Origin of the sequence: Arthrobacter sp. 2RAF22 (assembly GCF_052115325.1) — a bacterium.
In the GTDB taxonomy this organism is placed as follows: Bacteria; Actinomycetota; Actinomycetes; order Actinomycetales; family Micrococcaceae; genus Arthrobacter.
Map to the genome: position 1 here is coordinate 56,716 of NZ_JBFRGL010000013.1, position 43,570 is coordinate 100,285.

The following is a 43,570-nucleotide window of genomic DNA, read 5'->3' on the forward strand; positions in this document are numbered from 1 at the left end:
GGAAACCGCCGAGGGGCTGAAGCCCATAGCCTCCGAGGCAGCCACCACCGAGCCTTGCTGTTCCACTGCTACGAGGGCCCGTAGCGCCGCAATCTCAATCATGAAGCAAACGTACATGATCCGATGCAGAATTCAACGCTGGTGCTTCATTGGCTTGGCTGTCAGAGTTGAATCGTGAATATCCGCCACTCAGCACTCGCCGTTCTTGTCGCCGTCCTTTGGGGCCTGAATTTCGTCGCGATCGACTTTGGATTGCACCCCGGTAACGGGAGCGGTGGCGCGGCCGACGTGCCGCCTCTACTGTTCGTGGCCATCCGTTTTGTGCTGGTGGTGTTCCCCTGCATCTTCTTCGTCCGCAAACCGGACGTCAGCTGGAAGGCGATCATCGGCGTCGGGCTCTTCATGAGCGCCGGGCAGTTTGGCCTCCTCTACCTGGGCATGGCGCTCGGCATGCCTGCAGGACTTGCCTCGCTTGTCCTGCAGACCCAAGTGCTCCTGACGGTGCTGTTGGCGGCCCGCTTCCTGGGGGAGCGGCCGAGCAAGCGGCAACTGACAGGGGTTGTGCTGGGTGTCGCCGGGCTAGCGCTGGTGGCGGTGGGTCGAAGCTTGGTGGCCCCCGTGGTGCCGCTCATGATCGTTCTCGCCGCCGCCTTGTCCTGGGCCGCGGGCAACATCATCGCCCGCAAAGCCAAGGCGGCCTCGGGACTGGGGCTGGTGGTCTGGTCCGGGGCCGTGGTCCCCTTGCCCCTCGCGGCCCTGTCGCTCATCGTCGACGGCCCGGCAGCCGTCGTCGGGACCCTCACCAACCTTCAGCCGGCCACCATCCTGAGCGCCTTGTATACCGCCATTTTCGCGTCGCTGGTGGGCTACGGCATCTGGAACCGGCTGCTCAGCCTGTACCCGAGCTCGGCCGTGGTGCCTTTCACGTTGTTGGTCCCGGTGGTGGGAATGACCGCCGCGTGGCTGCTCATCTCAGAGGTCCCGACGACGGCGGAACTGGCCGGCGGGCTCCTCCTGCTGGGCGGCGTCGCGACTGCCGTGCTGCAACGGCGCGCGAAGCCTGGGGACCTGGCGGCGGCCGAAGTACGTCAGCGCTTGGGGGCCGGTTTGCGCTGAGGGGCGGATCCCGACGTCGGGCGCTTGGCGGGGGTGCGTGGTGCAGGGCGCTTCACAGTTCCCGACGCCGGACGGGCCGCCGGTCGCTGGGCGGTCCTGCCGGGTGCCGGGGAAGGCCGCGAAGCAGGCCGGGGCGCGGGCCGCCGGGCAGCCGGACGGGCCACTGCCTTCGCACGGCGCGATGGCCATACCGCCCCCACGAACAAGATCAGCAGGGAGCTGCAGCCGGCAAGCGCGGCGAGGTAGAAATAGATGTCCGAGTCCTTGGTGCTCACCGCGCTGCCCAGGGCGTTCTCGTCCTGGTTGAAGGCGAGGCCCCACATGCGCAGGAACGCGATTCCGAACGCGATGAACAGGATCGTCGAGATGGCCCCGAGAACCAGCATGAAGTACCTGCGACGGGTGAAAACCTCGGCGACGCACGCCAGGTAGCCGATCGCCAGGGCCCCCAGGAAGATGTACATCACGGTTTCGTCAAGGGTGATGGCCAGGAGCACCAGCAAACCAGCAGACACCACAGCCGAGATGATCGCAAGCTTTCCGCTGTTCCCCATGTGACGCATGGGATTAATCATCCCTGACCCGCGGCAGCGCCGCGCCCCAAGACGCGGCAGTTGCCATACCGTTACCGCAGTACGTAGCCCCGCATGATGGTCATGAGGGCCGCTATGCTCTGCTCGCGGGTGCGCTCGGGGTTGTACGTCTGCCGGTCAAGGCCCACCACGAAGATCGCTCCGAACATCGCCGCCTCGAGGCTGCCCCGGGCAATCCCCGTATCCACCGCGTACGTGGTGGCGACCTTTTCGATCGCCGCGCCGATCACGGCCAACAGCTCGCTGCGGAGCTCGACGAAGAGCTTGCCCCATTCGCTGGGCGTCCGCCAGTTCTCGCTGATCCAGAGCCGAGCGAAGGACGGGTAGTCGTCCATGAAGTCCATGGCTTGCCCGAGCATGGCCTCCATCGCCTCGAGCGGATCGGCGTGCAGGCCTTCAATCGTCTGGAGCCGGCCGAGCATGATGTCGACGCCGTGGCGCAGCAACTGGGCGATCAGATCGGACTTGCTGCCGAAATTGTAATAGACCGTTCCTTTGGACACTCCGGCTGCGGCCGCGATCTCGTCCACCGTCACGCCCGCTGCGCCGCGCTCGCCGATCAGCTCCATCGAAGCGTCGAAGAGGCGCTGCTTGGTCGCGTTGGTGCGGGCCGGGCGGAGCTTCTTCTCCGGGAGCCCCGAGACATTGGGCTCTTGCATGCTCATACCGCGATCTCCGGCTTCAGGGTCTTGAGGGTCCAGAACTTGTGCTTACGGACGGCCAGCGTGGATAGCGCGGCCCCCAGCACAGTGTAGCCAAGCAGCCCCAGGACAATCGGCCAGATCATGGTCAAGTCGCCGCCGTAGATCAGGTGCCGCATGCCGGTCACTACGTAGCCCATCGGCATGATCTCGTGCACCACGTGCAGAGGCATGGGGGTGGTCTGCCAGGGGAACGTTCCGCCCGAAGACACCAACTGCAGAACCAGCAGGATCAGCACCACGAACTTTCCAGGAGTCCCCAGCAAAGCCACGATGCCCTGGATCAGGGCCGTGAACGCCATGACCGCAGCCAGCATGAACAACCACATCCACACCGGGTGCGCCGCATTGAGGCCCAGCCCCAGGTCCACCACGAGGGTGAGGATGCTTGCCTGCAGCACGGACACCACGAAGAACGGGAGCCAACCGCCGACGGCGATTTTCCACGACGGGGCGTTCGAGGCCAAGGCCCGCTGGGTGATGGGACGCATCGCCTGGACCAGCATGAACACGCCGATCCAGAGGGACAGTGTCAGGAAGAACGGGGCCAGGCCCGCACCGTAGGACCCTGCCTTGGCCTGCGATACGTTGTTGACCGCCACAGGATCCGCGATCACTTTGGACACCTCGCTCTTTTGGGCGTCGTTCGGGTTCGGGACCTTGCCTGCGCCCTTCGCCAACTCGCTCGCCAAGGTGCGGGATCCGTCCGCGGCGCTTGCAGCACCAGTGGCAAGCTGCGCCGCGCCGTCGTCGAGCTTTGCGGCACCGTCCGCGAGGGCCGCCGTGCCGTTGACGGCGGACTGTTCGCCAGCGGCGAGCGTGGAGGCTCCGGAACTGAGCTGGTCCGCGCCTGCCGAGGCCTGGCCGATGGCGCCCGTCAGCGCCGGGGTAGCGCCCGCAAGCTTGGCGGCGCCGGCACTGACCGCGGCCGATCCGTCGGAGAGCTGCTGGATCTGCGCGGCATCTGCCGAGATCTTGGCTTTGGCGTCGGTGACCGGAGCGGACGCGCCGGCCGTGTCGAAGTCGGCCAGGATCTTGTTCGCCTGGTCCTGGGTGATGACCCCTGCGGACACGAGCCTCGCGTTGGAGGCCACCACGCGGTCCCGCGCCCCGGCGTCGAACGCCGAAAGCTGCCCGACGACGTCCTGGACCTTCGCGTTCAGCTGCGCGTTTCCGGCGGCTACTTGGGCGGCACCGTCGGCAAGCTTCTGGGAGTCTGCCGGGAGGGACGCGGTCTTGTTCTTCAGCTCCGTGAGGCCCGCGCTGAGCTGCCCGGCACCGCCGTTCAGCTGATTGGCGCCGTCGCGCAGCTTGTTTTGGCCCGCCAGGAGCTCGGACGCACCGCTGCTGAGCTTGCTGGTGCCGTCGTGAAGGGCGGCCGCGCCGTCGCTGAGCTTGCCGACGCCGTCGGCAAGTTGGGAGGCGCCGTCGGACGCCTTGACGATCGAAGCGTGGATGGTGCCGAAGCCTGTGAGGAGTTGGTTGGCGGTTTCCTCGCCTACTTCCTTGGCCACAGTGGAGTGCACCGCAGTGGTGAGTTTGTCCACGATGGTGCTGAGGAGGTAGTTGTTCGCGTCATTGGTGGTGACGTTGAGCATCGCCTGGTTGGCCGCATTGAAACTGCCCGGCGAGACCAGGTTGGCCGAGAAATCCTTCGGGATCTTCAGGGCGAAGGCGTACTTGCCGGATTCAACGCCGGCGTCGGCTTCGGCCGTGGTGGTCACACGCTGCCAGTTGAACACGTGGCTCTCCACGAGGCTGTCGGCAACCTTCTGGCCAGCCTGCAGCTCCGGGCCGCTTGCCGGCTGGGCTCCCGCGTCCTCGACGACCAAGGCGGCGTCGATCTGGTTGAGGTTGCCGTAAGGATCCCAGTTCGCGTAAAGGTACACGGCTCCGTAGAGGAGGGGCACCATGGTCAGGGCGAGGATGGTCAGCTTGGGCAGGAGCCCGCCGGTCATGCGCTTGAGTTCGGAGCGGGCCAGCCGCAGAACAGTCACTTTGCGGTCCTTTGCAGGGTTTCGGGTACTTCTTCGGGATCTTCTTGCGCGGCTTCCGCGGGTTCGGCGGGTGCCGTGTGCGTGACCGAGTTGCCGATCACGGCGGCCGGGCCGTCCCAGCCGTCCGGAAGGGCAGAGACGACGGCGACGACGGCGAGCGGCCGCCCGGCGTCGTACGCCAATTGCTCAAGCCGGGGGAGCCAGTCCGCAGTGTTGGCGCTGTGCCGGTCCGGGGAATCGAGCACCAGAAGGTCGAGGGTAGGGTCCGCGAGGGCCAGGGCGGTCAGCAGTTCAAGGCGGCGGTCCGCAGGGAGTTGCTCGATCCACAGCCCGGCGATGTCTTCGAAGCGGTTGATCTTGAGCCACGGCTTGCTGAGGAGCGCGCCGCGGTAACGGCGGGGGATGAGGGAGAGGTCTTCGGTGACGAGGTCGCGGACGCTCAGATGCTGCTCCGGCTCGTTGACACCCGGAGCGTCAATCAGGGCGCTCGCAGCCCGGAGCTTCTTGGTTTTCGCCGAGTTGTCCCAGCTCAGGAGGCCTTTGCTGGTCTTCATCCGGCCGCTCAGAGCAAGTGCCAAGGCCGTGCGCTGGTCCTGACCGTCGCCGCTGACAAGGAGGAGCTCGCCGCGCCTGGCTTCGAGGGAAGTGGGAGGGAGGAGATCGTCCCGGCGGCCATCGATCTGGAGTTGCTGTGCAGACAGCACAATTGGACCTTTCGCAGAACTTGTTATCTGCTCCAATCGTAACTGAACTGACCAGTCAGTTCAAATAGATCCCTTCGCCTCCTGGGAACCTAGCTGTCTGTTTGCCTTGCACGGCGAATTGGCATGAACGTGCGCGGCGGCTCCGCCGCGGCCAGAAAGTTGCTTATTAGGCCGGCGACTGTTTCAGGCTGTTCCAGTGGAAGCCCATGCGATGCGCCCGGAACGACCGCAAGTTGGCCTTCGGGCAAGCCTTCGTAGAGCGAGAGAGTGTGGGGCAAGGTGACCACGTCGTCGTCGCCGACGATGACGAGCACCGGCTGGTTAATTTGCGCGATGTCGGTGGTGATGAGTGTCGGCTCCGTGGTGAACATCGCGACACTCTTGCCAAAGACGACATCCAGGTGTTCGGGCCCATCCGGAGACCGCTCGATGTAGGCCCTGCCCAGTTCCTGCGCCATGGGCGATTGGGGATCCAAGTCGAAGGGCACCGTGCCGTTGTAGTGGTAATTGGTACCAATGACCACGAGCTTTCGCACGAGTTCAGGCTGCCGAAGTGCGACAAGCAGGGCAACGATACCGCCGTCACTCCACCCCACCAGATGGGCAGGGCGGTTCGCCGGGACCGCCCAGGTCTTCCACCCAGGTTGGGTGTCCGTCAATGTCGAGGTGCTTGGCCATGCGGCCATTCTCCTCCCGCGTTCCCGACGCCACAACGGTTCGTCGACCGGCGGCGGCCAGGGGGTCAGAGTCCGTACTTCTCCAACAGGCGCAGCCACACCTCGCTGATGGTGGGGAACGACGGCACGGCATGCCACAGCCGGTCCAACGGCACTTCGCCCACAATCGCGATGGTGGCGCCGTGCAAGAGCTCGGCCACTCCGGGCCCGGCAAACGTCGCGCCCAGCACCACCTTCCGGTCCTCGTCCACCACCAGTTGTGCCCAGCCTTGGTAATTTTCCGAATGCAGCTGGGATCCGGACACGTTGATAGGGAGCTCAACCGAGCTTGCGTTAATGCCCTTTTGCAGCGCCTGCTTGAGGCCCGGGCCCACGGATGCCACTTCCGGATCCGTGAAGACCACGCTGGGGATCGCATATTCGTCGGCCGTCTTCGCGAGGGCGCTCCATGCCTTCGGGGTGCCGTGGAGGGTTCCTTTGGCACGGGCCACGATGGCGTCGCCGGTTGCCCTGGCCTCGTACTTGCCCTGATGGGTGAGGAATACCGATCCTGCGGCATCGCCGGCCGCGTAAAGCCATAGCCCGCTCGTGCCGTCGCTGGCGGCGCCCTCAACCAAGCCGCTCGAGTCCGTGGTGAGGCGCAATGGCTTGCCTTCTTCGGCGTCGAGCCCTACGTTTTCGAGTCCCAAATTATCAAGGGAAGGCCGACGACCTGTGGCCACCAGCAACTGGTCGGAGTTCAAGACCGTCCCGTCGCCGAGAGTGACGCTGAAGGCATGGTCCGGCTCGTGTTCGACCCGCGTGGTGTCGGTCCCGAGGTGCAGATCAACGCCGTCGGCCCGCAGTCCCGCAGCGACCAAATCGGCGGCTTCCTCGGGGAACGCGCTCAAGAGTCGGCCTCGGGCAACGATCGAAACCGACGAGCCTAGGCGGGCGAAAGCCTGGGCAAGTTCGACGCTGGCGACCCCTCCGCCCAGCACGATGAACCGTTTAGGGATTTGCCGCACGGAGGTGGCCCCGCGGGTTGTCCAGTAGGGGACGTTGCGCAAGCCGTCGATTTTCGGGATGAGCGGTGTGGATCCGGAGGCCACCACCACGGCGTGATGGGCTTTGAGCGAGTAGCTGGTGCCGTCCTTGCCATCCACTTGGACTTCACGCGGGCCGGTGATGCGTGCCCGGCCCCGGATGAGTTCGATGCCGGTGTCCACGAGCCACTGGACCGCGCCGTCGTCCTGCCATTTGTTGGTGAAGTAGTCACGGTATTTCAGGACCGGTGCGGGATCCAGGACCTTCGTGACGGCGTCCGACGCTCCGGGCACTGATTGTGCCGTGTGCAGGGCGGTTCCCGGCCGAAGGAGCGCTTTGGACGGTATGCAGGCCCAGTAGGAGCACTCCCCGCCGACGAGCTCAGCCTCCACAATTGCGCAGGTGAGGCCGCCCCGGACCACCCGGTCTGCAACGTTTTCCCCCACAGTCCCGGCGCCGATCACGATGACATCGAATTCCCGGATATTCTCCTCAGCCATGGGAGAAGCCTACGCCCGGACACAGGCCGGGATCAGGGATCCGGCGACGGGTTCTGCCGGGTCAGGTGTCCATCGCGCCTTTGAACCAGCCGGTGATGCTCGCCGGATGCGTGATGGCAGTGCCGACGACGACGGCGAACGCCCCGGCGTCGAGGGCCTGGCGGGCCTGTGCCGGGGTATGGATGCGGCCCTCGGCGATGAGCGGCTTGCCCAGCCCAGCGCCGGCGATCTCCGCGAGAAGCTCAAGATCGGGGCCGTCAGTCTTGGGACGGTCCCCGCTGTACCCGGCCAAGGTGGTGCCGATCAGGTCAGCACCGGCGTCGACGGCGGCCGCCGCATCGGCGTAGGAACCGCAGTCAGCCATGACCAAGGCGTGCGATTCGGCGTGGATTCCGTCAATGGTTCGCTTGAGTGTCAAGCCATCGGGACGCGTGCGTCGCGTTCCGTCGATGGCCACGACGTGGGCGCCGGCATTCGCGACGGCGAGGGCGTGCCGGAGCGTCGGGGTGATGAAAACGCCGTCGTGCCCGTCCTTCCAGAGCCCGATCACCGGGACCTCCACAGCTGCGCGGGTGAATTGGACGTCTGCAAGGCCCTGTACGCGGACTGCGGCGGCTCCACCGATAACGGCCGACGCCGCCACCTGGCTGGTGGTCCGGGGATCGCGCATGGGTTCGCCCGGGTAGGCCTGGCAGGACACGATCAACTGCGAGCGGAGGGCTTCGAGGCCATCGGGGGTCAGGATCATGGGGTTCTCCTTGCGAGGGGTTCGGGTGTTTGGGCGTTTGGGCGTTTGGGCGTTCGGGTGTCAGTTCAGGACGAGTTTGGCCGCGCCCACAATGGCCGCGGTATTGCCTAGCGCCGCGCGAAGCACGGGAATGTCGGCAAGCGGGGCCATGAGCTCCTTGCGCAGGGCGCGTTCCATGGGTTTCCACCAGAAATCTCCCGCATCCGCCAAACCCCCGGAAACCACCACCGTCTCCGGGTCGAGGATGTTGACGAGCCCGCCGATCGCCTGCCCCGCGGCACCTGCGCCCGCCCCGATGGCTTTGATGGCGGCCGTACCGTCGGCCGAATCGGCACGATCTCCGTCGTGCACCAAGGCAAACACCGCACGAGTGTCCGGGACCTCGGGGGAGCCGCCGAAACGGACGAAGGATTCGTGGATGGCCGGGCCGGAAGCGATCGCCTCGACGTGGCCCGAGCCGCCGCACACACACGGGAGGGCCTTGCCCTCGTGATAGGCGTACGGCGACGCAAAATGCCCCACGTGCCCACCCACATAGTGGTGCCCCAAAACAGGAGCGCCGTCCAGCACAAAGCTGCCGCCCACACCCGTGCCGAAAGCCACCATGAGCGAACTCGAAGACCCGGCAGCCGCCCCACGCCACGCCTCACCCAGAGCATGCGCATGCACATCGTTGACGGCACTCACCGACCCCCGAGGCAAACCCAGGAGCTGCGCCAACCCCGCCGTCAACCTGGTCCCGGCCCACCCCAGGATCGCATCAGTCGCCGAAACCACCTCGCCATTCACGGCATCGATGACCCCGGCCGAACCGACGCCAACACGCACGACGTCGATTCCCGCACCCGCCGCCCGCCGCATGAGCCGCCCGACGAGCGCCGCAGTTGCCCGCAAAATAGCGTCGCCCCCGTCCCGATTCAGCGTAGGAATCTGCTCCGAAAACAACACCTCCCCATCGGCCCCCACAACCCCCGCGGCAGTCTTCGTCCCCCCAAGATCGACCCCGACCACGTACATCATGTTTGTCCTCCGGATCGTTCGGTTGCTGTTGCTGCGGTTCGTTATGGTCAGGTTAGCCGTCGTCGCCGCGGCGCCCAGGCTGCGGTTCGTTGATGATCAGGTTAGCTCTGGCCGGGACAGCGCGGACCCATCATTTCGCCGGCGCTTAGACACCTCCCGCCGTCGTCTTCCGGTCGCTGGGCGACCTTCAGACGACTCTGGTCGGCGATGCGCGCCTACACGAAACAATGCGCCCGCGCTTTGCGCTGTCGACTCGCCGATCGGGACCTGCCGCCTGTTGTCCCGCCTGCTGCCGCCTGAGGCGGCACAGTGCGGATCCCGACCCTGCCGCAAAGGTTCCGCAATCGCCCGAGTGCCGGAGGGACGGTTTTGTGTAGTCCCGCATCGCCGACCAGAGCATTGCGGAAGTCGCTCAGCGACGGTAATGCGGCGTCGGGAGGAAGAGAGGCCCCAGGGGCCCGAGCCGAGCTTGCGAGGCTTGGGGAGGGGCCGAACGCTAAGGGACGGCAAAACTGGTCCTGCGGCACGACCCGACCACGGCAACAAGCACGGGTGAGCTGACGGCAACGCCACGAAAGTGACCCCAGCCCGCTCAGGTGAGCGTAGATCCGAATCTCAGGCGAGAGCAGCCGGTGCCGCCCTCCTAGACCAGGCCGTTGCGCTTGAGGATCGTGCGGATTGCGGAGGTTTCTTCGGCGTTCAGGGAGAGCATGGGGGAGCTCATGGTGTTGGATTCGATGATGCCCATGATTTGGAGGGCGGTCTTGAAAGCGCCTAGTCCTGCTGCGCCGCCTGAGACCCGGCCATTGGGGGTGTAGACGATGTCGAAGAGGTCGGCCAGGCGGTCTTGTTCGGCGGCCGCTGCGGTCCAGTCTCCGGCCTGGGTGGCGTCGAACAGGCGGCGGTAACCGGCGGGGTCTACGTTGCCGAGGCCGGGTACTACGCCTTGGGCGCCGGCGAGGAGGGCGCCGTCGACGACGATTTCGTGGCCCGTGAAGATGTCGAAGTCGGGGATGTCCTTGGCTGCGAGGAGGAGTTGGCGGAAGGAGACGTCGTCGCCGGAGGAGTCCTTGACGCCTGCGATGACGCCGTCGCGGCCGAGGCGGACCAGGAGGTCGGTGGGCAGTTTGAAGTGGGTGCGGACGGGGACGTCGTAGGCGAAGATCGGCTTGTCCACGGCAGCGTGGATGCTGCGGAAGTGGGTTTCGGTCTCCTGGGCGTTGCCGATGGCGTAGTACATGGAGGTGACCACGATTGCGTCGGCGCCGAGGTCCACGACTTTGCGTGCTTCTTCGATGACCCGGTTGGTGGTTTGTTCGTTGGCGCCGACGATCAGGGGCACGGCGCCGGCGTTCGCGTCGGCGATCGTGGAGACCACCAGTTCGCGCTCTTCGTTGGTCATGTAGGGGACCTCGCCCGAGGAGCCCAGCACGAAGAGGCCGGACACGCCGCCGTCGAGCAGGTGCTTGGTGACGTTCTTCAGGGACGCGGTGTCAACGCGCCCGTCGGCGTGGCGGGGGGTGATGACCGGGGGAATGACACCCTGGAACTGAGTAGACACAAAAATCTCCGTTGCTTGGATCTGGATGGGAAAAACTTAGGTGTGGAGCAGGCTGGGCGCGGCGCCGAGCAGCTTCTTGGTGTAGTCGTTGCTCGGGTTGTCGAAGACCTGGGCGGCCGGGCCTTCTTCGACGATCTGTCCGAAGTACATGACGCAGATGCGGTCGGAGACGTAGCGGACAGTCTGGATGTCGTGCGAAATGAAGACCATGCCGAGGTTCAGCTGGGTTTTCAGGTCGGACAGCAGGTTCAAGACTTGGGCGCGGACGGAAACGTCGAGGGCCGACGTCGGCTCGTCCGCCACGATGATGTCCGGGTCCAGGGCGAGGGCGCGGGCGATCGCCACGCGCTGGCGCTGTCCGCCGGAGACTTGCGACGGCGTGACCTCGGCCGCCGATTGTGGCAAGCCGACGAGGGCCAGCAGTTCCTTGACCTTGGTCGAGCGCGACGCGGCGTTGCCGATGCCGTGAACCTGTAGGGGATCGGTGAGGATGTCTTGGATGGTCATGCGTGGATTGAGGGCCGTGGCGGGGTCCTGGAAGACGACGGATACGGCGCGTCCGAACTCCTTGCGCATCCGGGCGTTGCGTTTGATGGCCGGCTTGCCGTGGAAGAGCACCTGGCCCGACGTCGGGGCCTGGAGTCCCACGAGCACTGACGCGAGCGTTGATTTGCCGCAGCCGGACTCGCCGACGATGCCGACCGTTTCGCCCCGGCTGATGCTGAAGTCCACGCCGTTGACTGCCTTGACGATGTTGGGCCGGAAGAGGCCGCCCGTGCGCGCCCGGTGGTGGACCTTGACGTCTTTGAGCTCGATGACCGGTTTGCCGGTTGAAACACTCACTTTGCGTCCTCCTTCAAGTGGCTGGCCCAGTAATGGTCCCGGTCTGCTCCGCCGCCGGCGGGTTCAACAACGGCGAGGACCAATTGCTGGTTCGGGTCGGCGTCGGGCCTCAACGAACGCGCCGCAAAACGGTCGCCTGGAGCGAAATCGCGCGGTGACGGGACGGTGCCTGGGATCTGGTGGAGGCGGACGGCGTCGGCTTCGATCGAAAGGACCGCGCCCAACAGACCGCGCGTGTATTCGTGCCGCGGGTTCTGCAGGAGCTCCGAAGCCTGTGCGGATTCCACCACCTGGCCGGCGTACATGACCGTGATCCGGTGCGCCAAGGAGGCAACCAGGGCGAGGTCGTGGCTGACGAAGACCATGGCGAAGCCGAGCTGTTCACGCAGTTCGTTGAGCAGCTCCACTACTTGCTTCTGGACGGTGACGTCGAGGGCGGTGGTGGGTTCGTCTGCCACCACGATCTTCGGCGAGCGGGAGAGCGCCATGGCGATCAGGACGCGTTGGCGCTGGCCGCCGGAGAGCTCATGCGGGTAGCTGGCGAGGGTGCGGACGGGATCGAGCTTCACCATTTCCAGCAACTCGGCAGGGGTCTTGCGGCCGCCGCGCCTGGTCAGCTGGGTCATCTGTTCCTTGATCTTCATGGATGGGTTGAGCGAACTCAGCGCATCCTGGTAGACCATGGCGATCTGTTCGCCGCGCAGGCCCTGGTAGGCCTTGCTGTTGCTGTGCTTCGAGCCGGAATCCAGGAGTTCCTTGCCATCGAAGACGATGGAACCGGTGATCTCGGCGGTCTTTGGCAGGAGGCCCATGATCGCGAGGGACGTGATGGACTTGCCGCAACCGGATTCGCCCACCAGGCCCATGGTTTCGCCTTCGCGGACGGTGAAGGAGACGTTGTCCACGATCGCGGTGTCGCCGAAGCGGCCCGGGAAGCGGATGGACAGGTTCTTGACCTCCAGGACGTTCCTGGCGTCCGCGGGAACCTGGGGGAGCCGGTCCGTGCGCTTGGCCTCGATGGATGCGAGGAGCTCGAGTTCCTTGTCCAGCAAGGCATGCGGATTCTCCGCTGCGAGTCTCGGATCGTTCAGGACGGACGCCGCGTAGTCCTCTTCGGAGAGCGGATCGCCGTTGGCGGCGCGAACGCCGTCGAGCTCGTGCTGTTCCACCACGGAAGACTGGGCCACCGACGTCGCGATCTCGGTATCGACGGCGGCGCCCGCCACCGCGGCGCCCGCAAAGGCAGCGGCAGCGCCGTCGTCGTCCTTCACGACCGGCGCCTTCCGCAGCTTCGGGTTCACCATGGCATCGGTGAGCCCCTCCGCGAGGATGTTCAGCGCAAGCACGGTGAGCAGGATGGTGAGGCCGGCGAAGGTGGTTGCCCACCAGCCGCCGGAGAGGACCAGGTTGCGGCCGTAGGAGATCACGTTGCCCCACGACGGCGCGGGATCCTGCACACCGGCGCCGAGGAAGGACAGCGATGCTTCGAGGATGATGGCGTCGGCCACCATGACCGTGGCGAAAACCAGTACCGGGGCCGCAGTGTTGCGGACTATGTGCTTGAGCAGGATGTAGGCGCGGCCGGCGCCCATCACGCGTTCGGCGCGGACGTAGTCTTCACCGTATTGGGAGAGCACATTGGCGCGGACCACGCGGGCGAGCTGCGGGGTGTAGATGATCGCGATCGCGACAATGATGGTGGGCACCGAGTTGCCGAACGCCGCCAGGAGCACAGCTGCGAGGGCGATGCCTGGGAACGCCATGAGGATGTCCATGAGGCGCATGACGATCTCGTTGACGGCCTTGCTGGACGTCGCGGCGAGCGAGCCAAGCACGGCGCCGACGACGATCGCAAGGGCCACTGCGCCGAGGCCGATCATGAGCGAAGACTGCGAGCCGTATAGGAGCCGGGAGAAGACGTCGCGGCCCAGGCGGTCGGTGCCGAAGAAGTGGTCGCCGTCCGGAGCTTGCGCAGGAATGAACGTTTCCAGGGGATCGTGCGGCGCGATGACGGGCGCGAAGATCGCCGCCAGGGCGATGACCACGAGGAACAACAGGGCAAAACGCGATCCCCATGGGAGGGACTTGAAGCGGACGCCCGGGGCGCTGAGCCGTTCAGCAAGTTTGCTGCGCATGGCTATACCGTCCTGATTCGGGGGTTGATGAGCAGGTACAGGAGGTCCACCACGATGTTCACCAGAACGAAGGTGACCGAGATGGTGAGGACCACGCCCTGGACCAGGTTGACGTCCAGGTTGGTGATGCCGTTGAGGATCAGCTGGCCCATGCCCGGAAGGGCGAAGATCATTTCAATCACGACGGCGCCGCCCAGGAGGTAGCCGATCCTGAGTCCCAGCACGGTCACCGGAGTCACGAGCGCGTTGCGCAGGACGTTGCGGGACACCACCTCGCGGTATGGAACTCCGTTGCCAATGGCTGTCCGGACGTAGTCGCGGTCCAGTTCCTCCACCATGGACGTGCGGACCACGCGGATAAGGGAAGCGGAGACCGGAATGCCGAGAGCGAGGGCCGGGAGCGCCATCGAGTTGAGCCAACCGCCGAAGCCGGACTCCGGCGTCGCGATCCCGCCCGAGGGAAACAGAGGGTTGTCACCGAGCGCGAACCACTGGATGAGCAGGATGCCAAGCCAGAAGGACGGGGTGGCGATGGCCGCGATGGAGAAGATCCGGACCAGTTGGTCCTGCCACTTGTCGCGGTAAAGGGCGCCGATGATGCCGAATACCAGCGAGAGCACGACGGCGATGATCACGCCGAGGAACGTCAGCTGGAGGGTTAGCGGGAAGGCAGACGCGATCATGCTTGCCACCGACTTGGACGGCGGGGTGGTCACGCCGAGATCGAGCTGCAGGAGCCTGCCGAGGAAACGGAAGTACTGGACGAACAGGGGATCGTTCAGGCCGTTGTCCTGGCGGTACTGCTGTTTGGCGGCCTCGCTGGCGCCTTCGCCGAGGGCCGTGCTGGCCTGGTCGCCTGGGGCTGCTTGAAGGACGAGGAAGACCAGCAGCGTGATGCCCAGGATCATCAAGGGCAATGCCGCGAGCCTACGTCCAAGCAGACGCAATATCATGACCATTTGTTCTCCGGTTGCTTTGGTGCGGGAACCCAACTGACTCGCAGTAAGTGTCGTTTTGAGCCGTCTAAACGACAACAAATGCGAGCCAGTTGGGTGTGGCTAGGAGGTGCGGCCGACGCCGATGAAGGACAGCCCCGTGGTGGGCAGCGGCTTGAAGCCTGAGAGCTTCTTTTCGTCCCATGCACTGGGGAGCTGGCGGTGGAAGAGCGGGTACAGCGGGACTTCGTCGGAGACGAGGTCCACGATCTGGCCGGTGATCTTCTTCGCGTCGGCGGCTGCGGCCTGCGAGCCCTTGTCCATCAGGCCCTGGAGGGTGGCGCTCTCCGGAGTGGTCCAGTAGGCGCGCTTGGCCATCCAGGTGGCGCCGGAGTAGAACCAGCTCAAGAGCAGGTCTGCGTCGTTGCCGAAGACGGAAGGGTCGCCCGGGGCCGCAACCACGGAGAAGTCGGCCTTGCCAACCCTGTCCGAGTACAAGGCGCCGGACTGCAGGTTCTTTGCGGTGACCTTGACGCCCGGGATCTTGTTCCAGGATTCAAGCATCAGCGGGGCAACGTCCTTGACCCAGGCAGTATCGGTGGTGAGCAGCTCGAATTCGAGGTTGCTCACGCCGGCCTGCTTGAGGAGGTCCGCGGCCTTCTGGGGATCGTAGCCGTAGACGTTCTTGGCCTTGACGTAGTCCGGGTGGCCTTCCTGGAAGTACGACGACGCAGCCTTGGCATTGCCGAACAAGGCCTTCTTGATGATGGCGTCCTTGTCCAGTCCATAGTGGAGTGCCTGGCGGACCAGCTTGTTGTCGAACGGGGCCTTGGCGCAGTTGAACATCAGGAACAGCATGCCGAAGGACTGCACGGATTCCACGCGGGTCTTGGACTTGAGCCCGTCCATGTCCAGGTACGGGACGTCTTCGATCGCCTGGACACGGCCTGACTGGACTGCCGTGACACGGGCGGCCGCGTCCGAGAGCAGCAGCCAGGTCATGCCCTTGGCGAGTGCCGGCTTGGGACCGTTGTAGTCGGCGAATGCTTCGAAGACGATCTTGTCGTCCTTGACTGCCGAAATCAGCTTGTAGGGGCCGGAACCGACGGGCTTGGCATCGAATCCCTTCGGATCGGCAGAGGCCAACGCCTTCGGCACCACCTTCACCACGGAGATTCGGGGTCCGAAGCCGGGGAAAGGATATTTCAGCGAGAACTCGACTGTCTTGGCATCGAGGGCCTTGACGTCCTTGATGAAGGGAATGAACTGGGAGAACAAGGACTTGTTGGCCGGGTCCATCACGCGGGTGAAGGAGTAGACAACATCGTCGGTGGTGACAGGGGCGCCGTTGTGGAACTTGGCACCGTCGCGGATGGTCACCTGGTACGTGGTGTCGTTGACCTTCTTGGGGTCGCTGGCGGCCAGCGCGTTGTAGGGCTCGCGGGTGGCGGGGTGGAGTTCCACGAGGCCTTCGAAGACGTGCAGGTTGGCGGCCTGCGGCGTGGCACCGGAGGACGTCATCGGGTCGAAACCCGTGGACAGGGCATAGGAGATGCCTGCTTCGATGGTGAGATCCTTGTTGACGGCCGCAGTGTTGTTTGCTGCGCCCGTGGTGGTGGAGGCAGGACCGCCACATGCCGACAGGGTGGCCGTGAACGCTGCCGCGGCTCCGATCGCCCCGGTCAGCTTGAGGAAGTTGCGTCGGCTGGCGTCGCTGACCAGCGGCAGGGTGTTAATCGTGTTGCTCATAAGATGCCTCACCATTCAAGTTTTCTGGTTATCGGATGTAGGACATCCGATGCTCGTAAAGAAACTGTAAGGGTGGTCACATGAAGTCGTCAAGCGAGATCTGGATCACTGGTGGCCGGAGGAGCGGTCGCGGCGGTGCTGCCGGAGTGCTGCCGGTGGGCGCGGCGCCGCGGTTTACCCTGCGAGATTCGGGCCCGGGGCTCGGTGAAAAATAAAGGCGAACATCTATCAAGGAGATGGGACATCCGATATTGTATGTTGCGAAGCACTATATCCACGGTGGGCGCTAGGCTCACCTCAACATTAACACTGCACTGATTCCTTGTCCCCGGTCCTGAAAGGATCCGGGTCAGGGAGGGGTACTTTTGCAAGGAGAGCCATGACCACTTCCGGTGTCGTTCCGCAGGCGCGGTTCAGCGCACAGGCCCGGCTCAGGGCCCTTCAGTCGGACATTATGGAATTGATCCTCGAGCGCGAGCTCGAGGCGGGCGATCCTTTGCCCACGGAAAATGAACTCTCCGTGGCGTTGGGGGTAGGGCGCAACACCCTGCGCGAATCGCTGAAGGTGCTGCAGGCGCTCGGTGTCATCGAGATCCGCCACGGCTTTGGCATGTTCGTCGCCCCGAGCAACTTCGAGGCGCTCGCCGACGGCCTGACGTTCCGGGGCCGCTTGTCCCTGCGCCACCAGGGGCTCGAGGCGCTGCAACTGGTGGACGTGCGCCAGGCCCTCGAATCGGGGCTGATCGGATCCTCCATGGATGTGATGACCGCTGAACAGCTCGCCCTGATCGAAGAGGCCGTCAAGCGGATGGAGGAGCTCGCAGCCTCCGGCGAGAACTTCGTAGCCGCCGACGCCGAGTTCCACCGCCGGCTGTTCGAGCCGTTGAACAACGAGCTCCTCATCAATCTCATGGGCGTTTTCTGGAAGGTCTACCGGAAGATCCACGTGGAGATCGGCTCCGACAACGAAGATCTTGTAGCCACCGCGGACATGCACCGAAGCATCTATACCGCCGTCGCAACCGGCGACAGGCTCGCGGCCGCCGAACTGCTCAATCGTCACTTCGACGGAATCCGCCGCCGCATCAGCGAGGCCGTCGCAGTCTGAGGCCTGGCACCCAAGCCCGAGGGCCGCCGTCGTACTTTTCATGAAGTACGACGGCGGCCCTTGCCTTTTGCGCGCAACCCCCGGAGACGCTGCCCTTCCTGACCTTCTTTGGTTTGGGAAAGCGCTTACGACACGGCGAGTCTCGTCATGTGGTGGCCGTGGGGCGGCAAAGAGGGTCAGGACGGCGCGCGCAACCCACGAGGCGAGGCGCGCCAACCAACCCGGCCCGGAATTTGACGAAAAAAGACCCGCACCGGGTCCGGTGCGGGTCTTCATTTGTGCGCCCAAAGGGATTCGAACCCCTGACCTTCTGTTCCGTAGACAGACGCTCTATCCAGCTGAGCTATGGGCGCATCTTGGTGATTTTCGGGAGTTTCAAACTCGTTCCCCCCTCGAACCTCAATAAACTTTACGCGAGATCCCCGTTCGTGCCAAATCGACTCGGTGTAATCTGCCTAACTAGACCGGTCTATGTGACCTTGGTCACTAAATTTGGCCAATCGCTGACGCGGATCCTTGATTTTTAGGGGTTTTGCTCCGAAATGGTCAAGAGATCCCATGTCCGAGCCCAGATTGGTCTACTCCGCGACCCCTAGCATTTAGGACACACCACTGAACCCGAGGAAGGGAACCACGATGGGCGATCTGGCGCGACTGCCGTTGCTTGAGAAGGCACCTACTACGCATGCACGCCTGTTGGCCTGGGTGGAGGAAGTTGCCGAGCTGACACAGCCGGACCGCATCCACTGGGTTGACGGCAGTGAAGCTGAGAACAAGAAGCTGACCGACGAGCTCGTCGAGGCCGGGACCCTGAAGAGGCTGAACCAAGAGCTCTTCCCCAACTCTTTCGCTGCATTCTCTGATCCCGCGGACGTAGCCCGTGTGGAAGAGCAGACCTTCATCTGCTCTGAGAAGGAACACGACGCCGGCTTCACCAACAACTGGATGGCTCCGGCGGAGATGAAGCAGAAGCTGCGCGGGCTGTTCGCCGGCTCCATGCGCGGCCGCACCATGTACGTCATTCCGTTCGTCATGGGCCACCTGGATGCCGAAGATCCGAAGTTCGGCGTCGAGATCACCGACTCCGCCTACGTTGTCGCCTCGATGCGCATCATGGCCCGCATCGGTACCGACGTCCTCGACCGCATCACGCAGACCGACGCTTTCTTTGTCCCCGCGCTGCACTCCCTGGGCGCTCCGCTGGAAGCCGGCCAGGCCGACGTCGCGTGGCCCTGCAACCCGGACAAGTGGATCGTGCACTTCCCCGAAGAGCGCTCCATTTGGTCCTACGGCTCCGGCTACGGTGGCAACGCCCTCCTCGGCAAGAAGTGCTACGCCCTGCGCATCGCCTCCGTCATGGCCCGTGACGAAGGCTGGCTGGCCGAGCACATGCTGATCCTGAAGCTGACTTCGCCCGAGCAGAAGACCTACTACATCTCTGCGGCATTCCCCTCCGCTTGCGGCAAGACCAACCTCGCGCTGCTCGACCCCACCATCAAGGGCTGGAAGGTGGAGACCCTCGGCGACGACATCACCTGGATGCGCTTCGGCAAAGAGGGCGAGCTCCGCGCCGTCAACCCCGAGGCCGGCCTGTTCGGCGTCGCACCCGGCACCGGTTGGGGCACCAACCCCAACGCCATGCGCGCCATCGCCAAGGGCAACAGCATCTTCACCAACGTTGCGCTGACCGACGACGGCGGCGTGTGGTGGGAAGGCATGACGGAGGAAACTCCGGCGCACCTGACTGACTGGCAGGGCAACTCCTGGACTCCCGGCTCCGGCAAGCCCGCGGCACACCCGAACTCCCGCTTCTGCACGCCGATCGACCAGATCGACATGCTCGCCGAGGAATACTTCAGCCCCGACGGCGTGGAACTCTCCGCGATACTCTTCGGCGGCCGCCGCAAGACCACCATCCCGCTGGTCACCGAGGCCCGCGACTGGTCCAACGGCATCTTCATGGGCTCGACGCTGTCCTCCGAGACCACCGCTGCAGCGGCCGGCGCCGTCGGCGTTGTGCGTCGCGACCCCATGGCCATGCTGCCGTTCATCGGCTACGACGCAGGCGACTACCTGAACCACTGGGTCAACCTGTCCGCCAAGGCCAACCCTGAGCGACTGCCCAAGATCTTCCTGGTCAACTGGTTCCGCCGCACTGCCGAGGGTGGCTTCGCCTGGCCCGGATTTGGTGACAACGCCCGTGTCCTCAAGTGGGCCATCGAGCGCCTTGAAGGCAAGGCCGACGCCGTCGAGACTCCCATCGGCTTCGTGCCGACCGGCGAGTCCATCGATCTCGAAGGCCTGGACATGACCCCCGCCGAGGTGGAAGCCGCAGTGCGTGTCGACGCCTCGGAGTGGAAAACCGAACTGGCATCGATCGAGGAATGGTACGCAAAGTTCGGCGGATCCCTGCCGGCCGCACTGCTCGCCGAGCTTGACGGCCTGAAGGCTCGCCTGGCCTAGACCACCAGACGGACGTCCACCTGCACGACCCCACGGCGGTCCCGCACTTTGGTGCGGGACCGTCGTCATTTCCGCATCCTGGAGCAGTCGCTGTGGAGCATTGTGCCGCGATGGGCGTGAGCGTAGCTTTTAGAGAACCAGCAGTTCTCTAATTCAGGGGAGCCGGGCCATGGACGATTCCCAGCGGCACGCAACACGGACCACCGCGCCCTTGGCCGCTTTGGGCGTTGGGGACGTCGCAGTTGCCGGTGGAAAAGGTGCCGCGCTGGGGGAGTTGGTGCGCCAAGGGTTCCCGGTGCCGCCGGGCTTCATCATCACCACGGGCGCGTACTTGTCCTTCCTGGCGGAAACAAACGTGGGTGCCGCGCTGGGCGGCTTTCTGTCCGTCGGGCCTGAAGAAGCCCCCGACGGCGGTGCGTCCGACGCCGACGCCGGTGACGGCACCGGGGGTGCTGACGGTGCGGCCCTTCGGGCCCTTTTTGCCGCGACGGAAATGCCCGGCTGGCTGCGGCAGGAGATCCTCGATGCCTATGCGGGGCTGGGCGGCGGGGCGGTCGCGGTCCGCTCCAGCGCCACGGCGGAGGATCTCCCGGGAGCCGCGTTCGCCGGTCAACAGGACACGTATCTCAACGTGCAAGGCGGGGACAACGTAGTCCAGGCGGTCGCCAACTGCTGGGCATCCTTGTGGACGGACCGGGCCATGGCCTATCGCCGACGGCAGGGGATCAATCCGCACGAGGTGGCCATCGCCGTCGTCGTGCAAAAAATGGTACCGGCCGCCATGGCGGGCGTCCTGTTTACGGCGAACCCGGTCACGGGCGAGCGCAGCGAAATGGTGGTGGACGCGAACCCCGGGCTGGGGGAGGCCGTGGTCTCCGGGAGGGTGACGCCGGAACACTACGTCTTGGACGGTTCGGGAAAAGTGCTGAGTTTCACGCCCGGTGGCCGCGAGGTGGTGATCAGCGCGGCCGAGGGCGGCGGCACCCAAGAAAGCTCCGGCACGCAAGGAGCGACGCCCGGGCTCGCCGCGGAGGAATTGGCGGATTTGGCAACGCTGGGAAAGAAGGCCCAGCGGCATTTCGGCCGGCCACAGGACATCGAGTGGGCGGCGGCAGGCGGCACGCTATACATGCTGCAGTCGAGGCCGATGACCGCGCTGCCGCCCCAACCGCCCGTCCTCAACGCGGTCCAACGTCGGGTGGGGCCGTTCTTCATCGAGATGTTCCAGGCGCGGCCGTATCCCTTGGATGTATCCGGATGGATGAGCCGGGGAATCCTTGCCATGCTGCATGGCATGGCCGGGAGCGTGGGCGTGGTCTTCCCCTCGGTGGAGGATTTGCTGCCGGAGGAGGAAGGAGTGGTGGTGCAACTCATCCCACCCGTCCCGCGCCCAACCATCCGGACGTTTGCCGCGCCGGTGTCCTTGCTGCACCGGTCGAGGCGGTTCAAAGCCGCCAACTGGACCCGGGATCCACGTTTCTCCCTGTTTATCGACAACATTGAAAGGCTGAACGGCAAGGACCTCGGCCCGCTGCGGTGGAGTGCGGTTGTTGCATTTGCCCGGGAATGCTTCGCGGCGATGCAGGGCATCACGGATTTGAGGGTCTCCTACCTGCCCGGCATTCCGGTGCCGGTGCTGAAGATGCGTTTCATGCTTCTGCTCCTGGGCAAGATCAAGCTTGCGCCCTCGCTGATCGCTGGGGCGGAAACCCGGACGAGCCAGGCAAACCGGGCACTTGAGCGGCTCGCTTCCATCGCGGCGGACGATCCCGGGCTGTCGCGCGCGCTCCTTGAGTCGGACCCTCGCGAAATCCTTGGGCTGCTGGAAAAAGAATCCGGACATCGTGCATTCCGTGAGGCCTTCGACGCGTTCCAACTCGAGTATGGCCACCGTGAAACCACGAGCGTTGTCCTCAGCAGTTCGCCCACGTGGTCCGATGCCCCCGAAGTGGTCCTTGGGCTGGTCAAGGCCATGTCGGGAGAGCGGCCCCTAAAAGCGGACCAGGCCGGGAATGCGCTTGCGGAATTGAAACGCCACCCGGCTCTCCGGTTCGAACCGCTACGGCGGAGGGTGCTCGCCGCCGTCGAGTCCGCCCAAGCCGGCATGGCGTTCCGCGAGTACAGCCATTTCTACGCCACCAATGCCATACCGCCGATCCGCCGGGCGTACCGGGAACTCGGCCGCCGGCTGGTGCTCGCCGGGGTGCTCGAGGAGCCGGACGAAATCCATCACCTGCGGTTCGAGGAACTTGAGTCCATCACAGACAACGACGACGGCGCGCTGCCGGCTTCGCTCCGCGACCGTCTCAGGCCGCTGGTTCTGGCTCGGGCGGCGAAGCGGAGAGAACTCGAAGGCATCCCGTTGCTCGATCCGGCTTTGCTCTTTGGCCGAGGCCACCCGGGTCGCCAGATGGAAGGGGTCCTCGTCTCCGGCACTGCAGCCAGCCGCAGCCAAGCAACCGGGCCGGTTCGTGTGATCCGTACGCCGGCAGAGTTCGGACGGCTGCGCAGCGGAGAGGTCCTCGTCTGCCCGTACACCAACCCCGCCTGGACGCCGCTGTTCCAGCGGGCAGCCGCGGTTGTGGTGGACGCCGGTGGGCTCGGCTCGCATGCGGCGATTGTTGCGAGGGAGTACGGGATTCCGGCCGTTATGGGCACCGGTTCGGGCACCAGCACCTTGGTTGACAGCCAGCGTGTGCTCGTGGACGGAACCCTGGGAGTGGTCCTGCCGGCCGCTTCTCTGGAGGGATCTTGAGATGCCGCTGCAGCCGGACCACCGGAAGCTGCCGCGCCGCCGCGGGGCGGTCCTGAACAGCGCGATCTTCGAGGCGGTCCGGGCCGAGATCGCCGAATCCGGCTACGCGGCACTGACCATGGAAAGCGTGGCCGTGCGCGCCAGGGCGAGTAAAGCTTCGCTCTACCGGCGGTGGCCCGGACGCGCGGCCCTCGTCCTCGAGGCGGCATACGATGCCATGCCTGGCCCCGCCTCCGCGCCGGATACCGGCAGCCTGCGCGAAGACGCCCTGGCGATACTGCGGCTCGTGGCCCAACAACTGGAAGGAGCAGTGGGGCAAGCCATGCGCGGGCTCTTGGGGGAGGCGCTGCAGAATCCTACGGTGGCGGCTGAGGTCCACGAGTACGCTCGCGGCAACGTAGCAAGGATCATGGGCGCCATCATTGAGCAAGCCGCGGCCCGCGGCGAATGCCATCCCAGCGTGGCCACGGAGACGAGGATCGAGGCCGGCCCCGCCCTGCTGCGGCAGCGGTTCATTTTCTCCGGAGCACCGATTGACGACGATTATCTGGTGCACGTGGTGGACGAGGTGATGCTGCCACTTCTGGTTGGGCCGCCCAACTGACTCACAGTTGTTGTCGTTTTGAGGCTCCAAAACGACAACTACTGCGAGCTACTTGGGGTCGTCTGCTGCTTGCTAGTTGGCGAGCCAGATGTCCGGACCGAAGACCTCGTAGTGAATCTTTGTGGCGGGAATTCCGGCGTTGATGGCTTCGTTGCGGATGTGCTTCATGAACGGCAGCGGTCCGCAGAGGTACAGCGAGGCGTCGGTCGGAAGGTCCACCTCGCGCAGTGACATGAAGCCCGCGTTGGCCCCGGCCTGCGGTTCCTCCAGCCATAGCTGGAGTTCGGCTGCGTCCAGGCGCTCGACGTCGTCCGTCATCTGCCCGCGCAGGGCCCAACTGTCCAGATTGCTCTCCGCGTGCAATACCAGGACTTGGCGGCTGGAGCCGGAATCGGCGAGCGAGCGCAGGATGGAAGCCGTAGGCGTGCAGCCGATACCGGCCGAGGCGAGGACCACAGGGCCGTCTCCATCCTTGAGCGTGATCTCTCCGTAGGGGTTGGAGATCTCCAGGACATCGCCGACCCCAACGGTTCCGTGCAGCACGGGCGAGACCTCGCCGCCGTCGTCGATCTTGGTCGTGAAGCTGCGGCTGGTGCCGGCGTCGCCCGAAAGCGAGTACTGGCGGACCTGGCGCAGGCCATCCGGGAGTGTGACTTTGACGCTGATGTATTGGCCGGGCAGGGCTGCGGTGATGGGGGTATCGTCGGCCGGCTCCAGGATGAAAGTCATGGACCCGGTGCCCGCGGGGGTCTTGGACGCGACCTTCCAGGGGCTCCACATCTTTCCGTTGGCCTGCGCCGCGTAGAGTCCCTTTTCGAGCTTGATCAGGGCGTCCGCCATGAGCCAATAGACCTCGGTCCAGGCTTCGGCGATTTCAGGGGTGATGACTTCGGCGAGATCCTCCGCGATGGCGGCGAAGAGGTGCTCGTAGACCACTTGGTACTGCGGCTCGGTGATCCCCAGGGAAGCGTGGCGGTGTGCAATGCGGGACAGGACCGTCTCGGGCAGGGTGCCGGGATTGCTCACCAGATGGCTTGCGAACGCGGCGATGCTTCCAGCGAGGGCTTGCTGCTGGGTGCCGGAGCGCTGGTTCGAACGGCTGAATAGCCCATCAAGCAGTTCGGGGTGCGCAGCGAACAGGCGGGAGTAGAACTTGGGGGTGATGTGGCCAATCCGTGAGCCGACGAGCGGCAAGGTGGCCTCGATGACGGGGAAGGACTTGTCCGAGAGCATAGGTACTCCTGTCGTAGTGGCCCGTGGGTGAGTGCGGACCGGAATCAATACTTGTATTTGGAATGCAAGTATCTATAGCTAAAGTTCTACACGCTGTAGAAGGATTTCGCGAATCGACAGCCCGGAGATGACAGGACGCGCTGGAACCAGGCTTACAGTCCGGGGCGTAACCCGATCGCCTGGAATGCCGGCGCCATTTGCCGAAGGCGCGGGAGGGAAGATACGACGACGTCGTCCAGCTCCCTGTAGAAGGCTTCCCTCGCGCGGGCCAGGGCGTGGCGCAGGCCGCACTCGGTAATCAGCGGGCAGTCGCCATGCACGGATTGGCACTCGGCGGGGTCGGGCCTGTTATTCAACTCCCGCAGGATGTGGCCAACGGTGGCTTGGCGTCCGGCGGCGCTGAGCCGGGATCCACCCTTGCGGCCGCGCTCGACGTCGATGAGGCCCAGCTCCCGTAGCCGAACAATGGCCTTGCTGACGTGGTGGTACGGAGTCCCCACGGCGTCTGCAATATTCTGGGTCGTCAGGAGTTCACCTGCGGGCGCGGACGACAGAACCAGGAGCGCACGCAGGCTCACATCCGCGAAGGCATTGATCTTCATGCCCTCAAGCTTACGGAGTAAGGTCTAGTCCACCCATACAAGGGGTTCATTGGTGTCAGCTTCGGCGTTGTCAAAGGTGAAGCCTTCAGCGGTCCGGGCATAGGGGACAACGGCCGCGAGGAGACCGCCGCTGCGATGCTCGGCCGCGGCGTGAATCCCGTCCGAGCCGTGCTCCGGCAGGATGACATCGCTCGTAATCGCCACCGCGCGGTATTCGTCACGGCCCTGGCGAAGCAATTCGAGGATGTCTGCCAGCATAGACTCCGTGTCGACGTTTCCCTCGTCGTCCGGCTCTCCGGGCGTTACGAAGACGATCCGAAGTTCGTTGTCCTGGGCGAGCGTGACGGCGAAGGGCAGGAAGCCACCGTTTTGTTCAAGGTGTTCCTGCGCCGTCGCCAGGGCGGCCCCAAGGGTTTCACGCACTTCGCGGAGTTCGAGTTCCTTGGTGCTTTCGAGGCCGTCGATGGAGTTCATGCTGCTGCTCGCCTTCGCGGCTGCCGGCTAGGCCCTGACCAGTGCAAGGACACGGTCCCGGACCTTTTCCATGGTGGCAACATCCTTCGCCTCGGCGTTCAGGCGTAGGAAAGGCTCCGTGTTGGAGGGACGAAGATTGAACCACCAGCTACCGTCCTTCGCGGTGAAGGTGCTGCCGTCCATGGTGTCCACGTCCACGTCTTCGCCATCAAAATCGGCGCGGACCCGCTCAATGGCTCCTGCCTTATCCTCGATTTCGGAATTGATTTCACCGGAAGAGACATAGGGCTCGTACTGGCGGCCAAGTTCGGACAGCGGGCCATCCTGCTCGCCCAATGCGGCCAACACATGCATGGCCGCAAGCATGCCGGTGTCAGCGTTCCAAAAATCGCGGAAGTAGAAGTGCGCCGAGTGTTCGCCGCCGAAGACGGCTCCTTCTTCGGCCATGACAGCCTTGATGAAAGAGTGCCCCACACGTGTGCGCACGGCCCTGCCACCGTCCGTGGCCACGAGTTCCGGGACTGCCCGTGAGGTCAGCAGGTTATGGATGATCACGGGGGTCTCTTCGCCTGCAGCCTGTGCACGGGCGATTTCCCGGCGCGCAACCATCCCCGTGATGGCAGACGGCGACACGGGTTCGCCTCTTTCGTCGATCACGAAGCAACGGTCGGCGTCGCCGTCGAACGCCAGGCCAATATCCGCACCGTGCTCGATGACTGCGGCCTGGAGATCGCGCAGGTTTTCGGGCTCAAGCGGATTGGCCGGGTGATTCGGGAAGGAACCGTCCAGCTCAAAGTACAGGGGAACAATCTCGAAAGGCAGGGCCGGAAGCAGCTGGTCACCAAGGACCGCGGGAGTGGTCAGCCCGGCCATGCCGTTTCCGGCGTCGACGACGATCTTCAGCGGACGGGAGCCCTTGAGGTCAACCAGGCTGCGCAAGTACTCCGAGTAGTCCTTCAGGACATCGCGGGTGCTGATCTTGCCCTGTACATCCGCAGCAGGGATGCTCCCGCTATTGAGGTACTTCTCCGCCAGCGCCTGGATTTCCTTGAGGCCTGTTTCGGAAGAGATCGGCTGGGCGCCGGCCTTGGACATCTTGATGCCGTTGTACTCGGCGGGGTTGTGGCTCGCGGTGAACGTCGCGCCGGCCGCATTGAGGGCACCGCAAGCGTAGTAGAGCTCGTCGGTGGAGATGAGGTCCAGGAGTTGGACATTGGCGCCGCGGCGGGCAGCGCCGTCGGCAAAAGCCTTGATGAATTCAGGGGACGACGGGCGCATGTCGCCTCCAACCAGCACAGTTTCCCCGGCGAGGCCGAGGGTGTCGACGAAGGCCGCGCCGACGGATTCCACGATGTGGGAGGTGATGGATTCGCCGACGATTCCCCGGACGTCATAGGCCTTGAAGGAAGCCGAGAGGTCAAATGTCTTGTTCTGCTCGCTAGTCACGCGCTCAATCTTACTGTGGAGCGAGGTCGTCGCCGCGCCGGGACCTCATCTATGTGGAAAACGCTTGTCCACATAGATGACGTTCCGGGTTCTGGCTGTCTGCGGGTGCTGGAATACTGAAGCCATGCCCAACAACCCGGATGCTGCCCTACTCGCAGCAGAACAGTCCACCACCCGGCTGCAGGCCCTTGAAGTACTGAAGGAGCTTGTGGGAAATGCGGACGCCCGATTCCACGACGGCCAGTATGAGGCGATTGAGGCCCTCGTCGACGCCGGACGGCGGGCTTTGGTGGTGCAGCGGACGGGCTGGGGCAAGTCGGCCGTGTACTTCGTCTCGTCGTTGTTGTTGAGGCGCCGGGGCGCAGGGCCAACCCTCATAGTGTCGCCCCTGCTCGCGCTGATGCGGGACCAAGTGGCAGCGGCCGCACGTGCCGGAGTGCGGGCCGTGGCGATCAATTCCGCCAATCAGCTTGAGTGGGACAACGTCCGGGAGCAACTGGCCGCGGACCAGGTGGACGTTCTCCTGGTTTCGCCGGAGCGGCTCACCAATCCTTCGTTCCGGGAGAACCAGCTTCCCGAGCTCATCCGCCGCACCGGCCTCCTGGTGATTGACGAGGCACACTGCATTTCGGACTGGGGGCACGATTTCCGTCCCGACTATCGGCGCATCTCCGATCTTATCGAGCAACTGCCTGGGAGTGTTCCCGTGCTGGCTACCACGGCCACAGCAAACTCCAGGGTGGTCCATGACATCGAAGAGCAGCTCGGCGCCGGAGTGCTGACCATCCGCGGGCAGCTTGGCCGGGAGTCCTTGCGGCTAGGTGTCTTGAAGCTCGCCGATTCGCGTGATCGCCTTGGCTGGTTGCTGACCCATCTGGCAGACATGCCAGGCAGCGGAATCATCTACACCCTGACTGTTTCGGCCGCTGAAGACACCGCCCGGCTGCTCTCCGAGGCAGGCCATAACGTTTTGTCCTACACCGGGCGCACGGACCCCGCGGATCGTGAACGGGCCGAGCAGCTGCTCAAGGACAACCAGGTGAAGGCGCTCGTTGCCACCTCGGCGCTCGGCATGGGCTTCGACAAACCGGATCTCGGATTCGTCATCCACCTTGGCGCCCCCTCATCGCCGGTGGCCTACTACCAGCAGGTCGGCCGTGCCGGTCGTGGCGCCGCAAACGCCGATGTGCTCCTTCTTCCCGGATCCGAGGACCGCGAGATCTGGCAGTACTTTGCCACTGCTTCGATGCCCTCCGAGGAGAAGGCCGCCGCCGTACTTACCGTCTTGGCCGAAGCCGGCTCTGCCTTGTCCACCGTGGCACTCGAAGCGCGGGTGGACCTGCGCCGGACTCCCTTGGAACTCCTGCTGAAGGTCCTGGCCGTGGATGGAGCGGTGGAGCGCGTGGGCGGTGGCTGGAAGTCCACGGGACGTCCGTGGATCTATGACGCCGAACGCTACGCCCGCATCGCCGAGGCCCGGGTGGACGAGCAGGATTCCATGGTGATCTACCAGGACACCGCCGGATGCCGCATGGAATACATCACCGCGGTCCTGGACGACGAGTCCGCGCGTGCGTGCGGCCGCTGCGACAATTGCGCCGGCAGGTGGTTCCCGGCGGACGTGGCAGCAGCCGCCGCCGACGCCGCCGGGCAGACGCTTCGCCGGGCGGGCCTTGCGCTCGAGCCACGGCTTCAATGGCCCAGCGGGATGGACCGGCTGGGCGTGGCGGTGAAAGGCAAGATCAAACCGGATGAATTGCTGGCCGAAGGGCGCGTGTTGGCGCGCCTGACCGACCTCGGCTGGGGCGGTGCCCTCCGTGAGCTCTTTGCCGCCGGTGCGGCTGACCGCGAGGTTGAACCTGCCATGTTGCAGGCTTGCGTGCAGGTTTTGCGCGAATGGTCTGCCGGAGACGGCCGATTCACCGGGTGGAGCGGCCAAGGGCGTCCGGCAGCCGTCGTGAGCATCCCGTCCAGGAATAAGCCGGCGTTGGTCGAGTCCTTGGCCCGCGGCATAGCCGGAATCGGCCGGATGCCCTATTTGGGAGCCCTCGAACTCCAGCACGGCGGACCAACTGGCGGGCGCGGCGGCAACAGCGCCTACCGGCTGGCCGGTGTCTGGGAGCGCCTCGTGGTGGGTTCGGAACTTGGACAGAACCTTGTGTCGCTCGGCGGCCAAGGCATCCTTCTGGTCGATGACCTTGCGGACAGCCGCTGGACCATGACTGTTGCCGGCCGCGCTCTCAGGCAAGCCGGAGCAGGATCGGTGTTGCCTCTTGTCCTCGGCCAAGCGGCGTGACGGGCGCAGCCCCGGACGTCCTGTCCGAATCCAAGTGGCAGCCACGGCTCGCCTTGCTGGTTGCCGCCACCTTCTTCATGGAGTTCCTGGACGGAACAGTCCTTACAACCGCCATGCCGAGCATCGCCGCCGACTTCAAAGTAGTCTCGGCCGATGTCAACATCACGATGACTGCCTACCTGGTGACTGTGGCCATGGGAATTCCGCTCAGTAGCTGGCTCGCAGAACGATTTGGCGCACGCCGGATCTTCTGTCTGGCGATCGCCGTCTTCACGGTGGCGTCGGTGCTGTGCGCGGCCAGCCAGGACCTCACCCTGCTGACCTTGAGCCGGGTGGCACAGGGGGCCGGCGGGGCCATGATGGTGCCGGTAGGCACTCTCGTGGTGCTGCGGGGCACGCCCAAGTCGGAGCTTCTCCGCGCCACAGCATTCCTTGTCTGGCCAGGGTTGCTGGCGCCCGTTTTGGCGCCGCTCGTTGGCGGAGCTTTCACAACGTATCTTTCCTGGCACTGGATCTTCCTCATCAACGTGCCGCTGGGGCTTGCTGCGTTCATCGCAGCCCTGAGGCTGGTTCCGCACAAGGGAGGCGATGCGGGCCGGCGGCTCGATTGGCTCGGCCTCACGCTCACCACGTTCGGCGTCGGATCGCTTGTGGTGGGTCTTGAAGGGGTCGGCGGTCACGGCGCGGGCGCGGTTCCGGCAGCAGTGCTGCTGGCCGGAGCATTGGCTTTGGCTGGAGCGGCCTGGTGGATGCTCAAGGCCAAAGCCCCGCTCTTCGATCTCCGGGTTTTCGCCACTCGCACGTTCCGGGCCACTTCCACCGGAGGGTTCGTCTATCGCCTGACCATCAGCTCGGTGCCGTTTCTGCTACCGCTGTTGTTCCAGGACGGCTTTGGCTGGGATCCACTTAAATCCGGTGCCATGGTGGCAGCGGTGTTCATTGGCAACATAGGCATCAAGCCGGCCACGACGCCCATCATTCGGCGGTTCGGTTTCAAGCCTGTGTTGGTCTTCGCCTCTTTCGCGTCGGCCGTCACCTTTGCCGCTTGTGCGGCCCTCAACGCAGGGACGCCGGAGCCGCTGATTTTTGCCTTGCTGCTTGCCAGCGGGGCCTTCCGTTCGATCGGATTTTCCGCGTACGCCTCCGTGCAATATGCGGATATCGTTCCAAGGGAGCTACCTTCGGCCAACGCGGTGTCAGCCACCCTGGTGCAACTGGCCGCTGGTGCGGGTATTGCGGTGGGTGCGCTCTTCTTGCGTCTCTTCGATCATGCGTCGTTCTTCGGCGATGGCCCTTCCTCGGCATACCGTGGCGCCTTCCTGGCCATGGCCGCTGTGATGCTTTTGAGCACAGTGGACAGCCTCACGCTGCACCGGCACGCCGGAGCTGAAGTCAGCCGCAGTGTTGTGGGCAAAGCTACGAAGCCGGGTGCGTGAACGGGACCCGCTCGAACGACATGACGCTCGTGGCTTCCTCGGGGTTGACCGTGACCTTGAGCCAGTCCTTGGCATTGTTGGATCCATCCACGGTGATTCGCGTCAGGTTCTTCGCTGCTCTGGCCTGCCCGTAGAAGGAGAGCCACGCGGAACCGGCAGCAAGGGGGTGGTCTTGGTTGTAAACGTGGCTATCGCCGTTGATCAGGTAGACCGGCCCGCCGAACGAGTTCGATTCCTCGATCAAGGTCTGCACCAGGGGCTTGAAAGCACCAAAGTCCGCCTGCGAAGGCGCTGCGACTGTCGGGTCGAACATGTCCGCCTGCGTCATCACGACGACGGCCCGGTCACCGTTGTTCCGCGCCTTGCGGAAGGTGTCCCGCAACTCCTGGATGTCAGCTTCGGTCCTCTGCTGTACCTCGTCCACTTGGGCGGCGGTCGGCTGGCTCTGGCCAAGTCCTGTCCAAGGCAGCATCGAATTATCGCTGCCCGGAATGTTGACGGCAGTGAAGGCGACCTCATGCTTGCGGAAGCTGACGTTCTCCGGGAAGCCTTCCTTTGCCTGTGACTTCACCTGCATCGGGGAACCAAGCGTGACACCTGGCTTCGGGAAGAACACTTCCCGAACCTTGGCCAGTCTTTCGAGGGGGTTGTAGGCGCCGTTGTTCGTTCGGTGGCAGTCAGTCCACTCGTTGTCGCCCGGGGTGTAGACGAGCGGAGCCGTGAAGCTGTCGAAGTTCTTCTTGATGGCTTCGAAGTACTGGTCCGTGCACTGGGATGACCCGTTCTTGATGTCGCCCACGTGTGCTACAAAGCTCAGTTCCTTGTGTGCGTTGAGGTCCTGGATGTAGGACGGGAAGGCTTGGATCTCAGCGGCACCGTAGGGTACATCGCCGATCACGCCGAAGCTGAAGCCTTCGGTATTGCCTTGGTGTCCGTTGCCGTTGGAGCCATTCTGTCCTGAAGTGTTGCCGTCATTGGCCGCCAGTGCCGGCGGAGTGAGCAACGTGGTTGACAGCAGGACGGCCCCAACCGTCGCGATCGCGAATCTCGTCATTGAACGCATGAATCTCTCCTCGTCGGTGGTCTCCGTTACCCGGACGAGGCTATTGGCGCAAGCTGAATTCAAGGAGTCGGAGACATGAATCTTCCCCGCCAGAACCGGACGCTGAAGGCCCCGGAACGCAAAAAGGCCCCGGTCCAAGGACCGGGGCCAAAACGCGGAGACGGGGGGATTTGAACCCCCGGTGGAGTTGTGCCCCACACTTCATTAGCAGTGAAGCCCATTCGGCCGCTCTGGCACGTCTCCAGTTGCTATTGCTAGCCAACCAAGGATACGCAGAACTGGGCACCCAGTGCAAAACGGGGACGCGGGCCGCCGTCGGGCGCCGCGCCACCGCCTGCCGGACCCGACGCGGGCCGCCGTCGGGCGCTCCATCGTTGAGGGCGTTAGTGCCGTGAACCCTCCTTGCCCGCAAGCGCACGCCACAGGAAGTGCTGGCTGCGGGCTTGGAGCGAGGCCGCCTGGCGGTTGTCCGAGGCTCCCGCGTGACCGCCTTCGAGGGCTTCGTGGAACCACACGTTCGGGATGCCCATTGCCTGCATCCGGGCGGCCATCTTCCGTGCCTGGACCGGGCCTACCCGGTCATCGGAGGTGGCTGTCCAGATGAACGTCTCCGGGTAGTCCACTCCGTCGCGCAGCAGGTGGTACGGGGAGAAGGTGCGGATGTACTCCCACTGCTCCGGGACGTCGGGGTCGCCGTACTCGGCAATCCAGGAGTAGCCGGCCGAAAGCTTGGTGTAACGGCGCATGTCCAGCAAGGGGACACCGCAGGAGACGGCTCCGAACAACTCAGGGTACTGGGTGAGCATGTTGCCCACCAGCAGTCCGCCGTTGGAGCCGCCCACGCAGCCGAGCCTCCGCGGACTGGTGACGCCCCGCGAAATGAGGTGCCGTGCCACAGCGGCGAAGTCCTCGAACGCGCGGTGTCGATTCGCCTGCAAGGCAGCGCTGTGCCACGCGGGACCGTACTCGCCGCCGCCGCGGATGTTGGCTACGACGTAGACGCCGCCGCGTGAATGCGGTGCGGAACCGTCGTCGGGCGCAATGCCTTCGCTCCGGCGTTCCAGCCAGGCGCGCCCGATGGCTCCGCTGTAGGCGGGGGTCCTTGAGACCTCGAACCCGCCGTAGCCAGATAGCTGCGTTGGGTTCTCGCCGTCGAGGTCCAGGTCTTTGGACGCCACCTGGAAATAGGGCACGCGCGTGCCGTCCGCTGAGGTGGCGAAGTGCTGCTGGACCTCGTAGTCCGCCTCGTTGAAGAACGACGGCGAGGACTTCACTACCGCGTGCGTGCTCGCCACCCCGCCGTCGTGGCCTGCGTCGAGCGTGTAACTGGCGATACCCGGGGACAGGGTGCCGCGCATGAGCGTCGTGGGGGTGGTGAAGCCGGTAGCGACGAGCCAGTAGTCGTTTCCGGCGTCGTCGCCTTCTGCTTCGTCCTCGTCGTCGACGGCGTAGGCGTTCACATCATGGAGCGGCGGGCACGCATCCAATAAAGTGGAGGCCCACCCGCCGGTGGAGTCCTTGCGGGCCGGGTCGAGCACCCTGATCTCGGACGAGACGTCGTGCAGCAGGTTCAGGAGGAGGTAGTTCCGGGTCCAACTCCATGACTGGAGGGAGGTGTGCTCATCCGGGGTGAAAAGCACCGTGAAGTCACGTGTCCCGGACAGGTAGCCCTCAAAGTCGGCGGCCAACAGGGATCCGGCAGGATAGGTGGTTCCGTCCACGTTCCAGTCCTGCCGAGGACGGAACATGAGCCATTCGCGGTGGGAACTGAGGTTCACGTCGGTGGGCACATCGATGGCCAGCCACGCGTCATCGCGCAGCACGGACGTGGTCCGGTTGAAGAAGTCGATCCAGTCCACCGCGAAAGTGCGTTCGAAGCCCGGGGTGGAGTCGCGGGCGACGAGCGCCATCATGTGGTCTTCGGGGATCTCGAAGATCCGCTCGGCTTCGGCCAGGGATTGGCCACGACGGAGCTTCACACCGGTGCGCGCGTACGACGAGCTGGTTTTAGGCAGGCCGTCGGCGGTCGTGGCAACCAGCAGGGTGTCGGCGTCGAGCCAGCTCACGTTGCCCTTCGCGGTCGAAAGGTCGAAACCGCCTGCAGCGGGGTCCACGAAGGTGCGGGTTTCGACGTCGAACTCGCGGTGGCGGTTGGCGTCGCCGCCGTCGGGGGAGAGGGCGATGATGGCGAGGCGGTGCGGTTCGCCTTCGGCCGGGCGCAGGAAGTTGGCGCCGTGGAAAACCCATTCTTCGCCTTCGGCGGCGGCCAGCGCATCGATGTCGAGCAGCACGTCCCATTCCGGGGCGTCGCTGAGGTAGCTTTCCCACGTGGTCCGGCGCCAGAGGCCCTTGGGGTTCTGCTGGTCTTTCCAGAAGTTGTAGTAGTGCTCGCCGCGCTTGTTGACCATGGCGATCCTGTCCGTGGAGTCCAGAACCTCCAGGATTCCGGCTTCCAGCGCGGTGTATTCGGCGTCGTCGAGCAAGTCTTCGGTGCGGGCATTTTGCTCCCGCACCCAGGCCAGCTGTTCCTCGCCATGAATGTCTTCGAGCCAGATATTCTCGTCGACAGGTTCGGGGGCGATTGCGGTACCCTGGGCAGTTTCGTTGTCGGGCGCGGGCGCTTGATCAGCTGCTGTGGTGGTCATGCCTCATCCTAGAGTGACTGTCTGAGCAGGAAGCAAGTCACAAGAAGTTAGGCTTGGGCGTGGGTAAATCGCAGAACATCCGGGTTGGGCTGATCGGGGCAGGTCCCCGCGGCACCAGTGTGCTGGAGCGATTGCTCGCCAATTGGGTCGCGACGGAAACGCACACACGCTCCCTGCACATCGACGTCGTGGACCCCTATCCCGCCGGTCCCGGGCACGTCTGGCAGCCCGATCAGTCCCGGCTCTACCTCATGAACACGCAGTCGTTCTACCCCACACTGATTCCCGAGGACGAGCGACTCGCGCCGCCCCTCGCCGGGGGCTCTTTTGAGCAGTGGCGGACGGAGAAGCAGTCCGTCGGCGGTCAAGGCCTGAGCTCCGAGGAACGGGCCGAACTTGCCTCGCTCGCCTCCCACGACTTTCCCAGCCGTGGCCTTTACGGACGGTATCTCCGTTCGACTCTTGAGGAACTGCTGGACCGCGTTCCGGCCGGAGTGGAGATCGCCTTCCACCGAAGCAACGCCGTGGCGGCGCATCCACTGCCGGGAGGCCCGGCGGACGGTTCGCCGGGCAAGCCAGCGGGCGGAGGGTTCGACGTCGAACTCGACGACGGCGCTCGGCTCACCGTGGATTCCCTCGTCCTCGCGCTGGGCCACCTTGAGTCCCGGCTCAACCCGGAGCAGCGTTCGTTCAGGGAGGTGGCAGCGGAGCTCGGGCTGCTGTATGTGCCGCCGGCCGCTCCGGCCGATGTGGACTGGGCGTTGGTCCCTGCGGGGGAGACGGTCTTGGTCCGGGGCATGGGGCTGAATTTCTTCGACGTCATGGGCCAGCTGACCGAAGGCCGCGGCGGACAGTTCGTGCCGGCCGAAGGCGGTCTCCATGGGAAGCTCAAGTACCTGCCTTCGGGCCAGGAACCGAAGATCATTGCGGCATCCAGGCGCGGCACTCCGTACCGGGCCAAGGCCGGGCTGGACGGTTACTATCCCAAGTCCGTGCGCTTGCGGTATCTGACCGAGAGCGCGGTGGAACGCTTCGCCGCGGCCGGTATCCAGCCTGGCTTCGACCATGACCTTTGGCCCCTCCTGCATCGCGACGCCTTGTGGGCCTACTACTCAACGCTGGTTGTGGCCGAGCCCGTGGCCGTGTCTGATGCGACGGAATTCCTGGCCGCTCTCGAAGACTTGTTGCAGCCCCACGCGCATGCCACCGGGCGCTGGGAAAACCATGTCGCCGAGTTGGTCTCCACCCATGTTGCATCGTCGCGCCGCCTTGACCTGCTGGGCCTCGCGGCGCCCTTGGCCGGGCACTCCTTCGCGTCCAGGAAGGAACTCGACGCCGCCGTCGTGGACTATCTGGACGATGACGCCCGCCGCTCCGCCCTGGGAGAGTCGGATCCCGTGAAGATGGCCATCGGTGCGTTGCACACCGGACGGGCCATCCTGAAGAGCGCCGTGGCCGACGGCGGTATCACGGACGAATCGTGGGTGGGCGAGCTGCGCGGCTGGTTCGAATCCTTCGTTGAGGGGCTCGCGAGCGGTCCTCCAGCGCTGCGCGCCGAACAATTGGCCGCTTTGGCGCGTGCCGGCGTCGTGAGTTTTGTGGGCCCGGATCCGCGGTTCAGCGTCGACCGTTCCCAGCGCGTCTTCCGGGCGGTATCTGCTTGGGTGCACGACGACGCCGCGGAAGCCAGGATCCTGATTGAGGCCATGTCCCCGGCGAACCGGGTAGGCGTGAGTGTTTCTCCGTTCCTGCGGCAGTTGCTCGCCGACGGATTGGTGCGGCCCAAGGTGATGATGACTGCCGAGGGAACGCCGGTGCAGACGTCCGGCTTGGATGTCGAGCCGCATCCGTACCGCGTGGTGGGTGCCAACGGTTCCGTGACTCCGGGAATGTACGCCCTCGGCCTGCAGCTTTCTTCCACGCAATGGGGTACGGCCATCGCCGCCGAGGCCCGGCCTTCCGATGGTCGCGGCTATCGGAGTGGCCAACGGACGCTCCGCGACGCCGACGAAATCGCCAGGGACATGCTCGGCCTTCCGCTCCAAAAATGAGCATGTTCCACCAATAAGACTGAGCATGCTCCCTGCCGGTTCCGACGAGTGGACATAAGCCTGATATGTCCACTCGTCGGTCCCGGGGGAGAGCATGCTCTCTGGCGGTAGCGGGCTGCGCCTGGCGGTTGGGCTTATGCAGCCTGGTTTTGGATGAGTTTGAAGATCGCACCCGTCGGGTCGGTCAGGGTGGCCATCCGGCCGTAGGGGGTGTCCTCAGCCGCCTGGACCACGGTGGCGCCCAGGGAGACGGCCTGCTCGATGGTGTCATCGACCTTGTCCACCGCGAAGTAGACGCCCCAGTAGGACGGCACCTCGGCAGGGAGGAAACCGGAGGCATCCATGATGCCTGCCTTGGAGTTGTCGCCCTCACCGAGCGTCGTATAACGGAACTCCGGGGTGTCGCCCACGACGGTGGTTTCCCAACCAAAGACGTTTTGGTAGAAGGAAACGGCCGAGTCGTACTCCTTGGCGAAGAGTTCGTGCCAAGCCGGTGCGCCTGTTTCGGCAGCCAGCTGATAGCCCTTCATCTCGCCGAACTGCCAGGCACCGATGGCCGCTCCGGAGGAATCCGCGTACATGGCCATGGTTCCCTGGTCCGGAACTTCCATGGGTTCCATGTAGACCTGGCCGCCGTTGGCGAGGGCTGCTTCGGTGGTGGCCTTGATGTCGTCAGTCCGCAGGTAAGTGGACCAGACATCGGGCATCTGGCCCATGTTTTCCTGCTTCTGCATGATCCCGGCCACCATCTTGCCGTCCTTCGAGGCGGTGATGTAGCCACCGTACTTTTCCTGATCCCCGGTCTCGTAGGTCCAGCCGAAGAGCGTGTTGTAGAAGGACTTTGCCTTCTCCGGGTCCGAGGTCATCAGGTCGATCCAGCAAGGTGAGCCGGGGGTGATGTCAGGCGTGGGCATGTTTTCTCCTGTGTCGTTACCGCGGTTGTTCCACGGTTTCATGTGTGGGTGGTGGAGACAGACAAAACCCTATGCGGGGCCTCTGACAGTTTCAATGCCTTGGCTCGATGCCATTAGCGGACCCTAGCCCATGACGAGCATCAAAATGAAGTAGATCGCTCCGCCGACCACCGAGTAGATGGCAAACGGTGTCAGGGTCCGGGTCTCGAAGAAGCGAAGCAGGAACTTGGTGGCGAACCATGCGGCGACACCCGCGCACAGCGCCCCCACCAGGAACACGCCACGCTCGTCGGCCATGGCCGGAGTGAAAAGGTCAGGCAGCTTGAGCACGGCGGCCGCGCCGATGATCGGCGTGGCGAGCAGGAAGCTGAAGCGCGCGGCGTTCTCGTTGTTCAGCCCGGACAGCAAACCGCCGGCCATGGACGAGCCGGAGCGGGAGATGCCCGGGATCAGGGCGGCTGCCTGGGCCGTTCCGATTGCCAAGGCGCGCTTCCACGGCAGGGTGGCGATTTCGGCGTCGGAAGCCGTTGCGGTGGCGGGCTGCTCCGCGGCACGGCGGCTGTCTCTTGTCCGCAGGCGTTCGGCCCCGAAAAGGACCAGACCGTTGACCACCAGGAAGGCCGCGGCGATCAGCGGGGAGCCGAAGAGGTTCCGGATAGGCTTCTCCAGGACCAAACCGATGATTCCCGCAGGCACGGTTCCAACCACGAGGAGCCAGCCGAGCTTTGCATACGTGTCTGACGGAGCAATCTTCCTGTCCCGGATTGAACGGCCAAGGCCCTTGGCAATCTCAATCCAGTCCCGGAGGAAGAAGAAGAACAGCACAATTGCTGTAGCCAGGTGGGTGGCAATGAGGAAGTTCAGGAATTCCGGCGCCTTCTGGTCCAGGCCCCAACCGAAGAGCTTGGGCAGGATGACGCTGTGGCCGAGGCTGGAAATCGGGAAGAGCTCGGTGATTCCCTGCAGCAGGCCCATGACGATGGCCTGGATCATATTAATCATGGGCTCGATCCTAGCCAGTACCGGTTACTGCGAGATGAACGTTTGCTGGGAGGCAGCCGGGTGCCAGCAGGTGAACGCGGTCGATAGGGTACAGATCACCGGCCCAGACAGATCGGTAGACCAAGGCTTAGACCCTTATAGTTAGGGAATCCTCCCGCCATCGCGGGGAATCATCACCGCACTGCAGAACAATGAAATCGGGGAACATGAAGCGCTACCTCTCTGCCGTCTTGGCAATGACTCTTATGTGCGGTCTCGCGGCTTGCGGGGGAGGAGTCCAACAAGCGGCATCTTCGACGGAAAAATCCACGCCCTCGCCAAGCAAAACTGCAAATCCTGTTCCCGACGTTTCCGGAAAACCTTGGGATGTTGCATTCACCGCCTTGGTGGCCGGCGGATTCAACGTCGTTATTATCGGCAAAGACGGAAAGAAATGGGCCACGGGCATTCCGAACCATACTGTCACGGTCGTTTCCCTCAAGCCTTCGGCGGGCCAGCTGTCAGACTCGGGTGACGTGGAGGTGACGGTGAACATAACCGAAGCCGAGTTTGCCGACGCCCGAAAGGCCGCGGCTGACAAAGCGGCAGCAGAACAGGCTGCGGTTGACAAGGCTGCCGCAGATAAGGCTGCCGCTGCCAAGGCCGCGGCTGGGACGGTCAGTCAGCAGAACGCTCTGCGGAAAGCTGCTCAATACCTCAATTACTCCGCCTTCTCGCGGACCGGCCTGATCAAACAACTGGAGTACGAGAAGTATTCGACCGAGGATGCGACCTGGGCCGTGGACCGCGTGGCAGTCGACTGGAACGTGCAGGCAGCCCAAAAGGCCAAGGATTACCTGAAACACTCCTCCTTCTCTCGCAGCGGGCTGGTCGACCAACTGCTCTACGAGGGCTACACCCCGGAGCAGGCAGAATACGGAGTGAGTCAGACGGGTCTCTAGTCCAAAACCGTAGCTGAACACGAGAAAGCCCGCAGTCTCAGCTGCGGGCTTTCTCGTTCGATCAATTTGTTTTAAAGCGTGTTGAGCTGCTTGTTGGCAAAGCAGACGGCGCCTTTGCCGGCAATTCCCCACTATTTGCGGACCGGCGGGACGACGGGCGGTTACTTCAGCCCTACCTGGTCGGCGGCGTACCCGGCCTGCGCATCGGTGAACTGGTTGCCGGCAGCGCTGGTTAGCTGGGTGATCAGGCTCTGGCGTGAGAAACCCATGCCTGAGGACATGTAGCCCTTCGCTGCCTTGACGGCCTCCGCGTTCCAGTCCGCACCCGAATTGGCGACAGCGGACTCAGCCTGCGGCGCCGTGAATTCGTTACCGGCACTTGAGGTGAGCTGCTTGGTAAGTGAAGCCTGCGAGAAACCCATGCCGGAGGTCAGATAGCCTTTTGCCGCCTTGAGGGCCTGTCCGTTCCAATCTGCACCGGAGTGATCGACGGCCCACTGGGCGTCGGCCTGCGCGAATCCGTTGCCGGCGCTTGAGGTGAGCTGCTTGGTAAGTGAAGCCTGCGAGAAGCCGATGCCAGAATCCAGGTAGCCCTTTGCTGCGGCCAGTGCCTGAAGCTGAGCTGCGGTCCCGCTTGGCGCAGCGGGACCGGCGGCTTGTGTGCTCGCGGTCGAAGTGGCCGCAGCGCTCGTTGCTGCGGTGTCCTTCTTACCGGAGTTGGCAGCGATCGCGATAACGATGATGACCACAAGGATCAACGGGAAAAGGAAGCGCTTCTTTTTGAACCACGGACGGGACGCCTTGCGGTAAGCTTTGTCCGCTGCGGCCTGGGCCTTGGCGTTACTCTTGACATTCTTCTTATCAATTTGAGCGTAGTTTTCTGTCATGGCAGATCCTGTCTAGATTGCTTCTTGAGTGCGAGCGGAGGTCTTGTCCCTGAGAAAAGGACTCCTGGGCTGCACCCCAAGTTCATTTCGTTTGACACGATCCCCCAGCTAAGACTTGACAATAGTGCCCGTCCTGGCAGGCGGCAAATACTTCGGGTCAGAGAGTTCGTGTCGGAAGGGAGAAATATTTCGGTGGAATGCCGTTATCATTTGGCCTCTTCGAAAGCCTTGAATGCGCGGTTCTGAGGCATCACGGTGCCAAGATTCGGGACTAACTTCAGGCAGAAGCTACTGGGATGCTCCCTGTTCCGGGCGGACAAGTGAGCGAACTGCGGCGTTCGATTCGGGAGCGCGACTCTGATTCCGGTTACCGCGTGGCAGCCGTTCTGGACCGAGAAAGACTCCCTTTTGAGAGTCTCGTGGTCACGGACCGTAAAAACGTCGTCGCCAAACGGCGCGATTCCAAGATCGCTCAGGCTCGTTGCCAACTGCCGGACATCTAGGGCTGGCGGGGTAGCCTCCGGCATTGTGGCGAAGAGCTGGAGATCCACGGCAACCGCATCGGCCAACTGAACGCAGTGTCGCAAGAAAAATGAGTGCGTCCCGAATACTTCGATCATCAAAACTGCTCCGCCAGGCCCGAGGATGACTCCAGCTGGCATTCGAGGGGAGGGGTAGCAGGAATTGCTGCGAGATCGTCCTATTTCGGCTGGTATTCAGGAGTTCCACCAAGGAGCCTGTCGGGATGATCCGCTAATGCACTGATATCGAGAACCGCGCTCCCATATCCGCCCCTGACGGCCGCCAGACTGTGAACCGTGGAGCTCTGCTCTCACTGTAAGTGGCGCACGGCAGGCCCTGCGACTGTGGGATGTGCCACCGGCTCACCGGCCCCTTTCGACGTTATAGGTATCGATTTCTCCACCTTCTCCAGCGCCCAGGACGACATCCCGTGCGCAGATCCTGTGCTGGTGGCCCCCTTCAAACTACTCGCCCTCCAGCAAAAGCGCTGGCTTGGCACCGTGATTCCTAATTCTGAGCTTGCCGACTTGAGGGCCCGACGCGAGTTCCGTCACTTCCAGATGGCTGCCGGTTCCGGTGCTGATGCCGAGCTGACCACTCGCGTTGGTCCAAACGGAGAAGACGGTTAGGGAGCCGAGCTGAGTGCCGGCGCCGATGTGGAGCTGAGGAATTGTCATTTGCTGCCATTCACAGGAAGTGATGTTGTAAAAATTGTAGAATGTAGAAGCGGTGCAAATTTGCGGGTGAACATTTATTTCATCAATTAATACAATTCATCTTTTTGAAAATGCACATATCTCCCGTAGCTCCGACCCTTTCTCGGTTCCCACAGCGGCTACCCAGGGCAAGCCTGTGGTCCAGAGCGTTCCTTAACTGCGTCCCCGTTCGATCCAGGGCCGCATTCCGGCATCGCTAGCCGACCCAGTCGGAAGGGACCGCCCCGGGATCGCGGGGCAATTGCCTTACGGGTAATCGGTAGTTCAAGCTAGGTGGTAATCAGCCTAGGGCGAATTGCGTGGGTCGGGGTGGACGGCTTCCTGTTCGGCTGGTTGAGCCTTTGGAGCTAAGACGTCCGGAACCAAGCGTCGCCCGATGTTGGGAGGCTCAGCGACCGGCTATTAGTCCCTTCCGCGGACCGGGATGCTCGCGGAAGAAATCAAGACGGCGCTCTTCTCTTCGTTGGTGGCCGGACGGATCTGGCCGCGTTCCGGGACGAAGACGATGGCCTCATCTTCCTGCTCGGGGGCGTTGACGAAGGAACGGAAGCGGCGCAGCCGTTCCGGGTCCTTCAGGGTCGCGGCCCACTCGTCCTCGTAGGACCCGACGTGCTTGGCCATGGCGGCCTCGAGCTCGTCGGCGATGCCGAGCGAGTCCTCGACGACCACCTGGCGCACGTGCTCCAAGCCGCCGTCGAGCTCTTCCTGCCAGCGGGCGGTGCGTTGAAGCCGGTCGGCGGTGCGGATGTAGTACATGAAGTAGCGGTCGATGTACTTCACCAGGGTCTCGTCGTCCAAGCCGCCGGCAAGGAGCTGGGCGTGGGCGGGGTTCGCGCCGCCGTTGCCGCCGACGTATAGGTTCCAGCCCTCCGAAGTCGCGATCACGCCGACGTCCTTGCCGCGGGCTTCGGCGCATTCGCGGGCGCAACCGGAGACGCCCATTTTGAGTTTGTGCGGGCTGCGCAGTCCCCGATAGCGCAGCTCGAGGTTGATGGCCATGGAAACAGAGTCGAGCACACCGAAGCGGCACCACGTGGAGCCCACGCAGGACTTCACGGTGCGCAGGCTCTTGCCGTACGCCTGGCCGGATTCCATGCCTGCGTCAATGAGCTCGCCCCAGATCTCCGGGAGCTGTTCGAGGCGGGCCCCGAACATGTCGATCCGCTGCCCACCGGTGATCTTCGTGTAGAGGCCGTACTTCTTGGCGATCGTCCCGATGACCACGAGCTTGTCCGGTGTAATCTCCCCGCCCGGGATGCGGGGGACCACCGAGTAGGTGCCGTCCTTTTGCATGTTGGCCAGTGCGCGGTCGTTGGTGTCCTGCAAGGTGCCGCGGCCGGCGTCGAGCACGTACGCGGAATGCTGGGAGGCCAGGATGGACGCGATGGTGGGCTTGCAGATGTCGCAGCCCGCGCCGGTGCCGTATTTGGCCAGGATGTCCTCGAAGGAGGTCAGCTCCAGCACGCGGATCGCGTCGAAAAGCTCCTGCCGGGAGAGCTCGAAGTGCTCGCACAGGGCCTTGGAGACTTCGATGCCGGACTTCTTTAGTTCCCCTTCGAGGAGCTTCTTGAGCATCGGCACGCACGAACCGCACTGGGTGCCGGCCCGGGTGCAGGCCTTGAGGCCTGGCACGTCGTGGACCGGCTCCTTGCCTTCGCATGTCCCGCACGCGTTGACGGCGTCCCGGATAGATCCTGCGGCCACGTTGTTGCAGGAGCAGAGGATCGCGTCGTCCGGGAGTTCGGTCTCGGGGGCGTCCCCGCCGCCGGCCGCGGTGAGGTAGGCGCCGGGTTCGGCGGGCAGTTCCCGGCCGAGCAGGGGGCGCAGGCTCATGTACGGGGTGGCGTCGCCGACGAAGATCCCGCCGAGGAGGGTCTTGGCATCGTCAGTGGTGACGATCTTCTGGTAGACGCCGCGGGCGGGGTCGGCGTACACGATCTCCAGGGAGTGCTCGGTCTTGGCGAACGCATCGCCGAAGCTGGCCACGTCCACGCCGGAGAGCTTGAGCTTGGTGGCGGTGTCGAAGCCGGGGAACGTCGCTTGGCCGCCGTGCAGCCGGTCGGCCACGATCTCAGCCATGGTGTTCGCCGGAGCCACGAGCCCCAGG

At 64.3% G+C, this 43,570-nt stretch carries 35 protein-coding genes and 2 tRNA genes (1 of these 37 cut by a window edge); 9 read left to right on the plus strand and 28 right to left on the minus strand.

The features are described 5' to 3' along the window. Positions 1–102, minus strand: the beginning of a protein-coding gene (locus AB4068_RS11495) for a LysR family transcriptional regulator (protein WP_441433444.1). It extends 858 nt beyond the left edge of the window; the window shows 102 of its 960 coding nt (coding positions 1–102); it begins with the start codon at positions 100–102; its stop codon lies beyond the left edge, outside the window. 72 nt (positions 103–174) lie between these two features. Here AB4068_RS11495 and AB4068_RS11500 point away from each other — a divergent pair, with 72 nt between their 5' ends. Then, a complete protein-coding gene (locus AB4068_RS11500; protein WP_441433445.1) occupies positions 175–1,116 on the plus strand; it encodes an EamA family transporter in 942 nt (313 codons plus the stop codon). Here AB4068_RS11500 and AB4068_RS11505 read toward each other — a convergent pair. The 13 genes from AB4068_RS11505 to AB4068_RS11565 all read right to left on the minus strand — a co-directional run bounded on the left by AB4068_RS11505 (position 1,089) and on the right by AB4068_RS11565 (position 16,320). Next, positions 1,089–1,679, minus strand: coding sequence for a hypothetical protein (locus tag AB4068_RS11505; protein ID WP_332602385.1), 591 nt, complete (start codon positions 1,677–1,679; stop codon positions 1,089–1,091). The two genes, AB4068_RS11500 and AB4068_RS11505, sit on opposite strands and share 28 nt — an antisense overlap. 62 nt (positions 1,680–1,741) lie before the next feature. Further along, complete coding sequence (locus AB4068_RS11510) at positions 1,742–2,374, minus strand: TetR/AcrR family transcriptional regulator (protein ID WP_441433446.1); 633 nt, start codon at positions 2,372–2,374, stop codon at positions 1,742–1,744. After that, a complete protein-coding gene (locus AB4068_RS11515; protein ID WP_441433447.1) occupies positions 2,371–4,407 on the minus strand; it encodes a YhgE/Pip family protein in 2,037 nt (678 codons plus the stop codon). Before AB4068_RS11515 ends, AB4068_RS11510 begins: the two co-directional genes overlap by 4 nt. Continuing rightward, positions 4,404–5,111, minus strand: coding sequence for an ABC transporter ATP-binding protein (locus AB4068_RS11520; RefSeq protein ID WP_441433448.1), 708 nt, complete (start codon positions 5,109–5,111; stop codon positions 4,404–4,406). The genes AB4068_RS11515 and AB4068_RS11520 overlap by 4 nt, the downstream gene beginning before the upstream one ends. Positions 5,112–5,200: 89 nt before the next feature. Next, positions 5,201–5,797 carry an alpha/beta fold hydrolase gene (locus AB4068_RS11525; RefSeq protein WP_441433449.1) on the minus strand — a complete coding sequence of 199 codons (597 nt, stop codon included), beginning with the start codon at positions 5,795–5,797 and terminating at the stop codon, positions 5,201–5,203. A gap of 56 nt (positions 5,798–5,853) precedes the next feature. Further along, positions 5,854–7,314 carry a dihydrolipoyl dehydrogenase family protein gene (locus AB4068_RS11530; protein WP_441433450.1) on the minus strand — a complete coding sequence of 487 codons (1,461 nt, stop codon included), beginning with the start codon at positions 7,312–7,314 and terminating at the stop codon, positions 5,854–5,856. Between the two features lie 61 nt (positions 7,315–7,375). Continuing rightward, positions 7,376–8,062: an N-acetylmannosamine-6-phosphate 2-epimerase gene (locus tag AB4068_RS11535; RefSeq protein ID WP_441433451.1), complete on the minus strand. Its 687-nt coding sequence runs from the start codon at positions 8,060–8,062 to the stop codon at positions 7,376–7,378. 60 nt (positions 8,063–8,122) lie between these two features. After that, positions 8,123–9,082 carry an ROK family protein gene (locus AB4068_RS11540; RefSeq protein ID WP_332602378.1) on the minus strand — a complete coding sequence of 320 codons (960 nt, stop codon included), beginning with the start codon at positions 9,080–9,082 and terminating at the stop codon, positions 8,123–8,125. Positions 9,083–9,725: 643 nt separating this feature from the next. Beyond that, a complete protein-coding gene (locus tag AB4068_RS11545) occupies positions 9,726–10,643 on the minus strand; it encodes a dihydrodipicolinate synthase family protein (RefSeq protein ID WP_441433452.1) in 918 nt (305 codons plus the stop codon). Between the two features lie 36 nt (positions 10,644–10,679). Beyond that, positions 10,680–11,486, minus strand: a complete 807-nt coding sequence (locus AB4068_RS11550) for an ATP-binding cassette domain-containing protein (RefSeq protein WP_284988761.1) — start codon at positions 11,484–11,486, stop codon at positions 10,680–10,682. Further along, positions 11,483–13,621, minus strand: a complete 2,139-nt coding sequence (locus tag AB4068_RS11555; protein ID WP_332602376.1) for a dipeptide/oligopeptide/nickel ABC transporter permease/ATP-binding protein — start codon at positions 13,619–13,621, stop codon at positions 11,483–11,485. The genes AB4068_RS11550 and AB4068_RS11555 overlap by 4 nt, the downstream gene beginning before the upstream one ends. A 2-nt stretch (positions 13,622–13,623) precedes the next feature. Next, on the minus strand, positions 13,624–14,580 hold the full coding sequence (locus AB4068_RS11560; RefSeq protein WP_059388624.1) for an ABC transporter permease: 957 nt from the start codon (positions 14,578–14,580) through the stop codon (positions 13,624–13,626). 99 nt (positions 14,581–14,679) lie between these two features. Beyond that, entirely contained in the window at positions 14,680–16,320 is a 1,641-nt protein-coding gene (locus AB4068_RS11565; protein WP_307053113.1) for an ABC transporter substrate-binding protein, read from the minus strand. A gap of 364 nt (positions 16,321–16,684) precedes the next feature. Between AB4068_RS11565 and AB4068_RS11570 the strand changes: the two genes are divergently transcribed. Then, positions 16,685–17,413, plus strand: a complete 729-nt coding sequence (locus tag AB4068_RS11570; protein ID WP_441433453.1) for a FadR/GntR family transcriptional regulator — start codon at positions 16,685–16,687, stop codon at positions 17,411–17,413. A gap of 279 nt (positions 17,414–17,692) precedes the next feature. Here the strand turns inward: AB4068_RS11570 and AB4068_RS11575 are convergent. After that, a tRNA-Arg gene (locus AB4068_RS11575) sits at positions 17,693–17,766 on the minus strand. Between the two features lie 283 nt (positions 17,767–18,049). Between AB4068_RS11575 and AB4068_RS11580 the strand changes: the two genes are divergently transcribed. From AB4068_RS11580 to AB4068_RS11590, 3 genes are all read left to right on the plus strand, one after another. Continuing rightward, positions 18,050–19,876 (plus strand): phosphoenolpyruvate carboxykinase (GTP), encoded by a 1,827-nt coding sequence (locus AB4068_RS11580; protein WP_284988765.1) that lies wholly within the window; start codon positions 18,050–18,052, stop codon positions 19,874–19,876. A 169-nt stretch (positions 19,877–20,045) separates the two neighbouring features. Then, the gene (locus AB4068_RS11585) at positions 20,046–22,631 is read left to right on the plus strand and encodes a PEP/pyruvate-binding domain-containing protein (protein ID WP_441433454.1); all 2,586 of its coding nucleotides are present in this window, start codon (positions 20,046–20,048) and stop codon (positions 22,629–22,631) included. Position 22,632: 1 nt separating this feature from the next. Next, positions 22,633–23,235 carry a TetR/AcrR family transcriptional regulator gene (locus AB4068_RS11590; protein ID WP_441433455.1) on the plus strand — a complete coding sequence of 201 codons (603 nt, stop codon included), beginning with the start codon at positions 22,633–22,635 and terminating at the stop codon, positions 23,233–23,235. Positions 23,236–23,307: 72 nt separating this feature from the next. Here AB4068_RS11590 and AB4068_RS11595 read toward each other — a convergent pair whose 3' ends face one another. The 4 genes from AB4068_RS11595 to AB4068_RS11610 all read right to left on the minus strand — a co-directional run bounded on the left by AB4068_RS11595 (position 23,308) and on the right by AB4068_RS11610 (position 26,990). Next, positions 23,308–24,468 carry a globin domain-containing protein gene (locus tag AB4068_RS11595; RefSeq protein ID WP_059388629.1) on the minus strand — a complete coding sequence of 387 codons (1,161 nt, stop codon included), beginning with the start codon at positions 24,466–24,468 and terminating at the stop codon, positions 23,308–23,310. 152 nt (positions 24,469–24,620) lie between these two features. Further along, a complete protein-coding gene (locus AB4068_RS11600) occupies positions 24,621–25,070 on the minus strand; it encodes an RrF2 family transcriptional regulator (protein ID WP_441433456.1) in 450 nt (149 codons plus the stop codon). Between the two features lie 24 nt (positions 25,071–25,094). After that, entirely contained in the window at positions 25,095–25,544 is a 450-nt protein-coding gene (locus AB4068_RS11605; protein ID WP_059388631.1) for a hypothetical protein, read from the minus strand. A 27-nt stretch (positions 25,545–25,571) separates the two neighbouring features. After that, complete coding sequence (locus AB4068_RS11610; RefSeq protein ID WP_441433457.1) at positions 25,572–26,990, minus strand: phosphomannomutase/phosphoglucomutase; 1,419 nt, start codon at positions 26,988–26,990, stop codon at positions 25,572–25,574. Positions 26,991–27,114: 124 nt separating this feature from the next. Between AB4068_RS11610 and AB4068_RS11615 the strand changes: the two genes are divergently transcribed. Both AB4068_RS11615 and AB4068_RS11620 read left to right on the plus strand, forming a co-directional pair. Further along, a complete protein-coding gene (locus tag AB4068_RS11615; RefSeq protein WP_441433458.1) occupies positions 27,115–29,286 on the plus strand; it encodes a RecQ family ATP-dependent DNA helicase in 2,172 nt (723 codons plus the stop codon). Then, positions 29,283–30,722 (plus strand): MFS transporter, encoded by a 1,440-nt coding sequence (locus AB4068_RS11620; RefSeq protein ID WP_441433459.1) that lies wholly within the window; start codon positions 29,283–29,285, stop codon positions 30,720–30,722. The genes AB4068_RS11615 and AB4068_RS11620 overlap by 4 nt, the downstream gene beginning before the upstream one ends. Here AB4068_RS11620 and AB4068_RS11625 read toward each other — a convergent pair. From AB4068_RS11625 to AB4068_RS11635, 3 genes are all read right to left on the minus strand, one after another. Further along, the gene (locus AB4068_RS11625; protein WP_441433460.1) at positions 30,703–31,785 is read right to left on the minus strand and encodes a hypothetical protein; all 1,083 of its coding nucleotides are present in this window, start codon (positions 31,783–31,785) and stop codon (positions 30,703–30,705) included. The two genes, AB4068_RS11620 and AB4068_RS11625, sit on opposite strands and share 20 nt — an antisense overlap. Positions 31,786–31,940: 155 nt before the next feature. Then, positions 31,941–32,028: transfer RNA gene (locus AB4068_RS11630), tRNA-Ser, on the minus strand. A gap of 140 nt (positions 32,029–32,168) precedes the next feature. Then, positions 32,169–34,430, minus strand: coding sequence for a prolyl oligopeptidase family serine peptidase (locus AB4068_RS11635; protein WP_284988773.1), 2,262 nt, complete (start codon positions 34,428–34,430; stop codon positions 32,169–32,171). 59 nt (positions 34,431–34,489) lie between these two features. On the opposite strand from AB4068_RS11635, the gene AB4068_RS11640 reads away from it, so the two are divergent. Beyond that, positions 34,490–36,481 carry an FAD/NAD(P)-binding protein gene (locus AB4068_RS11640; protein WP_441433461.1) on the plus strand — a complete coding sequence of 664 codons (1,992 nt, stop codon included), beginning with the start codon at positions 34,490–34,492 and terminating at the stop codon, positions 36,479–36,481. Between the two features lie 134 nt (positions 36,482–36,615). On the opposite strand, the gene AB4068_RS11645 is transcribed toward AB4068_RS11640, so the two are convergent. After that, positions 36,616–37,395 (minus strand): VOC family protein, encoded by a 780-nt coding sequence (locus tag AB4068_RS11645; RefSeq protein ID WP_059388636.1) that lies wholly within the window; start codon positions 37,393–37,395, stop codon positions 36,616–36,618. A 123-nt stretch (positions 37,396–37,518) separates the two neighbouring features. Then, positions 37,519–38,397 (minus strand): undecaprenyl-diphosphate phosphatase, encoded by an 879-nt coding sequence (locus AB4068_RS11650; RefSeq protein WP_284988775.1) that lies wholly within the window; start codon positions 38,395–38,397, stop codon positions 37,519–37,521. Between the two features lie 206 nt (positions 38,398–38,603). Between AB4068_RS11650 and AB4068_RS11655 the strand changes: the two genes are divergently transcribed. After that, positions 38,604–39,338: an Ltp family lipoprotein gene (locus tag AB4068_RS11655; protein ID WP_441433462.1), complete on the plus strand. Its 735-nt coding sequence runs from the start codon at positions 38,604–38,606 to the stop codon at positions 39,336–39,338. 161 nt (positions 39,339–39,499) lie between these two features. Here the strand turns inward: AB4068_RS11655 and AB4068_RS11660 are convergent, their stop codons facing one another. The 4 genes from AB4068_RS11660 to nirB form a co-directional block, all read right to left on the minus strand. Next, a complete protein-coding gene (locus AB4068_RS11660; protein ID WP_441433463.1) occupies positions 39,500–40,225 on the minus strand; it encodes an Ltp family lipoprotein in 726 nt (241 codons plus the stop codon). A 206-nt stretch (positions 40,226–40,431) separates the two neighbouring features. Continuing rightward, positions 40,432–40,845: a hypothetical protein gene (locus tag AB4068_RS11665; protein WP_441433464.1), complete on the minus strand. Its 414-nt coding sequence runs from the start codon at positions 40,843–40,845 to the stop codon at positions 40,432–40,434. Between the two features lie 366 nt (positions 40,846–41,211). Further along, positions 41,212–41,424: an ARPP-1 family domain-containing protein gene (locus tag AB4068_RS11670; protein WP_441433465.1), complete on the minus strand. Its 213-nt coding sequence runs from the start codon at positions 41,422–41,424 to the stop codon at positions 41,212–41,214. A gap of 441 nt (positions 41,425–41,865) precedes the next feature. Next, a partial coding sequence (gene nirB, locus AB4068_RS11675; RefSeq protein ID WP_441433466.1) for a nitrite reductase large subunit NirB occupies positions 41,866–43,570 on the minus strand: 1,705 nt, incomplete at its 5' end.

What these genes read in the sequence shown, in the direction of transcription:
- AB4068_RS11600 (WP_441433456.1), bottom strand. Translation starts at nt 25,070, where the DNA reads ATGAAGATCAATGCCTTCGCGGATGTGAGCCTGCGTGCGCTCCTGGTT.
- AB4068_RS11670 (WP_441433465.1), bottom strand. Translation starts at nt 41,424, where the DNA reads ATGACAATTCCTCAGCTCCACATCGGCGCCGGCACTCAGCTCGGCTCC.
- AB4068_RS11605 (WP_059388631.1), bottom strand. Translation starts at nt 25,544, where the DNA reads ATGAACTCCATCGACGGCCTCGAAAGCACCAAGGAACTCGAACTCCGC.
- AB4068_RS11665 (WP_441433464.1), bottom strand. Translation starts at nt 40,845, where the DNA reads ATGATCGAAGTATTCGGGACGCACTCATTTTTCTTGCGACACTGCGTT.
- AB4068_RS11565 (WP_307053113.1), bottom strand. Translation starts at nt 16,320, where the DNA reads ATGGTGAGGCATCTTATGAGCAACACGATTAACACCCTGCCGCTGGTC.
- AB4068_RS11505 (WP_332602385.1), bottom strand. Translation starts at nt 1,679, where the DNA reads ATGCGTCACATGGGGAACAGCGGAAAGCTTGCGATCATCTCGGCTGTG.
- AB4068_RS11555 (WP_332602376.1), bottom strand. Translation starts at nt 13,621, where the DNA reads ATGCGCAGCAAACTTGCTGAACGGCTCAGCGCCCCGGGCGTCCGCTTC.
- AB4068_RS11525 (WP_441433449.1), bottom strand. Translation starts at nt 5,797, where the DNA reads ATGGCCGCATGGCCAAGCACCTCGACATTGACGGACACCCAACCTGGG.
- AB4068_RS11535 (WP_441433451.1), bottom strand. Translation starts at nt 8,062, where the DNA reads ATGATCCTGACCCCCGATGGCCTCGAAGCCCTCCGCTCGCAGTTGATC.
- AB4068_RS11625 (WP_441433460.1), bottom strand. Translation starts at nt 31,785, where the DNA reads ATGCGTTCAATGACGAGATTCGCGATCGCGACGGTTGGGGCCGTCCTG.
- AB4068_RS11580 (WP_284988765.1), top strand. Translation starts at nt 18,050, where the DNA reads ATGGGCGATCTGGCGCGACTGCCGTTGCTTGAGAAGGCACCTACTACG.
- AB4068_RS11645 (WP_059388636.1), bottom strand. Translation starts at nt 37,395, where the DNA reads ATGCCCACGCCTGACATCACCCCCGGCTCACCTTGCTGGATCGACCTG.
- AB4068_RS11560 (WP_059388624.1), bottom strand. Translation starts at nt 14,580, where the DNA reads ATGGTCATGATATTGCGTCTGCTTGGACGTAGGCTCGCGGCATTGCCC.
- AB4068_RS11590 (WP_441433455.1), top strand. Translation starts at nt 22,633, where the DNA reads ATGCCGCTGCAGCCGGACCACCGGAAGCTGCCGCGCCGCCGCGGGGCG.
- AB4068_RS11650 (WP_284988775.1), bottom strand. Translation starts at nt 38,397, where the DNA reads ATGATTAATATGATCCAGGCCATCGTCATGGGCCTGCTGCAGGGAATC.
- AB4068_RS11510 (WP_441433446.1), bottom strand. Translation starts at nt 2,374, where the DNA reads ATGAGCATGCAAGAGCCCAATGTCTCGGGGCTCCCGGAGAAGAAGCTC.
- AB4068_RS11615 (WP_441433458.1), top strand. Translation starts at nt 27,115, where the DNA reads ATGCCCAACAACCCGGATGCTGCCCTACTCGCAGCAGAACAGTCCACC.
- AB4068_RS11570 (WP_441433453.1), top strand. Translation starts at nt 16,685, where the DNA reads ATGACCACTTCCGGTGTCGTTCCGCAGGCGCGGTTCAGCGCACAGGCC.
- AB4068_RS11655 (WP_441433462.1), top strand. Translation starts at nt 38,604, where the DNA reads ATGAAGCGCTACCTCTCTGCCGTCTTGGCAATGACTCTTATGTGCGGT.
- AB4068_RS11540 (WP_332602378.1), bottom strand. Translation starts at nt 9,082, where the DNA reads ATGATGTACGTGGTCGGGGTCGATCTTGGGGGGACGAAGACTGCCGCG.
- AB4068_RS11585 (WP_441433454.1), top strand. Translation starts at nt 20,046, where the DNA reads ATGGACGATTCCCAGCGGCACGCAACACGGACCACCGCGCCCTTGGCC.
- AB4068_RS11530 (WP_441433450.1), bottom strand. Translation starts at nt 7,314, where the DNA reads ATGGCTGAGGAGAATATCCGGGAATTCGATGTCATCGTGATCGGCGCC.
- AB4068_RS11595 (WP_059388629.1), bottom strand. Translation starts at nt 24,468, where the DNA reads ATGCTCTCGGACAAGTCCTTCCCCGTCATCGAGGCCACCTTGCCGCTC.
- AB4068_RS11660 (WP_441433463.1), bottom strand. Translation starts at nt 40,225, where the DNA reads ATGACAGAAAACTACGCTCAAATTGATAAGAAGAATGTCAAGAGTAAC.
- AB4068_RS11635 (WP_284988773.1), bottom strand. Translation starts at nt 34,430, where the DNA reads ATGACCACCACAGCAGCTGATCAAGCGCCCGCGCCCGACAACGAAACT.